The organism is Flavobacterium sp. AC267, from assembly GCF_979258715.1.
In genome coordinates this window covers 461371-519041 of record NZ_OZ409875.1, presented here as the reverse complement: position 1 = coordinate 519041, position 57671 = coordinate 461371, and the positions used below count along the sequence as shown (strand labels likewise).

Sequence of the window (57671 nt, the reverse complement as noted above, 5' to 3'; positions counted from 1 at the left end):
ATTCCAGAAAAATTAATGAAAAGACTAAACTTGAAACCGGAGCCAAGTTTAGCAATGCGACTATAAATTCTAATACCGCTTTTTTGACTTCTGATGAAAAAGATTCGGGTTTTAAATTGAATGATCAACTTTCAAGCGATTTTAAATATCAGGAAAGCATAAGTGCAACTTATGTTAATTACGGAAGTTCGATTGGCGAAAAGTTTGATTTCTCAGTTGGCGCTCGAGGCGAATGGACAAATTATGACTTATACACAACTGCAAACGGAATTCAGAAATTTAAGAAAAGCTACCGGAATATTTTTCCAAATGTACTTTTAAATATGGCTTTTTCAGATGATTTAAAAGCACACGCTTCTTATGTTTCCAGAATTACACGACCGCGATATCAGGCACTAAATCCGTATGTTATTTATCAAGATCCGTTTACGACCATAGAAGGAAATCCTAATTTACTGCCGGAAAAAATTCATGCTTTTGAAATTGGTGCGATGTATAAAAAATTTGATTTTAAAATAGGATATACCTATAAAACAGATCCTATTTCTGGTGCGGCTTTGAGAGGTGACACGCCGAATAGTTATATTTTAAGATCGTTGAATTTAGAAAAAGAACATACTTTTTTTACTTCACTCTCAAAATCCTTTACAGCCAAATGGTGGAATTCGACAAATACGGTAAGTATGAATTTGACTAAAGCTATTGATAATTTTTATGAATACGAATTAGGTCCAATCACACCGCAGCTCTATCTTTATTCGAATAATACATTTACGATTCCAAATGTTTTCAAGATTCAATTATTGGCTTGGTATTTAGGCAATAAAAGTTATGGATTACGAACAGATAATAGCCGTTCGACGGTGACATTAGGTGTTGAAAGAAACTTTTTTAAAGATGCGCTAAAATTGAATTTTACAGCAAACGACATCTTTCATGATTTTATGGTTTCAGGCGATTACGAAGTCGGTCAAACCGAGATTTACTACCATCGAACTTACACCACAAATTACTTTAAATTAATAGCCACGTATAGTTTTGGAAATTCAAAAAAGACAACTTATAAAAAAGCTGAAATTGAACAGACAGAGAATAATAGGGCGAGGTAAATTACCTGATGTAGTGTGAAAATGTAAGTAAAACAAGTATTATTATTACTGCAAAGAAAACAGAATGCGGATTGGCAAAATTAATTTTCCAACCCATTTGTTTGATTCTTTTTGGAGGAAACAGTCTTTCGTCTTTTGGATTAAAATAGAAAATTCCCAAACCCAATTACTCGGATCATTGTGTCAATTGTTTTTTGTTTCTTCGGAAGGTTCGTGGTTAGTCATAATCCAAAAATCTGGAGTAAATATAAGAAAGAAGCTCTAATTTACCGCTGTTAAAGAAACAAAAAAGGTTTCATCAATTAAGATGAAACCTTTTATAATGAATTGAATAATTAACGCTTAGAATATTAATTTAGTTCCTTAGTCACAATCTGCATGGTTTCACGGCTAACTTGTTTTAATAAAACTTCTTTATTGGCCTCAACAGTATGTGCAAGATCTTCATTAAAGTGACGAATCGTATACAATGTTACATTTTCATTAAAGTCAACTTTGAATTTTTTCGAAAGAATAGCATTCAAATCGTTGAAATTTCCAAATTTATCCTCTACACAAACAGAGAAACTAATCGCCGAATTCTGAATTAAGTTTACTTTGATTTTAAATTCATGGAATAATCCGAAGATCTCACTAATATTTTCTTCCATAATAAAAGAAAAATCAATTGAAGAAAGTGAAATTAAAAGTTGTTCTCTTTTTACAATAAAACATGGATATTGCGGTTCAAGATCTACGCCTTTAGAAACGCAGGTTCCTTTTAATAATGGATTGATAAAAGATTTTACGTATAACGGAATTTCTTTTTTCTGTAAAGGCTGTAATGTTTTTGGGTGAATAACCGTTGCGCCGTAAAACGCTAGTTCTATAGCTTCACGATACGAAATTTGATTCAGCAGACTTGCATTTTCAAAATAACGTGGATCTGCATTCATTACTCCAGGAACGTCTTTCCAGATCGTTACACTTTCAGCATTTAAACAATAAGCAAAAATTCCCGCAGTATAATCAGAACCTTCACGGCCTAAAGTTGTAGTGAAATTGTTCTCATCGGCACCCAAGAATCCTTGTGTAATATTTAATGTTTTTCTTGGAACATTTTTACTAATAAGCTGTTGTGTCGTTTCCCAATCTACTTCGGCATCTCTGTAGTTTGCATTTGTTTTGATGAAATTACGAACGTCAAGCCATTGCGTCTGAATTCCCATGAAATTCATGAAATAGCTTAGAATATTCGTCGAAATCAATTCTCCAAAACTTACTACTTGGTCATAAACGAAGTTGTAATTTGGTGATTTATTATGTGATAAAAAATATTCCAGTTCTGCAAATTGTGCATTTACCGCCGCAAAAACCTCATGATTTTCATCTTCAAATAAATCTAATAATATTTGATTGTGGTATTTTTTAATTTCTTGTACCGAAGAACTTAATTCTGCCGATTTTTCAAAATAATTTTTGATTACAACTTCAAGAGCATTTGTAGTTTTTCCCATCGCCGAAACCACCAAAATCACATCTTCATAACCCACTTTCTGTAAAACGTCATATACGTTTTTAATTCCATCTGCATCTTTTACAGATGCACCACCAAATTTAAATACTCTCATTTTTAATTTTAGATTTTTTAATTTTAGATTCAGATTCAAGTCGAAACCTAATATTTTTTAATTTTTTTGCCACGAATTATTTCAATTAAAAGGATTTAAATCTTTTCTGGTTCGCCGCTAATTTCAAAAATTGACACGAATTAATTAGTGAAAATTCGTGAAATTAGTGACAAAAACCTTTTAATCTGTGGCACACTACTTTTATAATTTTTCTAAGAACGAATTAATTCCTGCTTCATCCATTTGAACAACCCTCCATTCTTCTAGGATTTTTGCGCCAGAATTCTCGTAAAATTTTACTGCCGGAGTATTCCAGTCCAAAACATTCCATTCTACTCTTCGTACATTGTCTCTTTTTCCCTGCTTCATGATTTCGGCATAAAGGGCAGAACCCAAACCAGTGCTGCGCATCTTTTCTTTTACAATTAAATCTTCAAGATGTATTGTTTTTCCTTTCCAGGTCGAATAGCGGTAATAGTATAAAGCAATTCCAACAATTTCTTTTTGCTGATCGTTTTCAATCTCTGCCACAAAAACGTGAAATAATGGATTTTCGCCAAAACCGTCATGTATTAAATCCTCTTCTGTAATTACAACCGCTTCAGGCTCTTTTTCGAATATTGCCAGCTCCTGAATTAGTCCCAACACCGATTTCATATCTTCAGGATTTCCTTTTCTAATATTCATAATTGGTAAACGTTATTTTTTTGTCCTTTATAGTATTGCTTTTTCCTAATGCAGACATTTGTTTTCACAAAGGCATACATGAGGCAATTTCTTGTATTCGTATTTTTATCTGCATATTATCAAAGAAAACAAAGCTTTGATTGTTGCTTTATGTAAAATTTTAGCAAATATACAATAGTAGCAAACTAACAAAATAATTTTTAAATCATTCTCACAAAATAAGCGATATTTGTGACTTAAAATTAAAACTATAACGATTTAGCAATGGAAGAACGCAATAAAACACTGGGAGAGTTTATTATTGAGAACCAAAAAGCATTTCAGTATTCGTCGGGGGAGCTTTCCCGAATTATCAACTCTATTAGATTGGCGGCAAAGGTTGTCAATCACAAAGTAAATCAAGCAGGTTTAGTGGATATTATCGGCGCCGCAGGCGAGCAGAATATTCAAGGAGAAGACCAGCAAAAATTAGATGTCTATGCAAACGAAGTATTTATCCAGACGTTAATAAACCGTGAGATTGTCTGTGGTATTGCTTCTGAAGAAAACGACGAATTTATTACAGTTCAGGGGAGCGACAACTGTCATAATAATAAGTACGTGATCTTAATGGATCCGCTTGACGGATCTTCAAACATTGATGTAAATGTTTCAGTAGGAACTATTTTTTCTGTTTTCAGAAGAGTAACTCCAATTGGAACTCCGGTAACAAGCGAGGATTTTTTACAACCGGGAATCAATCAAGTTGCGACGAGGCTACGTAATTTATGGTACTTCGACTATGTTGGTTTACACAACTGGTTATGGTGTCAATGGTTTTACATTAAATCCGGCGATTGGTACATTTTACCTTTCACATCCGAATATGCAGTTTCCAAAAGACGGACATATTTATTCGGTTAACGAAGGAAATTATGTTCATTTTCCGCAGGGAGTAAAAAATTATATTAAATATTGTCAGAGAGAAGAAGGCGACAGACCTTATACCTCTAGATATATAGGAAGCTTAGTTGCCGATTTTCATCGAAATATGATTAAAGGCGGCGTATATATTTATCCAACAAGTTCGAAAGCACCAAAAGGGAAATTACGTTTGTTGTACGAATGTAATCCAATGGCGTTTCTTGCAGAACAAGCAGGAGGAAAAGCAACAGACGGTTTCGGAAGAATTATGGAAATCCAGCCAACTGAATTACATCAAAGAGTTCCTTTTTTCTGCGGAAGCTATAATATGGTAGAAAAAGCAGAGGAGTTTATGGGGGCTGTTTTATAGTATTCAGTCTCAGTCTCAGTCTCAGTTTTCAGTTATATACTGAGATTAAAAAATAAAACCCGATACGTTTATAAAACGGTCGGGTTTGTTTTAAATTATTGTAAAAAAGCGCAGATAAAAGTAATTTGCTTTTCAGGCTTTTACATATATTTGATTAAAATTTTTTATATGAAAAATAGTGTTTTAATTCTTTTTCTAGCATTAGGTTTTGTAGTTGGATGTTCATCTGATGAAGATAATAAAGATCTAGTAAGTTCTTCAATTGTTATTGATGGAATAACTTTTAAGCCTAATAAAGCAATTTATTCGTACCAAGACGCAAGTTTTGAAACTCAGAAAAAAGTCCGATTTCTAATTAGCAACGAAGGAAAGCAGGAACAGTTAATTATAGATATTTCTTTTCCTGCATCTCAGAAAAATTTGACTGGTGAATATTCATTTGGACCTGGAACAGCTGATGAATTATTGGGAATGGTTGAGTTTTATGCTCCAGAGAAAAGATATTATATTGTTGGTTATTCTCTTAAAATAACCGACGATGGTGATTCTAATTTTAACTTTGAATTTGTTTCTCCAGAAGCTTACGATGGAATAAATAATAAAAAAGTAGCTTTTAAAGGAACACTAAGCGGGAAAATAGTAATGCGACAAAATCAATAAATTCGCAATCAATTAAAAATAATAAACCCAACAGGTTTTAAAATCTGTCGGGTTTTATTTTGATTTCAATTTCAGATCAGTATAAACTGAACACTAAAAAAACTGAACACTGAATACTATTTATTCATATTCTCCATTTCGAAAAGGAAAGTATCTAAGTCTACTTTTTTATCCACTAAAGACAATGCTTTTCTCACGATATAATTTACGTTTCCTGGAGTAAATCCTAATGCTAATCCCATACGAGTTAACATAATTTCCTGCTGGTCTCCTAAATGATGGTCTACGTGAACCATTCTTGCTAAATCATATAAACGCTCTAAACGTTGTGTATATAAATAAGGTGGGTTTATTGGGTGTTTCCAAGGGTCAGCAAGAATCTCTTTGTATTCGTCTTCTGAAATTTGTAATGTAGAAGCAAGTTTGTCCAAAAACTCTTGTTCTTCTTTGCTTATTTTTCCGTCTGCAAAAGCAACACGCACAATTGCAGAGAAATGACCTCTGTTTCTTTGTTTGAATTCGTTATCAAATAATTCTGAAAATGGCATAATTAAATCGGTTTTTATTAAACAAATATAGCCTATTTTTAAATTATTGATTTTAAATTTCTCATAAAATTTAACTTTTTTTATTGCAGGATTTAGAGGGCTTAAATCTTTAATTTTGAAAATTAATCGTAAGTTTACAACCCCTAATTATTTAATTATACAACACCTATGTCACAATTTTGGATTTATTTTCAAATAGGATTAAAACACGTTTTAGATATCAACGCTTACGATCACGTTCTTTTTTTAATCGCCCTAACTGTTCCGTATTTATTTAAAGACTGGAAAAGAATTTTTGTTTTAGTTTCCATATTTACAATCGGTCATACATTGGCTTTAATTTTGTCCGTTTTCGGAGTAATTAAAATGAATGTAAATCTTGTAGAATTTCTTATCCCGATTACAATTTTGATTACGGCTCTCTATCATCTGTTTACAGCAGGAAAGAATTCAAAAAATGATGGAGCAAATTTGGTGTTTTTTATAACTTTATTCTTTGGTATTATTCATGGTTTAGGCTTCTCTAATTATTTCAAAACAATATTAGGCGGGTCTGCAACCTCAAAATTATTACCTTTGGGAGAGTTTGCCTTAGGAATTGAAAGTCGCGGCTTTGTAGTAGTTTTTGTTGTATTGGTAATTTCATACATAGTGCAGACGGTTTTTCGTTTTTCAAAACGCGATTGGGCACTTGTAATGTCGGCTTTCATTATCGGAGTTGTAATTCCGATGATCATTGAAAGTCCAATTTGGAACAGATAAAATAAATGGAAGTAAAAAAATTAAATAAATACGATAAAGCCTATTTGCGAATCGCTAAAGAATGGAGCCTTTTATCGTATTGCAAACGAAAACAAGTTGGAGCTATCATTGTAAAAGACAGAATGATTATTTCTGACGGTTACAACGGAACACCATCTGGATTTGAAAATTGCTGTGAAGACGAAGACGGATTAACGCGCTGGGATGTATTACATGCCGAAGCAAATGCGATTTTAAAAGTAGCAAGATCAACACAGTCATGTGAAGGTGCAACCTTATATATAACGCTTTCACCTTGCAAAGAATGCAGTAAATTAATACACCAATCGGGAATTAGGAGAGTGGTGTACAAAGACGGATATCGTGATGATTCTGGAATTCAATTTTTAATAAAAGCAGGTATCGAAGTTGAACATATTCCTGTTTTAGAAGAGTAATGAAATTTAATCCAAAATATTTGCCAATGGTAATCGGAGCGGCTTTTGCTCTGGGAACGGTCGCAGGAAGCTTTATCAATGCTCCTGCCGATGATCAGCTCTTGGCTAAAAATTACTCTAAAACGAAACTTAATAAACTGATTGATTTCATCAATAACGAATATGTTGACAGCATCAATACAGATTCGATTGTAAATCTAACAGTCGATAATATTCTTTCCAAATTAGATCCGCATTCTGTTTATATTCCGCCAAGCGAACAGGCAGAAGTTGCTGAAAGTATGAAAGGTGATTTTGTTGGAATTGGAATCAATTTTTATATGTATAAAGATTCGGTTGCGATTATAAAACCAATTGAAAACGGGCCTTCAGCGAAAGCGGGATTAAAATCTGGAGATCGAATTTTGTTTGCTGGAAAAACTAAACTATATGGAAGAAAATTACCTTCGGATAGTTTATTTTCGAAACTAAAAGGTTTGCAGGGTTCAGAAATCGAATTGACGGTTTTTAGAAAATCGGAACAAAAGAAATTAAAGTTTAAAGTAAAACGAGATATAATTCCAATTAAGAGTGTTGATGCTTCTTTAATGATTGGAAATAATATTGGTTACATCAAAATAAACCGTTTTGCCGAAACTACTTTTAATGAATTCAAAACAGGCTTAACAAGATTAAAACAAAAAGGAATTCAATCGCTTGTGATCGATCTTCGTGATAATGGGGGCGGGTACATGGAAGAAGCAATTGCAATTGCCGATGAATTTTTAAAAGACAAACAGTTAATTGTTTTTACCAAAAGTAAAAATGGTTCAACCGAAAAAACATATGCGACAAAAGCAGGCAGTTTTGAAACTGGAAAAGTTTATGTTTTAATTAATGAAAACAGCGCTTCTGCAAGTGAAATTTTGGCTGGAGCTATCCAAGATAGTGATCGAGGCACAATTGTAGGACGACGCTCTTTTGGAAAAGGTTTGGTACAGCGTGAAATGGATTTTAATGACGGATCTGCGGTAAGGTTAACAGTTGCACGTTATTACACACCAACGGGAAGATCTATTCAGAAACCTTATAAAAAAGGAAACGATGAATATTTCAAAGAATCAGAATCTAGAATTGCTACAGGAGAATTGTATGCAAGAGACAGTATAAAAGTAGCCGATTCTTTAAAATTCAAAACCCCAAAAGGTAAAATTGTTTACGGTGGCGGCGGAATAGTTCCTGATGTTTTTGTTCCGATAGAAGCAGAGCACGGAAATGAAAATGTGGCTTATCTATTGCAAACCGGAATTGTAGGACATTTTGTTTTTGAAGAATTAGATAAAAATAGAAATGCTTTTGCAGGTCTTAGTTTTGCTGATTTTTTAAATAAAATGAAAACCTCGGATGTCTATTTTAAAAAATTCAAAAACTATATTTTTATGACTGGCTTGGATTTAAAATTAGATAAAACCAAACCACTTGTAAATCGTTACATTACTGCCGAATTTGCAAGACAGTTATATGGAGAATTGTATTATTATGATGTGATCTTGAAAGAAGACGCCATGATTAAAACAATTTTGAACCCGAAGAAATAACTTCAAATTTTATATCATGAAAATAGAAACCGTTATTAATGCAGAAATTGAACTTTTAACTGCTATTAAAAATTCGGATGTTTCGACTTTAGAAACAATTCTGCACGATGATTTATTGTTCAATCTCCAAGATGGACAAACTATAACTAAAGAATTTGATTTGAATACCTATCGATCAGGAAAGCTCAAAATAGATTTCATAGAAGCTTCAGACCAAATTTTAAATATAATTGATGAGACAGCTGTTGTCGCTGTTACAGTTTCATTAAAAGGAAGTTATGATGACAATCCATTAAACGGCGTTTTTAAATATATAAGAGTTTGGAAGCAATTTGAAAACAACTTAAAAGTAATTGCAGGAAGTCATGCGTGCGACTGGCATAAATTTTGAAAAGAAATTTAATAATATCGTAAAACAAAACTCGGTAAACATCACGTCCTTTACGATTAAAACTCAAAATATGAAAAATTTAAAAAGAATAAGTTTTCTGGTAGTCTTAATGGCTTTTGTAATCTCTTGTAAAACTATGAAAAACGATACTAACGGTGCGGTTTCAGGAAAAGTAGAATCGATAGAATCTGGCAAAGACGGTTACACAGCAAAAATAACCACAGATACTAAAGAAGTGTACTTTGCAATAATCAGCATTGTAAACGTAGGCGGACCTCAAAACTACAAACAATTAAAGATTGGCGATGTAGTTTCTGTAAAGGGAGAAAAATGGAAAACCGAAGAAGAAAATCATATTAAAGTAACACAAATCGTTTCGGTTAAATAAAAAGATAAACCATGTAAGTTATATAAGTTCATTTAATTTATGCGCAAAGCATTAATTCACTTATATAACTTATATGGTTTAATGAATTTAGGAATATTTTTATCGAATACTGTCGTGCGAATGAGTCTGTACGCCGTTATTCCATAAAGTTAGAATATCTGTAGCGACAGCAAGCACCACTTCCCGCGCCGATTGCTAATTGGCTTCTCCAGCCAGCTAAAGTTCCAATTACATAAATGCCGTCAGCAACTTTATGATCGTCATTTTTAAGCTGAATACGCTGCTTTTCTGGAAGTGCTTTTTTATGAGGTTCAACATATTGCAGTAAACCTTCAATATCAAAAGTGTTCGCAGAACCAATTCCAACAACGATATTTTGTGTTTTATAAGAATTTTTGTTGGTAACTACAGTAAATTCAGGATAACTGCCTTCAATACGAATTACTTTTTCATTCGGAATTTGAGTTATATGCGGATAAGTTATCGCCAAATCCTGTGTGCTTTCAGTCAGCAGTTCAGAGCCTAATTTGCCTGGAGTTACACCATAAGCATTGTAGAATACTGCCTCTTGTAAAGAAGAATTTTTCTGATGAGTAAAAATCCCGATTTTTTTGTCAGTAACAAAAGTTTTGTTTTTTGCGGATCCTAAGACTAGAGCACAAGACATTCCTGATACTCCTCCGCCAATAATTAAAACGTCAAACATATTATCTGTTGTCATTCATTTTTTCCTCAATTCTTTTTGAAATTCTAAAAATCAAAAGAATCAGAACAGCGCAAAATGAAGCAGCGATTCCAATAAAAGCTACAATACTGTCTCCTTGAAAAGGATTTTTAAAGTCTAATAGCGTAATATTAAAAACAATTAGAGCTAATGCTAAAAGCACTAAGATTGAAGTGAAAATTTTCATATGATTGTTTTTGTTTTGTCTAAAATAATAAAGTAGAACTTAATTAGGTAAAAGTGCCCTTAAGTCGTGTTTAGAATATTTTACGCGGTAAATTTATAAAAATAAAATTTAGACGAACAAACCTTTAACATTAGCAACGAATAATTTAACAGCAATCGCTAAAAGTATTACACCAAACGTCTTACGAACTACTCCAAGTCCGTTTTCTCCTAACAAAGTTTCAATCTTTTTAGATGATTTCAAAACGACATATACTAAAATGATATTTAGTAAAATTGCTATTATTATATTAATAGTATGAAATTGAGATCTTAACGAAAGTAAAGTTGTCATGGTTCCAGCTCCAGCGATAAGTGGAAAAGCAAGAGGAACGATAGAAGCAGAACCCGGTTCCTCATCGCGGTAAATTCTAATTCCTAAAATCATTTCCAATGCCAGAAAGAATAAGACAAAAGAACCTGCAACAGCAAAGGAGTGTACGTCGATGCCGATTAAGTTCAATAAACCTTCTCCAACAAAAAGAAAAACGATCATAATGGCTCCGGCAACTATAGAAGCTTTTTCAGATTCGATATGCCCAACTTTTGCTCTCAAATTGACAATAATCGGAATTGAACCTACAATATCAATTACTGCAAAAAGCACCATGCTTACTGTGACGATTTCTTTAAAGTCGATTTCTAACATATCACTTTGATTTTAAGGAATTAAAAACTGCCGCAAAAGTAGATAATAAAGTTAGGTGTTTTTTCGATAAGATGTATTTTTGTTATAAAAATATGGTTTACTTGTTAAAAAAGTGATATTTGTAACAAATATAGATTTTGTCGCAAAGATTCGCAAAGATTTACGCAAAGGTTCGCGAAGAAAAATTAGATAAAACTTTGCGAACCTTTGCGTAAATCCCTGCGTGCTTTACCGTTAATATTTTAGAGTGTTTTATCTGCTTTCTTTGACTATCTTTGCACTTTATAAATTAGAGTATTTTAATATCATGTTTCAGTTAGGGAAAACTATTATTTCAGAAGATATTCTGGAAAAAGAATTTGTGTGCAACTTGTCAGCTTGTAAAGGGGCTTGTTGTGTTGATGGAGATGCGGGTGCGCCTTTGAATGAGGCTGAAACGAAAATCTTAGAAGAAATTTATCCAAAAGTAAAACCCTTTTTACGAAAGGAAGGAATTGCAACGAATCGAAGCGCAGGGAACTTGGGTAACCGGAACCGATGGTGATCTTGAAACGCCGCTTATCGATAACAAAGATTGTGCTTACGTAATTTTTGATGGAAAAACCGCTCTTTGCGGTATTGAACAAGCTTATAATCAAGGAATAGTGCAGTGGAAAAAACCAGTTTCTTGTCATTTATATCCAATTCGCGTAAAAGACTTCACGGAATTTGCGACCGTAAATTATGACAAATGGGATATCTGCGATGATGCCTGTTCTTTGGGAAAAGAATTGGAAGTTCCAGTTTACAAATTTGTCAAAGAAGCGCTGATCAGACGTTTTGGGGAAGACTGGTATTTGGAACTTGAGAAAGTTGCTGAAGAACATAAAAAATTCTTAAAAACCATTCTATTTTAAATAGTCATTTTGACTATATATTTTAACTCAAAAGAATAAAATTTTAACTCAAAAAAATCTTTTTAAAGTTCTCTAAAATTTCTTGCTTTTAATATTTAAAAGTCTATATTTTACAGGGCTTTAAGGTATAATAGTTAATTTTAAGTGCTTCATTTACAATAAATTAATTATTGTATGAAAAATGTCTCAAAAATTTAACGTTGTTAAAAACTACATCAAATTGTGAATAAGTTTGGCTTTCATTTTTGGCCGCAATTGACAATCTTTGTAGTCTACTGAAACAGTAAAAAATCAATAAAAAAATTAACAGAATCTGTCATGTCACAAATCGAACCAATATTACAAGAAAATAAAAACCGCTTCGTTATTTTTCCGATTAAACATCATGATATTTGGGAATGGTACAAGAAGATGGAAGCAAGTTTTTGGACTGCTGAAGAAATCGATCTACACCAAGATTTGACAGACTGGAATAATAAATTGAATGACGACGAAAGATATTTCATTAAACATATTTTAGCATTCTTTGCAGACTTCTGACGGAATCGTAAATGAAAACCTTGCTGAAAACTTCGTAAATGAAGTGCAATATGCTGAAGCGAAATTTTTCTACGGATTTCAAATCATGATGGAAAATATTCATAGTGAGACTTATTCTTTATTGATTGATACTTATGTTAAAGATGAAGCTGAAAAAGCAGAGTTGTTTAACGCTTTGGAAGTTTTTCCTGCAATTAAGAAAAAAGCAGACTGGGCTTTAAAATGGATCGAGTCAGATTCGTTTGCTGAAAGACTTATCGCTTTTGTCGCTGTTGAAGGAATCTTTTTCTCAGGTGCTTTCTGTTCTATTTATTGGTTGAAAAAACGTGGTTTAATGCCAGGTTTGACTTTTTCTAATGAATTGATTTCTCGTGACGAAGGCGTACATTGTGATTTTGCGGTTCACCTTCACAATCACCACTTGATTAACAAAGTACCGAAAGACAGAATTAAAGAAATTATTGTTGATGCATTGGATATCGAAAGACAGTTTGTAACAGAATCTCTTCCGGTAAGTTTAATTGGTATGAATGCTGTTTTAATGACGCAGTATTTAGAGTTTGTTGCCGATAGACTTTTGGTTGAATTAGGATGCGAGCGTGTTTACGGATCAGCGAATCCATTCGATTTCATGGACATGATTTCTCTTCAAGGAAAAACCAATTTCTTTGAAAAACGTGTTGCCGAGTATCAAAAATCTGGTGTGATGAACACAGACAGCGATGCTCAGAAAATTTCATTTGATGCAGATTTTTAGACAACAAAAATAATTTTAGCATCTACTCTTCTTAGGGGTGCTGAAAAAAAGATTAACGGAATATTTTTTAGGTTGAATCTCTTTCCCAAATCGCAGATTCAATAACAATTTTTAACGTATTTAAATTCGATTTTCGAATTTGAAACGAGTAACTATTGAGAATTCGGTAATTCTCAAAAAATAATTTAAAAACACGCAATGTTTAAGTGCTGGAACCCGTTTTCTAGTGTCTTTCATTTTTTCAATAACTAAATTTAGTAAGCTTATGTATGTAGTAAAAAGAGATGGCCACAGAGAGCCCGTAATGTTTGATAAGATTACAGAAAGAATCAAAAAATTGTGCTACGGCTTGAATGAGCTTGTAGATCCGGTAAAGGTAGCGATGAGAGTTATCGAAGGATTGTATGACGGAGTTTCTACTTCTGAATTGGATAACCTTGCGGCAGAAACTGCGACTTCTATGACTATTGCTCACCCGGATTATGCACAATTGGCGACTCGTGTCGCAATTTCAAATCTACATTCGAATACAAAAAAATCTTTCTCAGAAACGATGAAAGATATGTATCACTACGTTAATCCAAGAAACGGTCAAGACGCACCGCTAGTTGCTGATGACGTATACAAAGTGATTCAGGAAAATGTCGCTTTTTTAGATTCTCATATCATTTACACAAGAGATTTTAATTACGATTATTTTGGTTTTAAAACCTTAGAGCGTTCTTACCTTCTTAAAATCAATGGCAAAATCGTAGAAAGACCACAACATATGTTGATGCGTGTTTCTGTTGGTATTCACTTAGACGATTTAAAATCGGTAATTGAAACTTACGATTTAATGTCTAAAAAGTTCTTTACCCATGCAACGCCAACGTTGTTTAATGCTGGAACTCCAAAACCTCAAATGTCTTCTTGTTTCCTTTTGGCAATGCAGGATGATAGTATTGATGGTATTTACGATACTTTAAAACAAACGGCAAAAATTTCGCAGTCAGCGGGAGGAATCGGTCTTTCTATTCATAACGTTCGTGCAACTGGATCTTACATTCGCGGTACAAACGGAACTTCAAACGGAATTGTTCCAATGTTGCGTGTTTTCAACGACACAGCTCGTTACGTAGATCAAGGTGGAGGAAAACGTAAAGGAAGTTTTGCGATTTACATCGAAACTTGGCATGCTGATATCTTCGATTTCTTAGATTTAAAGAAAAACACAGGAAAAGAAGAAATGCGTGCGAGAGATTTATTCTTCGCAATGTGGACTTCAGATTTATTCATGAAACGCGTTCAGGAAGATACAACTTGGACTTTAATGTGTCCTAACGAATGTCCAGGATTGTATGATGTTTACGGAGATGAATTCGAAGCATTATATACAGATTACGAATTTAGAGGAAAAGGAAGAAAAACAATCCGCGCTCGTGAATTATGGGAGAAAATCCTAGAATCTCAAATCGAGACTGGAACGCCGTATATGTTGTACAAAGATGCAACGAAACCGTAAATCGAACCACAAGAATTTAGGAACAATTCGTTCTTCTAACTTGTGTACAGAGATTATGGAGTTTACATCTAAAGATGAAATTGCAGTTTGTAACTTAGCTTCTATTTCGCCGCCAATGTTTATTGAAAACGGAAAATTTGATCACGAAGCGCTTTACAATGTTACAAAACGTGTAACCCGTAATTTGAACAAAGTAATCGACAGAAACTATTATCCAGTAAAAGAAGCTGAAAACTCTAACTTACGCCACCGTCCAGTTGGATTGGGAGTGCAAGGTTTAGCCGATGCTTTTATTATGTCGCGTATGCCATTTACAAGCGATGAAGCTAAAAAATTAAACCAAGAAATTTTCGAAACATTATACTTCGCCGCCGTAACTGCTTCTATGGAAATGGCAAAAGAAGAAGGACCATATTCAACTTTCGCAGGTTCGCCAATGTCTCAAGGAGAATTCCAATACAATATGTGGGGAATGAAAGATGAAGAATTATCTGGTCGTTGGGACTGGGCTTCATTAAGAAAAGAAGTTGTAGAACATGGAGTTCGTAACTCATTATTAGTTGCACCAATGCCAACTGCTTCGACTTCACAAATCTTAGGAAACAACGAAGCTTTCGAACCATATACATCAAACATTTACACACGTCGTGTATTGTCTGGAGAATTCATCGTAGTAAACAAACACTTACTTCATGATTTAGTTGACAGAGGTTTATGGAACGAAGATTTGAAACAAGAAATCATGCGTCATAACGGATCAGTTCAAAACATTGATATTATTCCGCAGGACTTAAAAGAATTATACAAAACAGTTTGGGAAATGTCGATGAAAGATATTATCGATATGTCTCGTCAAAGAGGTTATTTCATTGACCAATCACAATCTTTGAACTTGTTCATGCAGGATGCAAACTATTCTAAACTGACATCAATGCACTTCTACGCTTGGCAGTCAGGTTTAAAAACAGGAATGTATTACTTGAGAACGAAATCTGCAGTTGATGCGATTAAATTCACATTAAACAACGATAAAAAAGAAGAAACAGCACCAGCTTTAGCCGCAGAAACAGAAGAAATCAATATTGACGAATATAAAGCAATGTTGTTGAAAGCGCAAGCCGCAGGTCCTGAGGATTGTGAAATGTGTGGGTCTTAAATAATTTTAGATTTTAGATCTGAGATTTTAGATTTAATTTGATATATAAAAAAGCAGTTATTATAATGATAACTGCTTTTTTTTTAGGAGCTATTTCCGCTTTTCGTTGCAATCTTTTTATTTTTAAAGAAAAAATAAAAAGGATTTCCACTTCAATCGGGGCTAGGATATTTGGATTCATTAATATAAACTGAAACAAATGGATTTATTAGAAAGAACAATTCACAATAAAAAAGAGTTTTACAATCTGGCTTTGGAGTATTTTTATCATATCAATGCAGAAGAATATGATATAAAGTTTAATGTTGTTTCTCCAAAATCAATTTCAATTTTACTTGACCATGATTTTATTCCAACACCTTGTGTCGAGATTAAATTAGAACTTCTTAAAGATCAAAAAAAAGAAGGCAATTATTTTCTTTATGTTAATGAAGAGAAAGAATTCATAGATGAATTTCTAATAACATAGCCCGTGGTTTCAACCACGGGAACACAATGCGTTTCCCCAATACGTCTCCCGTGGTTAAAACCAAGGGGTATGTTGGATTATGGTTGCTTAATATAAAATAAACAATATCCCCCAAAATTCCCCGTTCTAGTTATTACCAACAACATATTTTCAGAATCTTAACGCCTTAGCATCTAAGAACCTTAGACCCTTTTTCAAATTAAACCTTTAAGAAAAAGTCAAGTCTTACTGTAATAATTTCTGAATTATGAAAAAAAGCAATCTTTGGTCGTTACGATTGGGTTTTTCCAGTAAAGAAGCCGATAAAATTGAAAAACTAGGATTAGAAAAGTTCCTAAAGCAATCTTATAATTCAAAATTTGATGGAGAATTTCCAGTCTTTCTGCAAGATCAGCCTAAAACAACTTTTGACCTTAAACAAATTCGGGAACTAATCAAAACCTCAGATCCCGAAGCCAAAAAAGAAATTCAGAAAAAAGAAAATCAAGCAACAACAGAATTAAAAAAATGGTGGATTGCTAAAATGCGAAACGACGAATTTCCATTGCGCGAAAATATGGTTTGTTTTTGGCACAATCATTTTGTCTCCACTTCTCCAAAAGTAAAAACCAATTACTGGATTTACCAGCACAATATGATTTTGCGTGAACATGCTTTTGGCAATTTTAAAGAATTGACCAAGCAGATTGTAAAGTCGAATGCAATGATAAAGTATTTGGATAATGTCGACAATAAAAAAGGTAAATACAACGAAAATTTAAGTCGGGAGTTACTGGAATTATTCACTATCGGAATTGGAAATTATTCTGAAAGTGATATTAAAGAAGGAGCGAAAGCTTTAGCAGGATTAAATTACGGAGATGAAGGTGCAGTTTACAGAAAGAATATTGAAGATAACAGTGATAAAACCTATTTCGGAAAAACAGGAAACTGGAAAGCTGACGATTTGGTGGATATTATTTTTGAACAGAAAAACATTCCGTATTTAATTACCCGCAAAATCCTGAAGTGGTTTATTTATGATAATCCGCCGGAAGATTTAGTGATTTATTACGGAGATTATTTTCGAAAGCAAAAGTTTGAAATCGAACCTTTGCTGACTAAGATTTTTACAGAAGAATACAAGAAAGATAAATCAGGAACCAAAATTAAGAATCCGCTGGTTTATATTTTGCAACTCAGTAATGAATTGCAGATTGAGTCGATTGACGATGCGGCGATTGTAGCGTTTTTAAAGCAACAGGGAATGGATTTATACAATCAGGTAAATGTAAAAGGCTGGGATGGGGGTAATTCGTGGCTGACTTCTCAAATTTATCTGCAAAGAAATAATACCGCAGATTTACTTTGCAGTGGAAAAAGTCTGAACCGAAAGGTTTTAAAAACCATGAATAACGGAATTGAACAAGAAAAATCGGATTATGAAAAAGTGCAGGTAAAAGTTGCTTTTGATGCTAACGGAAATAACAAAACCATTATCTCTGATTTATCAAACAGATTATTGTTCAAAGTAAATGATGCAAGACAAAAAGACATGGAGAATTTGCTGAAATATGATTTTGATCCGAAAGAAGAACATGCCAATTTTGCGGTAGTCCGACTTTTTAATTACATCACAAAACTACCAGAATATCAATTAATTTAGAAAACTACGCTATGAACAGAAGGAATTTTCTACAGTTAACAGGAACATTTACAGGCGGATTACTTGTGATTCCTGAATTTTTACACGCTTTTGGTTCACAGAATAATCTCGTAATTGGTGAGCAGTGTGTTGTGTTTGTTCAGTTAAATGGCGGTAATGACGGACTGAATACTTTTATTCCGTTTGATGATCCATTATATTATGATCTGAGAACCAAAATTGCTTTAAATAAAGATGTGGTTGTCGGAAAAAATAAAGGCATGGCATTTCATCCTTCCCTAAAAGATTTTGCCCAAATGCGAGAAAATGGAGATTTAACCGTAATTCAAAATGTGGGATATCCTGAACCCATTCGTTCCCATTTTAGAAGTCAGGAAATTTGGCAGACCGCTGTAGATTCTGATAAATATATAAACGAAGGCTGGTTAGGAAGATATTTGGATTTACAATGTAACGGCCATCAGGCAACAGCGGGAATCAATTTGGATTCGATAGATAATTTGGCTTTAAAAGGAGTGGAGCCGAATTCGATTACCGTAAAAGATCCAAACCGATTTAAAGTAAAATCAGATAAAGAGGAGAATGTAAAATTGTCTGATAATCCGCAATTAGATTTTGTTCGAAAAATTGCCAATTCGGTTACAGAAGGTTCAGGTGAAATTCAGAAAGCTTTGGCAAAATCAAAAACGGAAATCAGTTATCCGAAAACCGAATTATCTAAAAATCTGGAATGGATTGGACGTCTGATAAAAGGAAATCTAAACTCAAAAGTCTATTACACTTCTCTTAGCGGATTTGATACGCACGACAATCAACTTTCGATTCATGAGAAAAAACTAACCGATTTAAATGATGCTTTATATAGTTTCTATCAGGATTTAAAACAAGCGCAATTACTTCAAAATGTTACCATTGTTGTATTCTCAGAATTTGGAAGACGTGTAAAAGACAACGGAAACGGCACAGATCACGGAACAGCGGCGCCAATGTTTATCATCGGGGGAAATAATAAAGGAACCATTTTAGGGAATAATCCAAATTTAGCTGACTTAGATAATGGCGATTTAAAATATGAAATTGATTTTAGAAGTGTGTACGCCTCTTTATTGAAAGAAAAAATGAATTTTGATTATTTAAAAATTGGGATTAGGAATGCGCCTGTTGCAGGGTTGTTTAGTTAAATACAAAATCAAGGTTTTGTTTGAGTTGCCTCCTGCTTTAGCTGGAGGTTTTAATAGAGATAGGAAAAATAGGCTTTAGCCAAAACGCTTGAGAAATTTTGGCTAAAGCCTAAAAGGTTTAAATCTCTCTAACCTCCAGCTAAAGCAGGAGGCAATTCAGAATATATCTCATGTATTTATTTTTACTAAATTTGTATATTCAATTTAATAATAAAAATATGGAAATCAAAAATTTATCTAAATATAGTAATGCTGAAAAAATTGTTTTGGCTGAACAACTGTGGGATAGTGTTTCTAAAGAGAATTTAGAAGTTTCTGATGAAGTGAAGAGAGAATTAGATATTCGTATTCAAAATTTAGAAGAAGGAAAAACTGAATTATATACTTGGGATGAAGTTAAGGCTCATTTAAGATCTATTAGATAATGAATAGAGTTACGTTTGTCAAAGAAGCATTATTTGATGTTGAAGATATTGTTATTTGGTATGAAGAACAAAGGATAGGACTTTCGTATGATTTTGAACTTTGTCTGGAAGCAGGACTTGATCAAATATCAAGAAACCCAGATGCCTATCAAAAGAAATACAAAAATGTAAAAATTAGATTTATTTCAAGATTTCCTTATGGAATTCACTATCGATTTGAGAAAGAAGAAATTATTGTTATAGGAGTATTCCATACCTCTCGCTCTCCTAAAAATTGGTCAAAGAGATTAAATTTATAATTAAATCTTAGCATCTTAGCAACTCAGTCCCGAGGCTTCAGGATAGCATCTTAAAAAACCCTTTGTAAATATCTCACTTTAAGCCGATATTTTTATATTATCATACAAAACCCGCTAAATTTGTTAAGAAATCCTTTTTTGTTTCATAAAATGCATTATTTTTTTTGGTGCGGTAAAAATAATTTATACATTCGCAGAGAATTTACAAAATAACACAAACAAAATGGCATCTAACCGTTTTTATTTTAGCAACTCTTTTTATTTCTTCTTTAGTAGAAGTGAGGATTGTGCTATGGTTATTTGAAAAATATAAAATACAAATAAAACTAATATACAATCCTGATGCAAATCAGGATTTTTTTTTGAATATATGACAACGAAAATTGCAATACAAGGTATAAAAGGTTCTTTTCATCATCAGGTTGTGAAGGAGTATTTCTCTGAAAATGTGGTTATTGATGAGTGTTTGTCTTTTGAGGAGTTGGTTGACAGCCTTCTTTCTGGAAAATCAGATCAGGCAGTAATGGCGATTGAAAATTCTATTGCAGGGCCAATTATTCCAAATTATGCTTTGATTGACAAGAACAATTTACACATAATTGGAGAGCATTATTTGAGCATTCACCAAAATTTAATGACTTTAAAAGGTCAGAAAATTGAAGATATAAAAGAAGTTCATTCGCACCCAATGGCACTTTTGCAGTGTATGGATTTCTTGAAACAATATCCAAATATAAAATTGGTTGAAGATAAGGATACGGCCGAAACAGCAAGAAGAATTCAGGAAAAACAATTAACAGGAATTGCGACTATAGGGAGTAAAGTAGCTTCGGAAATGTATGATTTAGAAATCATAGCGCCGGAAATTCAAACGATCAAAAACAATATGACTCGTTTTGTAATTATCAAAAAACAAAATTCATTTTTGCCGGAAAATGAGATTAACAGAGCTTCAATCAAATTTGAATTAGATCATAAAAGAGGAAGCCTTGTTGCGGTTTTAAATGTAATGAGCGACTGCAAATTGAATTTAACAAAAATTCAATCGCTTCCAAAAATTGAAACGCCTTGGAAATATTCATTTTTCGTAGATGTAACATTCGAGAAATACGAAGATTTTGCCAAAGCCAAATCGTTATTAAATATAATGGCAGAATATTTAAAGGTTTTGGGAGAATATAAAAATACTAAACCTTAGGAAAAAGAAATTCCAATTTTTTGAAATTCCAAATTCCAATCCCGAAGCTTCGGGATGTAATAATAAATTGTCAGGCTGAGCGAAGTCGAAGCCCACGAAGTTAGAAGTTTAAAAAGAGCCTAAAGCTTACAGCTTAAAACCTAAAGCAAATAAAAAATGATTACAACAGCAAAAAGATTAGATACAGTTGAAGAATACTATTTCTCATCAAAATTGAGAGAAGTTCGTCAATTGCAGTCTGAAGGAAAATCGATCATCAACATGGGAATTGGAAGTCCTGATTTGAGTCCGTCGAAAGAAGTTATTGAAGCAGTTGCTTCTGCAATTTTAGATGAAAACGGGCATGGTTATCAGAGCTATCAGGGATTACCGGAATTGAGAAAAGGGATGGCAGATTTTTATCAGAATCAGTTTGGTGTTGAATTGAACCCTAATAATGAGATTTTGCCTTTGATGGGTTCAAAAGAAGGAATTATGCACATTTCGTTAGCATTTTTAAATGAAGGCGATCACGTTTTAATTCCGAATCCAGGTTATCCAACGTATACTTCGGTAACTAATTTGGTAGGTGCAGTTCCGGTTTATTATGATTTGAAGGAAGCAAATGCCTGGGAACCGGATTTTGAAGCTTTGGAAAAATTAGATCTTTCGAAAGTAAAAATTATGTGGCTGGGCTATCCGCACATGCCTACAGGAGCGAGAGGAAGTTTAGCGTTATTTGAAAAATTGGTTGCTTTTGCTAAAAAACACAATATATTATTGGTTAATGATAATCCGTATAGTTTTGTTTTGAATGATAATCCGATGAGTTTATTGCAGGTTGAAGATGCAAAAGATGTGGCTCTGGAATTAAATTCATTAAGTAAAACGTTCAACATGGCTGGCTGGAGAGTCGGAATGGTTTTAGGAAATGCTGAAATTATCGATGCAGTCTTAAAAGTAAAAAGCAACATGGACAGCGGTATGTTCTACGGAATTCAAAAAGGTGCAGTTGTCGCGTTGAATTGTGATAAATCATGGTTTGAAGATCAAAACAAAATTTACAGACGTCGTAGAGAATTAACAGAAAAACTAGCAGAAAAATTAGGGTGTAAAGTTTATAAAGAAGGCGTTGGACTTTTTGTCTGGGCAAAATTGCCGGAAGGAATCGAATCATCAGAAAAGTTCATTGACGAAATATTATACGAGAAACATATTTTCATCACGCCCGGAACCATTTTTGGAAGTAACGGAGAAGGATATATAAGATTCTCATTGTGTGTGAAAGAGGAAAAAGTACAAGAAGCGATAGATCGATTTTAGATTTTAGACTTTAGAGTGTAGATTTTTGATTTCAAACTTTGCGAACTTTGAGGTTAAATAGGTTGGAATTTGCAATTTAAAAAATTTGGAATTTAAAGTTTGCTTCAAATAAAAAGAATTATGAAAGTATACGTAATAGGAATAGGGTTAATAGGCGGTTCGATGGTGCTGGACATCAAAGACCAACATCCTGATGCTACTATTTTTGGAATAGATAATAACGAAAAACATTTGCAGGAAGCAATTGATTTGGGCGTTATCGATCAGGCGGGAAGCTTTGAAGAATTAGCTGAGGCTGATTTTGTAATTGTTTCGGTTCCTGTGGATGTGGCGCTGACAGTTTTGCCTAAAGTTCTGGATTCGGTTGGAGATAAAACCATTGTTTTTGAAGTAGGATCGACTAAAAAGCCAATTTGCGAAGCGGTGGCAAGTCATCCAAAAAGAAGAAATTTTATTGCCACACATCCAATTGCAGGAACAGAGTTTTCTGGGCCTTCGGCGACGATAAGAGGTTTGTTTCAAGGAAAAACAAACATTATCTGTGAAGTGGAAAAAACCACTTTTAAATTGCAGGAAAAGGCGTTAAAACTTTTCAGCGAAATAGGAATGAGGATTCGATATATGGATCCAACTTCACACGACAAACACATCGCTTACGTTTCGCATTTGTCGCACATCAGTTCGTTTATGCTCGGTAAAACGGTAATGAACAAAGAAAAAGACGAACAGGACATTTTTGACATGGCGGGAAGTGGATTTGAAAGTACAGTTCGTCTCGCAAAAAGTTCACCCGCAATGTGGACGCCGATTTTTAAGCAGAATAAAGAGCACGTTCTCGAAACATTAGAAGAATACATTTCAAATCTCAGTCGGTTTAGGGATTTGTTAAAAGATGAAAATTACAATGCCATTTTTGAAGAAATGGAAAGCACAAATAAAATAAAAGAAATACTAAACGGATTAACAACAACTAAAAAGTAAATTAGAATTAAGATGGAAAATAAAAAAGAAATGAGAAAGTGGTTAGAAGATTTCAATTTAAATCACCCACTTGTGATAGCAGGACCATGTAGTGCAGAAACAGAAGATCAAGTATTGAAAATTGCTCACGAATTAAAAGATTCAAAAGTTAGTGTATTCAGAGCGGGAATCTGGAAGCCAAGAACGCGTCCAGGAGGATTTGAAGGTGTTGGAGAAATTGGTTTGAAATGGTTACAAAAAGCTAAAAAAGAAACTGGTTTATTAATGGGTACTGAGGTTGCAACTGCAAGCACACTGTAAACTAGCTTTAGAACATGATATCGACGTTTTATGGGTTGGTGCCCGTACAACTGCAAACCCATTCGCTGTTCAGGAAATTGCTGATACTTTGAAAGGAACTGATAAAATCGTTTTGGTTAAAAACCCTGTAAACCCAGATTTAGCTTTATGGTTAGGTGGTGTTGAGCGTTTACATATGGCTGGAATCGAGAAATTAGGAGTTATTCACAGAGGTTTTTCTACTTACGAAAAAACAAAATACAGAAACATTCCAGAATGGCAGATTGCTATCGAATTGCAAAATAAATTCCCTGATTTACCATTGATCATCGACCCATCTCACATTACCGGAGATCGTAAAATGATTTTCGAAGTAACGCAAGAGGCTTTAGATTTGAATTACGATGGTATGATTATCGAAACGCACTACGATCCGGATAATGCTTGGTCTGATGCGGCACAGCAAGTTACTCCAGACGTTTTGAAACAAATCATTAAAGATTTGACTATCAGAAAAACGGATGATACTACAGATCAATACACTCAAAAAATGACTAAATTAAGAGCAAACATCGATGTACTTGATGCTAACTTGTTAGAGTTATTAGGAAAACGTATGAAAGTAGCTGACGAAATTGGTCAGGTGAAAAAAGATGCAAACGTAGCAATTCTTCAAAACAACCGTTGGAACGAAATCTTAGGAAAAATGATTTTGGAAGGTGAGAAAAAAGGCCTTACTGAAGAGTTTGTTTTAAGAATGTTCAAAGCAATTCACCAAGAGAGTATTGGTCACCAAGAGAAAATTTTCAACGCATAATTTTTTCTAAACATATAAGTGATATAAGTGAATTTAAGTTTTTTGAAAACTTTTTTAAAGTTTTCTTATAACATTCTTTGAAAATAGATTGTTTTTTAAAATCCCTATTTCTTCGAAAGAAGATTTGGGGATTTTTGTTTTTATATGACATAGCCCACGGTTTCAACCGTGGGAACGCAATCAATATTGGCAATCTTTGGGAATCACAATGCATATTTATACTCTTTGTTCCCAAGGTTTCAACCGTGGGAACGCAATCAATATTCGTAATCTTTTGGGCTCACAATGCATATTCATACTCTCTACGGTCGAAACTGTGGGCGATGTTTTACAAGATTTCAATTTCAATCTTGGGCTAATTTTTCTCGTATACTTCATATGGTTTAAATTTTTTTATAACCCATTCCAACCTTTTTTAATCTTCTGATCTCTATGTAATAAAGTCTAAACTCTTTCGTTATTAAAATTAAAATATTAAAATATGTCGGAAATTTCTCAAAAATATTTGAAATTATTGTTTTGCTTTATGTTGTTTATTGGCGCAAAAACTTTTGCACAAAGCCCTGAACTAACTGTTAAAGGCGATGAAGCTGAAAAAGTGAGAATGAATAAACTTTTTGTCAATGTAAAAGTGGTTGGAAACATTGCCTATACAACTGCCGAAATGCATTTTTTTAATTCGGGTACACGCCAAATGGAAGCAGAACTTATTTTTCCGTTGCCGGAAAATGTTTGGGTTTCAAGATATGCAATTGATATCAATGGAAAAATGAGAGAGGCTGTTCCGGTAAATAAAAATAAAGGAAAGCAGGTTTTTGAGGCCATAGAACATCGTCGTGTAGATCCGGGATTGTTAGAGAAAGTAGATGGAAATAATTTTAGAACCAGAATTTATCCATTAATGCCCAATGGAGAGCGAACTGTAATTATTGGTTACGAAGAAGAACTTTCTGCTTCTGACAAAGATAATCTGGCGTATCAATTGATAAGTCGTTATCCTAAAAAACTGGATCAGTTTGAGTCGCATATTTCGGTTTTAGGAACTTCCGTATCACCAATTGTTCAGGAGAATTCGGGAGAAGAAATTGTTTTCTCAAAATGGAATCAATCTTTTCAGACTTCTGTTAAAAAAGAAAACTATCAGCCATCTGAAAAAATAATAGTTAAAATTCCAATTCAGCAAAATATTCCTGGGGTTGTAATGCAGAATGTTGGGGGTCAGCACTACTTTTACGGGAATACTTTTATTGAAGGGAATAAAATCGCCAAGAAATTACCCGCTTCAATTGGTTTAATCTGGGATAATTCGTTGAGTTGCAAAACAAGAGATTTAAAGAAAGAATTGAATTTGCTTGATGCTTATTTTCAGAAAGTAAAAAATACAAAAGTGACTTTATACTTTTTGAATTATACTTTCGAAAAGCAAAAAGAATATCTGATTTCGAATGGAAACTGGTCTGAATTAAAAGCTGTTTTAGAAACCACAAAATACGATGGAGGAACCCGATTTTCAAAAATCAGTCTTTTATCTCATGACGAATATTTGCTTTTTTCTGACGGACTTTCTTCTTTAAGTGAAAATGCTTTACCAAAAAGTAAAAAGCCAATTTACACGATTACTTCATCTGTTTCTGCCGATTTTGCTTTTCTGAATTATTCAGCGATGAAAACTGGCGGTAGTTTTATCAATTTAAATCAGGTAAATGAAGAAAATGCTTTGGATAAATTGTTTAATAATAATCTGAAGTTTTTAGGAATTAAAGAGAATTATACGGTAACAGATTTGTTTCCAATGACGGGGACTTCAGTTTCAGGAAGTTTTAGTTTTTCGGGAATTTCCCTGAAGCCGAAAAATGAAATAACCTTATTGTTTGGTTATAATAATGAAGCTGTTTTAGAAAGAAAAATTTCCCTTGATGCAACTCTTCAAAATACAGACGACATCAATATTGAAAAACTTTGGGCACAGAAAAAAATAGCAAATCTGGAATATGAATATGTTAAAAATGCTGACGAAATAGAACTCTTAGGAAAGAAATATGGAATCATTACTAAAAACACTTCGCTGATTGTTTTGGAAAATATTCGCGATTATATTTCGTATGATATTCTTCCTCCTGCAGAATTGCGTGATGAATTTGACAGAATCAAAAAAAAGGAACAAGATGTTGCTTTGGCTAAGCAAAAAAATAATTGGGAAAGTGTAGGAGGGTATTTTACATCATTGAATTATTGGTGGGAAAAAGATATTAAGTACGAAAAACCAAAAGTTGTACCAAAAAATAATATCAAAAAAGAAACTGATGGTAGTTTTACATCAGCGACCCCTGTTGAAAGGGGACCTGATCGAAGAGTTATTAACGAAGGCGCAGACCTTATAGCTGATGAGCCTGTAGGAAAAGGGCCAAGTACAACAGTAAATGAGGCTTCTGAGTTGAAAGAAGTTGTCATTAATACATATGCGAGCACCTGCTAGAAAAAGAGAATTTACAAGTTCAGTGCAATCTATTTCATCTACCACTATTTCCAGCGGCGATGACATGCCTGCCGAGGGTCTTCAAATAGTCGCTGCACCAAACAATAATACAGGTGTCATTAGAGAAAGTGTTTCGGTAAATTTGTCGACAAAACCTTTACTAATTTTGGATGGAAAACCTTTTGAAGGTGAATTATCAGATTTGGATCAGGATAAAATTGCTTCAGTAGATTTTCTTAAAGATGCCTCGGTAACTGCAATTTATGGAAGTCGAGCATCAAACGGAGTCGTAAGAGTTGTTACGAAAAATGGAGAATCAAATGCGTTTAATAGCGAACCTAAATCTTGGAATCCAGATCGTTTGTATCTAAAAGCTTTAGCAATTGCACCAAAAGAAAAACAATATGAATTGTATTTTGAAATAAGAAATGGGCAGGAAAGAAATCCAAGCTTTTATTTTGATGTAGCGCACTTTTTCTACAATCAGGGCGATGTCAAAAAAGCTTTACAGGTAATCAGTAATATTGCCGATTTAGGTTTAGAAAATCATCAATTGTATAAAACACTGACTTATACTTTGCGTCAATGGCAGGATTATGAAGATGCATTGTTTACAGCAAAACAAGTGGTAAAATGGCGCGCACACGAACCTCAGGGTTTAAGAGATTATGCATTGATTCTCGAAGATGCAGGAAAATATCAGGAAGCTTTTGATCAGTTGATAAAAGCGCTGGAAGCAAATTATTATGGAGAAATGAGGGCTCATTATGCAGGAGTAGAGTATGTAATTTTAATGGATATTAACGGTTTAATTTCTGAACATTCAGGATTAAATACAGATAGGTTAGATCAAAAATACATCAAAAAAATGCCTGTTGATATTCGAATAATCTTGAATTGGAATCAGATGAATGTTGATTTAGATCTTCATGTTATTGAACCAAATGGTGAAGAATGTTATTTTGGACATAGAACAACAGAAGCAGGAGCAACATTGTCTAGAGATTTTACGCAAGGTTATGGTCCAGAACAATATTTAATTCGAAATGCGATTAAAGGAAAATATAAAATCAAGACCAATTATTTTGGAGAAACAAAATTGACAGAAAATGGTCCTGCAACAGTTATGGTAGAAATTTATACAACCAGAGCGGGAAAAGTTTCTAAAACTTTAAAAACGATTCAGCTTGGAAAAATAAAAGAAAATGAAATTTTAGCCGAAATTATCTGGTAAATTTTCCAATTTAAGAGTAAGTCTTTAATTTTAAAAGGCGAAGTTGCGTTGTTCAATTCTAAAAACGTAATTTTGCCTTTTATTTTTTATTCTTCTAAAGAATGAGAAATCTAATCCCGAAACTTCGGGACTAAAATCAGTAATCTAAAATTAAAGAATGACAGGACTCGTATATAAATCTACAGGAAGCTGGTACACTGTAAAATCTGAAACAGGTGATTTTATAGAATGCCGTATGAAAGGGAAGTTTAGGATGAAAGGTATAAAAAGTACCAATCCTATTGCTGTAGGCGATATTGTCGATTATGAACTCGAAGAAACTTCGGATGCTGTAACCGGAACGATTTTTAATATTCACGAAAGAAAGAATTATATCGTTCGTAAATCGGTTAATTTGTCACATCAAATGCATATTATCGCATCTAACATTGATCGTGTTTTTTTGTTGATAACCATAAATAATCCACCTACAACTTTTAATTTTATAGATCGGTTTTTGGTAACTGCTGAAGCTTATAATATTGAAACTATTTTGGTTTTTAATAAGATAGATACTTTTGATGAAACAACGCTTGATGATCAATTGTATATGCAGTATGTGTATCAGCATATTGGCTACAAATGTCTTCGCGTTTCTTCCACCGAAATGAAAGGTGTTGACGAATTAAAAGAAATGATGATTGGCAAAGTAAGTATGTTCTCCGGACATTCGGGAGTTGGAAAATCGACTTTAGTAAACGCCATGGAACCTTCTTTACATCTTAAAACAAAGAACATTTCTGAAGCCAGTAAACAGGGCCAGCATACCACAACTTTTGCCGAAATGTATGATTTGTCTTTTAATGCAAAAATTATCGACACGCCAGGAATTAAAGGTTTTGGAATTGTTGATATGGAAAAAGAAGAAATCAGCGGCTATTTTCCTGAATTTTTCAAGCTGAAAGATCAATGTAAGTTTAACAACTGCCTGCATAAAGAAGAACCGCATTGTGCTATAAAAGCGGCTTTGGAAAAAGACGAGATCGCTTGGTCACGTTACAATAGTTATCTTAAAATCCTTGAAGGAGATGACGAACATTATCGTACCGATACTTATGATGAAGATCGTAAAGCGAGTGATGAAACGAGAAAATAATTGTGAATTATGAATGGTTAATTGTGAATTATGGCTGACAATGTTATAAAAACAAAGTCGTTTAATTTTGCTTTGAGAATTGTGAAATTATTTCAATTTTTAAATCAAGAGAAAAAAGAATTTATTTTAAGTAAACAACTGCTTCGCGACGGAACATCAATTGGAGCGTTAGTTCGTGAATCTGAGCAGGCAGAAAGTAAAAAAGATTTTATTCATAAACTAGCAATTGCACAAAAAGAAGCTAACGAAACAGATTATTGGTTAGAGTTACTATTTCAATCTAATTATTTAAATGAAACCCAATTCAAATCGATAAAATTGGATATTGTAGAAATCAATAAAATTTTAGCATCAATTATAATTACAACGAAACAAAAAATGACTGCAATATGAATTTACAATTTACAATTTACAATTCACAATTACCATGAGAATAATTCTTCAAAGAGTTTCTCACGCGTCAGTAACAGTTGATAATCAAAAAACTGCGGATATTCAAAAAGGATTATTGGTTTTAGTTGGTATTGAAGATGCCGATAATCAGGAAGATATTGATTGGCTTGCTGGGAAGATTATAAAAATGAGAATTTTTGGTGATGAAAATGATGTCATGAACTGCTCGGTTCAAGATATAGACGGGGACATTATCGTTGTGAGCCAATTTACACTTCATGCTTCTACAAAAAAGGGAAACCGTCCTTCTTATATAAAAGCGACAAAACCAGACTTTGCAATTCCGATGTATGAGAACTTTGTAAAATCATTGGAAAAAGAGTTCGGCAAAAAAATACAAACAGGAATTTTTGGTGCCGATATGAAAGTTAATCTCTTAAACGACGGCCCAGTTACAATAATTATGGACAGCAAAAATAGAGAGTAAAATTTTATTAAACATTTGTTAAGGATTTCTGAAAATAATATATATTTGACGAAAATACCTACTAATGAAAAACCTCTTTTGCGCGTTATTTTTTGTATTATTTACCGCCAATTCTTCTGCTCAAAAGAGCGATTATTCTATTCTTAAAATTTCAGACAGTCTTAAAGAAAATGCAAACGCTGTTCTTCGTTTAGATCAAATGGATATTACTATTGCTTCGCAAAGAAGTATGAATATCAAAGTGCAAGCAGGTTTTAACCGTCTTAAATGAAAAAGGTTTAAATGATATTGATGCATTTCAGCATTATGATAAATCAACTTCAATAAAAAGTATTGAAGCTGTTGTTTATGATGCTTTTGGTAATGAAATAAAAAAAATAAAACGAAAAGATTTTAAAGACCAGAGCGCCGTAAGCGGCAGTACTCTTTTTTCTGATAACCGTGTAGTCTTTTTAGATTATACACCTATTTCCTATCCTTTTACAATTGTTTATACTAGTGAAGTCGAAACTTCTAACACGGCTTTTATACCACAATGGTATTTTTTAAGCAGTTATAATTTAAGTGTAGAAAAATGTGTGCTAAACATAACCTATCCTAAAGAACTTGGATTTAAAAAGAAAGAGTTCCGTTTTTCTGATTTTAAGATAAAAAAACCGAAGATTCTGATACAAGGCTAAGTTATACAGCGGTTAATATTTTAGCACAGCGACAGGAAGATCTCAGCCCTTCTAATACAGATCTTTTTCCTAAAGTAATGATGGGTCTGGAACGTTTTCATTTAGAAGGAGTCGATGGTACTGCAACAACTTGGGAAGCTTTTGGTAAATGGTATGGAGAAAAGATTCTCAATGGAACTACAATTTTACCTGAAGAAACTAAGACGAAAATAAAAGCACTTGTAGGAGATGAAAAAGATCCTGTAAAAAAAGCAAAGATTATTTACGATTATGTTCAAAAGAAATCCAGATATGTCAATATTGCTGTTGGTATCGGTGGCTGGAAACCAATGATGGTCGCAGATGTAGATCGTTTGGGATATGGAGATTGTAAAGCATTATCTAATTATACAAAAGCACTTTTACAAGTTGTTGATGTTCCGTCGTACAATACTATTTTATATGGAGATCGTTATAAATCTGATATTCAATCCGATTTTGTTTCTATGCAGGGTAATCATATGATTCTTGCAGTTCCAAATGGCGATAATTACATCTGGCTCGAATGTACAAGTCAGGACGATCCATTTGGTTATCAGGGTACATTTACAGATGACAGAAATGTATTGGTGGTTAAACCAGAAGGAGGAGAAATTGTTCGAACTAAGATTTATGACGATCAGGGAAATACTCAAATAGGAAAAGGAATTTATACCATAAATCAAAATGGTGATTTCTCAGGCGTTTTAAAAATTGCTTCACAAGGCAGTCAGTATGCAACGAAAGCCAGAATCGAAACTTTACAGCCCAACGAAAAAGAAGAACATTATAAAGAATATTGGGACAATATCAATAATTTAAAATTGGGTAAAATAAATTTTACCAATGATAAAGAGAATATTTGTTTTATTGAAGATGTACAGTTAAGTGCAACCAATTATGGAGCAGTTTCTGGAAATAAAATGATTTTTGTATTAGATGCTTTTAATCAATATACGGGAAATGTAAAACGAATTCGAAATCGTAAAAATCCATTTCAAATTCAGCGCGGCTATTTAGATACAGACGAAATTGAGATCAATCTTCCAGAAGGTTTTAGTGTCGAATTTCTTCCTCAGAATTATGAATTAAAAGGAAAATTTGGAGAATACAAAACCGAGATTATAAAAAAAGAAAATAACAAATTAACCTATAAAAGATCTATGTTTTTAAACAAAGGTAAATATTCGAATAAAGAATATGATGAATACCGTTTGTTTATGGAGCAGATTTCTAGAAATGATAATGCCAAAATAATATTAACCAAGAATTGACCAATAATAAACCAAAAACCAAAAAACCAATGAAAATCATTAATCTATTTATCTTGTTTGTGATTTCCTTATTGACTCACAAAGCAATTTCGCAGGAGTTTAAATTAGGAAAAGTTTCAGTAACAGAACTTGAACAGAAAGTGCATCCAAAAGATTCCTCAGCGTCTGCCGCTATTTTGTACAAAAAAGGATTGTCGCGTCTTGAATATGATATGAATGAAGGATTTGTAACAATAACAGAAGTAGAAACCAGAATTAAAATTTATAAAAAAGAAGGATATGACTGGGCAAATCAAGAAGTTTGGTATTATTCCTCAAGCAATACCAAAGAAAAAGTGTCCATTTCTGATGCAGTTACGTATAATTTAGTAAACGGTAAAATTGAAAAAACAAAGCTCAAAAGTGATGGCGTTTTTGATGAAGTTCTAAATAAATATAGATCTCAGAAAAAGTTAACAATGCCTAATGTAAAAGAAGGCTCGGTAATTGAATTTAAATACTTTATTCGCACCCCATTTGAAATGATAAGAGATTGGGATTTTCAAACCAGCATCCCTGTAAATTATTCTGAATTTTCAACCTATATTCCAGAATATTATATTTTTAGTCCAAGACAAAAAGGGTATATTTTTCCTAAAGCTGTTACCACAAAAAATAATAAGTCTATAGTTTTTAATACTAAAGAAAGAAGTGTTCCAACAGGTTTAGGTGCCGTTAAAACAGAATATTCGAGTGAAAAGGTCGATTATGTAGAACTTAAAACTACTTATACTGCTGTAGATTTTCCTGCAATGAAAGAGGAAGCATTTGTAAATAATATTGAAAATTACACCTCGTCAATAGCGCATGAATTGGCGGTTACAAAATTTCCAAATAAACCAATTAAAGAATTTTCAACAGATTGGAATTCGGTTGTAAAAACAATTTATGAATATGAAGATTTTGGGCCTGAATTGAATAAAACAGGTTATTTTGAAGAAGATTTAAAAAAATTACTGGCAGGAGCTAATACACCAGAAGAAAAAATATGGGCAATTTTAAATCATGTAAAAACAACTGTTAAATGGAATGGTTATACAGGATATGGTTGCGATAGTGGTGTTAAAAAAGCGTATAAAGAAAAAACAGGAAATATTGCAGATATTAATCTAATGCTTACAGCCATGCTTCGTTATTCTGGCTTAACGGCAAATCCAGTATTAGTAAGTACACGATCTAATGGTATTGCTTTGTTTCCTAACAGAACTGCTTTTAATTATGTAATTGCAGCCGTAGAAACTCCAAATGGCTATATTTTATTAGATGCATCTGAGAAGTTTTCAACGCCAAATATATTACCTCTCAGAGTGCTAAATTGGTCAGGAAGATTAATAAGAAAAAATGGAACATCAGAAGAGATTAATTTGATGCCAGAAAAAACATCAAACAATAATGTGTTTCTAACTTTTAATATTGAAGCCGATGGAAAAGTTACCGGAAAAACAAGAAGACAATCTCAAGATTATAATGCCATGATTACGAGAGACAATATTTTCAATGTAAAAGAGGAAGAGTATTTAGAAAAATTAGAAAATAGAAACAATAAAATTGAAATAAGCGAATACTCCAAAACAAATGAAAAAGATATTCTACTGCCTATTATAGAAACATATTCTTTTACAGGGAATAATTTGTGCGAATTAATAGGAGGGAAAATTTATGTAAATCCGATGTTGTTTTTTACAAATGAGAAAAATCCTTTCAAACAAGAGGTTCGAGAATATCCAGTCGATTTTAGTTACCCTTTTGCAGACAAGTATAACATTACCATTAAAATTCCAGATGGTTTTGCTGTAGAAACATTGCCTGCTCCGGCATTGGTTACTATGGAAAATAATTTAGGATCTTTTAAGTATAATATTGCAACAAACGAAAATACACTTCAAATTTCTGTAATGCATCAAATTAATCAAGCAATTGTATCTGCAGAAAGTTATGATATGCTAAAGGAGTATTACAAAGGAATGATTGCAAAAGAAACAGAGAAAATTGTATTAAAACGTATTTAATATGAAAATGCGATTTGTCTTAATTTTTATTGCACTTTTTTGGAATATGATTACTATTCATGCTCAGAATTATGAGCTTGGAAAAGTTACCGTCGCAGAATTACAGGAAAAAACACACCCTGTAGATTCTTCGGCGCCGGTCGCAATTTTATTTAAAAAAGGAAAAACTGTTTTTACTTACGATCATAAAAAAGGTTTTTCTGCAACTCATACTTATGAATTTAAAATTAAAATTTATAAAAAAGAAGGCTTGAAATGGGCAGATCAGAAAGTGCATTATTATGTGGGATACCAGAATTTAAATGAAGATTTATTGGCATTTTCGAATGCAGTAACTTACAATCTGGAAAATGGTAAAGTCACAAAAACAAAACTCGAAAGCCAAGGCGCATTTAAGAAGAAAATAAATGAATACTGGAGCGAAAAATTAATAACGCTTCCTAATGTAAAAGTGGGTTCTATTATCGAATATAAATACGTTTTAAAATCTGAAAACATCACAGAGTTTCCTGATTTTGATTTCCAATTCGATATTCCATTAAATTATTTCGAGTACAAAACAGAGTTTCCGGAGTTTTATATTTATAAAACTATTTTAACAGGAAGAAATCAGATAGAAAGCGACTCTAAGATGGTAAACGGAGGGCAGAATTTTGCTAATGAATATGGGCAGAGTCAGAGTATGACTTACAGGCAGATTGATGCATTTTATTCAGGCAAAAATATTCCAGCTTTAAAAGAAGAACCTTATGTCAATAATATTGAAAATTACAGAGGTTCTATTAAACACGAATTAGAGCGGGTTCGAATGCCAGAACAGCCGGTTAAAGATTTTTCGATTACATGGGAAGGCGTTGCATCAACTATTTTTAAAGAAAATCATTTTGGAAAAGAACTCAGCAAGAATAATTTTTTACTAGAAGATGTAAAAAAAATACTGGCCAATATTGACTCACAAACCGATCGAATGAATGTTGTTTTTCAGTTTGTTCAAAATAAAATGAACTGGAATGAAATTAATAGCTACTACACAGATAAAGGTGTCGAAAAGGCTTATAAAGATCAAACGGGAAACACTGCAGAAATCAATTTTATACTATTAAGCATGCTGAAATGGGCAGGGATTGAGGCAAATCCTGTTTTGGTAAGTACGATTGAAAATGGAGTACCTGTTTATCCAACAAGAACGGGATTTAATTATGTGATTGTCGCCGCAGAAATAGATGGGAAACTGTTTTTATTAGATGCTTCCCGAAAATTTACATCGCCGAATATTTTACCATTAAATATTTTAAACTGGAAAGGCAGATTAATTAAAAGTGATGGAACTTCTAAAGAAATTGATTTAGTTCCAGTTAAATCTTCAAAAGAAAATGCCAGCATTGTAGCCAAAGTTAATGAGAATGGAAAAATAAATGGGCAAGTCAGAATTCAGAGAACAGATTATGAGGCTTATAAGTTTAGAATCGAAAACGGAAATAAAAATCAGGACAATTATCTCGAAAAGTTAGAGCAGCGAGCTTGGCGACTTAAAAATATCTGATTATCTGGTCACCAATAAAATTTCAAATTTAGCAGATCCAATTGTAGAAACCTTTAGTTTTGAAGGAGATAATTTTGTTGAGATAATTGGCGGAAAGTTATATATAAATCCAATGCTATTTTACGCATCTTCAAAAAATCCTTTTATACAGGAAAATAGACAAATGGGTATTTATTTTGGATTTCCGCAACAAGAAAAGATTTTGGCAAACTTTACAATTCCAGAAGGATATGTCGTAGAAACACTTCCAGCTCCTGCGAAATTTTCGCTGGAAGACAATTCCATAACTTTAATGTTAAATGTTTTAAGTGAAGGAAACAAAATTCAATTTAGCTTTTCAAAAGACATTAACAATAGTATTTTTGTCGCCGAAGACTACATTGCATTGAAAACCCTTTTTCAAAAAATGATTGTTAGTCAAAATGAAAAAATTGTTCTAAAAAAAGCTTAAAGATGGATTTAAAAAATGCCCAATTAGATGTTGATACCTGGATAAAAGAACATGGTGTTCGTTATTTCAATGAATTAACCAACATGGCACAGTTAACAGAAGAGGTTGGAGAAGTGGCTAGAATCATTGCGCGCAGATACGGAGAGCAATCTGAAAAAGAAAGCGATAAAAATAAAGATTTAGGCGAAGAATTAGCCGATGTTGTTTTCGTGGTTTTATGTCTGGCCAATCAAACTGGAATCGATTTGCAAGTCGCTTTTGATAAAAAAATGGACTTAAAATCGGTTAGAGATAAAGATCGTCACAAAAACAACGATAAATTGAAATAATTGTGAAATTTCGACGTGAATTTTGATTTACGGACGAGGAGTGCTAAATTGCGTGCCTGAATTATGTTACTCGTAATTCGCAACACATAACTAATATCATGAATTTAAAATTAAGCACGAATTCGCAATTCACAATTGATGATTCGCAACTAAATATCACAGGTTCTAAAAGCGAAACAAACCGCTTATTATTACTAAAAGCTTTATTTCCAAATATCAGTTTAGCCAATACTTCAAACTCTGATGACAGCGAAGTAATGCAGAAAGCTCTGGCAGGTAATGAAGAAATTGTAGACATACATCACGCAGGAACAGCAATGCGTTTTTTAACCGCTTATTTTGCTGTTAATGAAGGCAGAGAAGTTGTTTTAACAGGATCCAGCAGAATGCAGGAGCGACCAATAAAAATTTTAGTTGAAGCTTTGGCACAATTAGGGGTTGAAATTTCATATGAAAAAGAAGAAGGTTATCCGCCAATTCGAATCAAAGGAAAAAAAGTTACGGACTCAAAAGTAAAATTGGCGACAAATGTAAGCAGTCAATATATTTCGGCACTTTTATTAGTAGCTCCAAAACTAGATAATGGTTTAGAATTGACTTTAGAAGGAGAAATTACTTCGATTCCGTATATCAAAATGACTTTAGCTTTACTGAATGATTTAGATATTCAAACGAGTTTTGAAGGAAACGTGATCAAAGTTTATCCTAAAGAATCTGTTGAATCAAAAGAAATGGTGGTAGAATCAGATTGGAGTTCGGCTTCTTATTTCTTTAGTCTTGTAGCTTTGTCCGATGCTTCGCAAAAATAACTTTAAGCAGTTATAAAGAAAACAGCCTTCAGGGAGATTCTGAACTAGTTTCTCTTTATGAAAAAATGGGAGTGAAAACTACTTTTCAAAACAATAAAATGACTTTGGAAAAAGTGGCTGGATATAATTATCAAGATGTGAATTTTGAATTGAATAATACTCCAGATATTGCACAGACAATTGTTGTTACTTGTTTAGGTTTAGGAATTGGATGCCATTTAACGGGTCTGCATACTTTAAAAATTAAAGAAACAGATAGATTAGAAGCGCTTCGAATTGAGCTTACAAAATTAGGAGCCAATATTTTGGTAACCAATGACAGTCTGACTTTAGTGCCTTCACAAAATATAAATCATGATGTGCACATTGCGACATACAACGATCACCGTATGGCAATGGCATTTGCGCCTTTAGCAATAAAAGTTCCAATTATTATTGATGATGCAGAAGTAGTTTCAAAATCATACCCAGATTTCTGGAATGATTTAAAAGCTTTAAACTTCCAGATCTCAGAACTGTAGTTTTTGAACCATATAAGAAATATAAGTTCATTTAAATAAAAGCGCACTGCAAAGCTAAATAAACATAGCCTCTGGTTTTAACCAGAGGTTTTTTTATGTACATTTAATAGCAAACCTGACAGGTTTTTAAAACCTGTCAGGTTTAAATAGTATGTAAAAATTCCAGTGAGTATGAACTTATAGAACTTATATGGTTCAAAAAAGTTAAAATTAATTTAAATAATGTGTTTTTAAGTCATTGCAAAACCGCACTAAATCAACGACTTTTGAAAATAAACGTCAAAACACTTGACAACGCCTATCTCACAATCGTATATTTGCAGGCGATTTAAAATTTTAGATAAAAAAGTCTAAGATTGATATTTTAAAATCTAACTTCAAATATGAAATTATCACACTTCAATTTCAATTTACCGAAAGAACTTTTGGCTGAATTTCCAGCAGAAAACAGAGATGAGTCTCGTTTGATGGTAATTGACCGTAAAAAACAAACTATAGAGCATAAAATGTTTAAAGATGTTATCAACTATTTTGATGACGGAGACGTTTTAATCCTTAACAATACAAAAGTTTTCCCTGCGCGTTTGTACGGAAACAAAGAAAAAACTGGAGCTAGAATTGAGGTTTTCTTATTAAGAGAATTGAATTCAGAGCGAGCGCCTTTGGGATGTTTTAGTCGATCCAGCTAGAAAAATCCGTATTGGTAACAAACTTTATTTTGGTGATGACGATTCATTAGTTGCTGAGGTAATCGACAATACAACTTCTCGTGGTAGAACTTTACGTTTCTTATACGATGGTTCTTATGAAGAATTCAGAAACAAATTGACAGAACTTGGAGAAACTCCAATTCCTAAATATATTAACAGAGAAGTAACTGCAGAAGATGCTGAAAGATACCAAACTATCTATGCAAAAGAAGAAGGAGCTGTAGCGGCGCCAACTGCTGGTTTACACTTCTCAAAACACCTTTTGAAAAAATTAGAAATCAAAGGAGTAAATTTTGCTGAAGTAACACTTCACGTTGGTTTAGGAACTTTTAACCCAGTTGAGGTTGAAGATTTGTCTAAACATAAAATGGACTCAGAAGAATTGATTATCAATCAAGAGGCTTGTGATGTTGTAAACGACGCTAAAGCAAAGAAAAAACGTATTTGTGCAGTAGGAACAACTTCTATGCGTGCAATTGAAAGTTCTGTTTCTTCTCAAAATACTTTAAATCCTTACGAAGGATGGACAAATAAATTTATTTTCCCTCCTCACGATTTTAGTATTGCAAACTGTATGATTACTAATTTCCACACTCCAAAATCAACGTTATTAATGATGATTTCTGCTTTCTGTGGACATGATTTAATGAAAAAAGCATACGACGAAGCGATCAAAGAAGGATACAAATTTTATTCTTACGGAGACGCGATGTTAATTCTATAATTAGAATTTATTTCATAAAAAGACCCGACAAGTTTTAAGACCTGTCGGGTTTTTTGTTTTTATAGTTTTGTTTCAAGTTTCAAGTTCGTTCTGCAGTTTAACCGCAAAGTGCGCAAAGATTTTTATTCAGTTTGTGCCTGCCAAGAGCTAAAGAACGCAAAGCTTTGCGGACTTTATGTGTAAACACTCACGAAAAAAAGACTTCGCGCACTTTGCGGTAAATCGCACAAAGCACATCAACGCGAAACCTGAAACAAAAGAAACAATAATCGAATTTTTTGTTATTTTTACGATTCAAAATAAACACAATGACTTTTCAAAATACACGCGAATTTGCGAAACAACTTGATGCACAAGATGCATTAAATCATTATCAAGACCAATTTATTTTTCCAAAAGTTAATGATAAACGTGTCATTTATTTCACAGGAAATTCTCTAGGATTACAGCCAAAACGTACCAAAGCTTACATTGATGAAGTTATGAATGACTGGGCAGAATTAGCTGTTGAAGGTCATTTTTATGCACAAAAACCATGGTGGGACTATCAGGAAAGATTTGCAGAACCGTTGAGTAAAATTGTTGGAGCGCTTCCTTCTGAAGTTACCGTAATGAATACTTTGACGGTAAATCTTCACTTATTGATGGTTTCATTTTATCAGCCAAAAGGCAAGCGTTATAAAATTATCTGCGAAGAAAAAGCATTTCCATCAGATCAATATATGTTTCAGAGTCAGGTTCATTTTCACGGATATAAACCAGAAGATGCAATCGTAGAAATTAAAAGAAGAGAAGGCGAACACAATATTCGTTTGGAAGATGTTTTAGCAAAAATTGAAGAAGTTGGAGATGAACTGGCTTTGGTTTTAATTGGAGGTGTAAATTATTATACGGGACAAGTTTTTGATATTAAAACTATCACGGCGACAGGGCATAAAGCTGGTGCAAAAGTAGGTTGGGATTTGGCACACGCTGCTGGAAATATCAAATTAGAACTTCACTATTGGAATGTAGATTTCGTCGCTTGGTGCAGTTATAAGTATATGAATTCTGGACCAGGAAATGCCTCTGGAGCTTTTGTTCACGAAAGACATCACAATGATCCAGATTTACCACGATTCGCCGGCTGGTGGGGACATAATAAAGAGCGTCGTTTTAAAATGGAACCCAACTTTGATCCCGTTCACGGAGCGGGAGGATGGCAGATTAGTAATCTTCCAGTTTTATCTCTAGCGCCATATTTGGCCTCTGTAGAAATGTTTGCTGAGGTTGGAATGGACGCTCTAATTACAAAACGAGATCATATTACTTCTTACTTAGAATTTGTTTTGCACGAAATAGATAAAGAAGTTAAAGGGAATTTTGAAATTATTACCCCTTCAAATCCAGAAGAAAGAGCTTCGCAATTATCTGTTTTCCTTCATGGAGAAGGAAGAAGCTTATTTGATTATTTAATGAAAAATGGTGTAATTACAGATTGGCGTGAGCCAAACGTAATTCGTTTAGCGCCAGTTCCATTGTATTGTTCTTATGAAGATATGTACGATTTCGGGCAAATTTTGAAAAAAGGGATTTTAGGGAAGTAATAGTTTATTCAAAGAAATTATTAAGCAATACTGTTTCTCATTACTCGAAATGACAAAATTGACGAAATAAACTTTGCGACCCGGCGCCCTTGCGAGATTATAACATAAAGTCAAATCCAAAATAATCATGGTTGAATAAACAAAATCTTCTAATCTTATAAACTTTAAAAAAAATTCTGTAATAATTATTATAGCAGATATTCCGTATTTTGTAATGTATAATTATAAAAACTACGATCATGAAAGGCTTATATATAATTTTAGCGACGATTCTTTTAACTTCTTGTCAAAATCAAAGTAAACAAGATTTAAATAAAGCCAAACAAGCCAGCATTGATTCAATGAAAGTTGAAATTAACAAACAACGTGTTATCGATTCAATGAAAACTGAAATGGCTAAGATCAAAGAACAGCAAGAGCAGAAAATTGAATCTCAAAAAGAAGTTGTAGTTGTACATCAGCAGGCGACAAATGGAAATGCAACAACCACAACTACTACCAAAAAGAAAGGTTGGAGTGCAACTGCTAAAGGTGCTGTAATTGGTGCTGGAGTAGGAGCGACAACTGGTGCAATTGTCAGTAAGAAAAAAGGTGAAGGTGCTATTATCGGTGGTTTAGCTGGTGCTTGCATTAGGAACTGGAACTGGAGCTGTTATTGATAGTAAAAAGAAAAAAGAATAGATTTAAACTTCTATAATAATAAAACGCCGATTTAATTTTTTAAATCGGCGTTTGCTTTTTAGACTAATTGAAGTGTCGGAATCTGAATCGCATTCAATTCTGATTTGTAAAAATCGAACTGACTTTTAATTGTCTCTTCTTCTGTTTTAAAATAAGAACTCGATGAAAATAAATTTTTATAATATTCAATTCCTTCTAAAATATTAACTTTAAAACTAGTCCATTTTTTAAGTTGATTTGCAGTTACCTCACCAGAAATATTTTCAATTTCATTTCTAAAATAATCAACATACATTTTCAATTCTTTCACAAATAAATTTGGACGATCGTTAGTTCTTAAAACCGATTTTCCTTGATAAATGTGTTGTATCATTTCTTTCAAAGAAACTTCCTGATCAAAATAAGCCATATTTGGTCCGGGACAAATTACAACACCTTGAGCCTGACCTTTTATTTTAATATCATTTTCTAGGTAAGAAGCATTTGCCAAACCAACACACAAGCATGATTTTTCGGTAATCTTGATTTTGCTTTTTTCAAATGCATCAGCAGATAAAGTGTTTTTTACGTTTTCCAGTTCTGCGAGTTTAAGATCCTGATATTTTTTTGATGCTGTACAAATTCCATGCGGATCGTATTCTTTGCTTAACGCTAAAAATTTCTTTGGGCACGAACTTCCCGCTTTGTTTTCGTGAATGCGTTTTTGTTTTAAGATCTCGTTTGAAGTTCCGTGCAAAGTATTAAACGGAACTCCCAGTGGCGAAATATGACTTAAATACAAATCATCTTCTTTGGCCTCCATTAATAAATTTCTCGTTTCTTGATCTACAGAAGTTGCTTCTGGAACTAATAAAAATGGAGAACCCCAGCCAACAGAATCTACTTGATATTCATCTAATAAAAATTCGTGTTCTTCTGCAGTTCCAACACCGCCTTGGACGGTGATTTTCAATTCTAAGGGATTTTCTGGGAAAGCTTGATTCTTTAGTTGTAATGCTTTAATCATTAAGTCGTGGGCTGACTGTATAAGTTGTTCTTTTTTCTGCTTAAATTCTTCTAAAATGGTGCCTAATAAGAGTCCGTCGGTAGCAAAGGCGTGACCACCGCAGTTTAAACCAGATTCAATTCGGTATTCAGAAACCCAAAGTCCTTTTTTAGCTAGGAAATTTCCCTGAATCATAGCTGATCTAAAATCACTTACTTTTAGAATAATTTTCTTTTTCAGTTCGTTATTTTCATTTGGAAAAAAATCTTTGAAGTTCTCAAAATAACTGTACAATCTCGGATTCATTCCAGCAGAAAGTACAACGGAAGATTCTAAATTACTGTTTGCAAAACCTCTTAAAGCGACATGCGCGTCATTAAACTCAATTGGAAGTTGTTCGTTTTTGATAAAATTATCTTTGTCCAATTTCGTCATGATATTTACGTCGATTTCTCCCGGCGAAAGATGCGATTCAATATAACTTTGAATGTTTTCTTTAAAAGCAATTCCATCATCCAATAAATTTTGAAAACCTTTTCTAATATCAGATGAATTGGGTAGCATTGACATAAAATTTTCAAGGGCAGTTTTGCTTTCTGCCAATTCAGTTTTAAAATTTTCGAATTTCTCTTTTACAATTGTGTCAACTAAATTTAGGTAGGAAGTAATTCTTTCTGCGCGATAATCATGAAATTTCTGAGTGATTTCTTCGTAAGGAAAATTGAATTTGTTGCTGTAAAAATTACGCATCTTTTCAATTAGGTCATCATCAGCGATTGGAACAACAGACGAAATTCCGTATTGCGCCACTCGAATTGGGCTGTCTATGGTGTAAGCAAGGCCCATTACTGGTATGTGAAAAGTGTGTAAAGGCGTTTTTGTCATTTGTTTTCAGATTAAAATAAAAACAAATGAAGAAAAAAAACTTTTTTTAAAACCTGATAATTGTCAGGTTTGGAATTTTTATCAACCACGAATTACGCGAATTTTTGCTAATTTCTATTCGAAGATTTTAAAAATAATTCGAGAAAATTTGTGTAATTCGTGGCAAAAAAAAACTATATCAAAATCTTCTTCAATGATTCGGCAATGCTTCGCCATAAAAAATTATAAAATGATTTTTCTTGAATTCTTTCCAATTCAACTTCTGCAGTTTTGGCTTTGTCTTTGGAATCATTTTTGACCAGTAAATTAACAATTGCCGATTTTAGTTTGGCTTCTTTTTCCGGTTTTTTCTTCTTGTATAATTTTACTTTCAGATCGTCATAATCTAAAGAAGCATTTCCTTTGGAAATATTGTCATTACCATAAAAATTAAAACGGTATTTGTTAAAAACTCCTGTAAATGAAGCGTTCATGTACGGTTTGCTGAACTGTCCCATCGCACGGACATCAAAGTTAGAAATAACACCTTGAATGTGAAATCCATCATTTTTATCCAAAACATTAAAACTCCAATCCACATTAAGAGGCGAAGTTTTCATGAAAACACATTTCACTTTAATTTTAACATCCTTCGTTTTTTTCAAACCAAAACCACTTTGCAGATTGGTGGCCTGCAAATTGAATTTGTCGAAATTTAAAACTCCGGGACCTTTAGAGAAATCTATCTCTTCTTCATAAACCAACTTAGATTTTAAAACCTGCAGTGTATCAATTTGAAGCGGGAATTTAATATTTCGCAATAAATGATTGTAGAGATATTTTTTGCTCAAATCGTCTTTTGGCATTTTTCCGCGGTAGATATTGGCATCAAAATGATTGATTACGACCGAATTTGCCTTAAAGAAAAAGCGATCGTTTTTAAATCCCCAATCCATTTTTGATACTTGAGCCGAATCAAATTTAAGCGTATAAATGTCTTTTTCTTTGTCCAGTTTTTTAATGAAATCTGGTCGGTTATATTGAGGGATGTTAGCGAAATTATTGATTTTTAAAAAGTTCTTTTCAGTTGCTATTTTTCCAATATTAATATGATAAAAAGCACTTGGTCTGTAAAACAAACTGTCAATAACCAATGCATAGCTTTTATATTGCGGCGGAATTTTTTCTTTTAAAGTAGCATCTGTAAGTAGAATTCCTTCTAATTTCAAAATGATTTTTTTGATGCTGAAAATAGGTTTTTCGGTATCTAAAGAAACTACATCAACCGTTCCGTCATTTAAATAAATATTTGAAACGGCTACAATTTTACGAAAAGGTTCAAGGATTTCACTTTTAATACTTTTGCTGTTATTTATAAGTTTTTCTCCTTTTTTATATAAAATAACTCTGGGTTTGGTAATAGTAATACTTTCGGCCTGAATAATATCACGAAAAGCCAGATCCCAAATATTAAAATGTTTGATTGTGATAGATTCTATTTTAGAAAAAAGTCCGTTTTTGCTATCCTTTGGCTGGTTCTTCGGACTTACCAATAATGTCTGTGCGTAGATATTTCGGGAAAAAAAGAGACACTTCAATTTTTTCATAATTGATATTATATGCCGTTTTATTTTTCTCATGAATAATAATCGGAAGTTGTTTCTTAATCCAGTAATTAAGACCGATGTTGGCTAAAATTACAAGTACTAAAAGAGAAATTACGCCGATTGCTATTTTTTTATATAGTGACATTTATAGGATTGGTTTTAAATACATAAATTTAAGCTTTTAAAAAGAAGCATTATTACATTATTCTTTTTTTTGGTTATATCATTTTACAAACTCACTGTTATACTTTTTGCAAGATATGAGAAGATTTAAAAAATTTCTGCTGGTTTTATTGGTACTTATAGTTGTAATTGGAATTGGTTTATGCGCCTACATCTTTCATTTAAAACCAAAATACGAAGGCGAACTGCAATTGAAAAATCTTCAGGCAGAGACAACGGTTTATTTTGATGATTTTGGTGTGCCTCATATTTACGCCGATTCTGAAAAAGATGCCATGACCGCACTTGGCTACGTGCATGCACAGGAAAGATTATGGCAGATGGAATTACTTCGCAGAATTGCGCCAGGAAGATTGTCTGAAATCTTCGGATCTGTTGCACTTCAAAACGATAAATTTTTTGCTGGAATTGGAATCGAAGAAGCTTCCGCGAAAGCGATTGCCCAATTAGATAAAAATAGTGAAAATTATAAATTGACTCAGGCTTATCTGGATGGAATAAATCAATATTTAGAAGATGGACCAACTCCAATCGAATTTACTTTGGTCGGCGTAAAAAAGCAGAAGTTTACCATAAACGATGTTTACAATATATTTGGATATATGTCTTTTAGTTTTGCAATGGCTCAAAAAACAGACCCGTTATTGACGGATATTAAAAATAAATATGGTCTTGCCTATTTGAAAGATTTAGGGATTGAAGGGGAATTTAATACTACCAGAATTAAAATTTCAAAAGAAAATATTGAAGATTATACTGAAGTTTCAAAATCGATTACTGCAATGCTGGATCAATCGCCAATTCCACCATTTATCGGTAGTAACAGCTGGGTTGTTGGACCGCATAAATCTAAAAGCGGGAAAGTAATCTTTGCAAACGATCCGCATATTGGATTTTCGCATGACCTGCTACGTGGTACGAAGCTCACATAGTTACACCAAAGCACGAATTATACGGCTGTTATTTGGCAGGAACTCCGTTTCCTCTTTTGGCTCATAATCGCGATTATGCTTATGGATTAACAATGTTTGAAAATGATGACATCGACTTTTATCAGGAAAAAAATAAAGATGGTGATGCCAGTCAATATCAAACGCCTACGGGTTTCAGTAAATATGAAATTCGAAAAAAAGTAATTAAAATAAAAGATTCTTCGGATGTGGTTTTAACCATTAAATCAAGCCGACATGGCCCAATTATGAATGATTTCATGGAACGATTGGAAAAGAAAAATCCAATTGCGATGTTATGGACTTATACGAATCAGCCTATTCAGATTTTAGATGCTGTTTACGGACTATCTCATGCAAAAAATAAGGACGAATTTAGAAATGCTGTAAAACTTGTTGTCGCGCCTGGATTGAATGTGATGTACGGAGACGCCAAAGGAAATGTAGCTTGGTGGGCAACTGGAAAATTGTATAAACACAATGAAGGCGTAAATACACATTTAATTTTGGACGGTTCAAACGGCAAAGATGATATTACGGAATATTTAGATTTTGATAAAAATCCGTCTTCCGAAAATCCGAAATGGGGATATGTTTATTCTGCGAATAATCAGCCGGAAGCTATAGACAATGGCTATTTATATCCTGGATATTATCTGCCTGAAGATCGAGCAAAAAGAATTTCAGGAATTTTAGATGCAAAATCAGATTGGGATAAAGAAGCTGTCAGTAAAATGATTTACGACAATACTTCTGACGTTGCGGTTGATGTCGTTAAGAATTTAATTTCGAATATAGATCTTAATTCTCTTTCATCCCAAGAAAAAGAAGCGGTGAAAGTTTTACAATCATGGAAAGGCACAACCAATTTAGATGATCTTGCGCCAACCATTTACAACAAATGGATTTATTTATATCTAAAAAATACTTTTGAAGATGAAATGGGAAAAGAAAACTTCAATCTCTTTTTAGGGATTTCTATCGGAAAACAAGTTATTGCTAACCAAATTAAAAATGAAAATTCGGTTTGGTGGGATAATATTAAAACCAAAAATGTAAAAGAAACCAGAAAACAAATTGTCTCAAAATCTTTTCATGATGCTATTACAGCTTTGCAAAAGCAATTAGGAAATACAATTTCAGATTGGAAATGGGGAGAAGTTCACACCGTTGAGCACGAACATCCGTTAGGAAAAGTGGCGACACTTCGCGGTTTATTCAATGTCGGGCCTTTTAATTCTCCGGGCTCAAATGAAGTAATCAATAATTTATTTTTCGGATTTAACGATGACGGGAAATATTATACCAAAGGCGGCCCGTCAACAAGACGAATTGTAGATTTTTCTGATGTTGAAAACAGCTGGAGCATTTTACCAACAGGACAATCTGGGAATCCTTTCAGCAAACATTACGACGATCAGGCAGAAATGTATAACGCTGGAAAATTTAGAAAAATGAAATTGAATAAAGATGAGATTGTAAAAACTTCGACGAAATTGGTATTTAAACCGAAAGGGTAGTTTGTTTCAAGTTTCAGGTTTCAGGTTTTGTAATCTTTGTCAAAGTTTAAAACCAAGGGTCTGAGGAACTTGTATTACACAAAACTACCACAATATTGTCATTTCGACGAAGGAGAAATCTCCGTAAGTAACTCTGCAAAGAAAGTCCAATCTTTAGGGCTTCTTGCGGAGATTCACCTCTCTGTTCACTATTGCTCGAGTCTTCTTCGTAAATGACAAAAATGCGAAGACTAACTTAAAAATTGAATCTTTGTCAAAGTTTTAAACTTTGACAAAGATGTCGAGACTAAAAACCTTTGCAACTTTGAACCTTTGCAACTTTAAACCTTACCTAGAAACATATTTCCCTTTCACAATATCCGTCGCAAAAATGTTCAGATTATTAATAAGCACTTTATTATTAGTCATGACATTTTTAGATTGATAAGCCGTATCTTTTTCATAGGCTTTGAGCAAAGTTTCCAGTTCGACTTCATCAAAAACAACAAAGCTGTTGTAAATCGCATCCCTGAAATTTTTGTAATTAATGCTTTGGCTGATTTCCATTGTTTTTTGTTCGTTCCATCCTTCTTTTGCAGAAGTTTCGTTTATTTTGGATAGACAAAAATCAATCACATAATTTTTATAATGAGTCACTTCGACTATTTTATCAATTATAATTTTATGTTCGTCGCGATGGCATTGCCGGTGCCGGCGGATTGTTTTGCGATAAAGATTTTGAGGAAATAAACAGACATAATAATACAGTCAGAAAACTGTAGGATTTCAAATTTTTCATAGGTTAATTTATTTTTTTGGGTAGGGCTAAAATAATATTTTAAAAAATAAATCGTGCAATTTGATTGTTAGAAATTGTAACAAAAAACTCCAATAAAATAGATGTTGTATCTATTTTATCGGAGTTAATTTTCTAAAGAAATTTTCTAAATGTTATTTCGTTTTACTTTTTGAAAGTTCTTCTAAAACTTTTTTTCCAGCTTCATTTGAAGGATCCAATTCAACTGATTTTTTATAATTTGCAATGGCCGATTTTTTGTCGCCGTCTGCTAAATAAGCTTCTCCTAAACTGTCATAAGCATTTCCAGATTTTGGGAAAGTTTCTGTATTGATTTTGAAAACCTCGATGGCTTCTTTCTTTTTTCCGTCTTGTAATAACTGATATCCAACTCTATTTATATCTCCTTCTTTGATAGCATAAGACGGATCATTTTTTAGTTTTTTGTAAGTTTCAGTTCCTGTAGCGGCACCTTTTTCATTATAAACATCTAGTAAATCAAGAGCCAGAGATTTTTTCGGCTGATTAAAAGGCTGATTGTATAATATGGCACGAATACCATCATTCATTTCGCCTAAAATAGTTCCGCCAGTATTGTTTAGTAAAACAATCAGATTTTTATCAGCAGGATATCTTGAAATAATTGTATTAAAACCATTAATTCCACCGCCGTGTCCAATACTTTTTAATTTGCCTTTATCTCCATTTTCAACTTCTTCAATAAACCATCCGTAACCGTAGGAAGCTTTTCCTGCACTTATGTAAGGTTTATATAAAGATTCCATACTTTTCTCATTAAGCAGTTTATTAGTGTAAAGTGCCTGATCCCATAAATACAAATCCTCGACAGTTGAGTACAAAGATCCAGCGACATACGGAAGGCTCATATCGATATAAGTCGCATTTACGATTTGTTTACCGTGTTTTTCATAACCTGCTTGCTCTGTTTTTTAAAATTACATCGCTGTGATCGTAACCGGAATTGACCATTTTTAAAGGCGTCAGAACGATTTCTTGTAAATATTGCTCGTATGTTTTGCCTGAAACTTTTTCAATAATGTAGCCCAATAAGAAATAACCAGAGTTGCTGTAATTGAATTTTTCGCCTGGCGTAAACTCAAGTGGTAAACTTGAAAACGTTTTTACAAATTCTTCTGGAGTATAAGGATTTCGGGCTTTATCTTTAAAGAAATTTGGCGCAGAAGTATAATTAGGAATTCCAGAAGTATGCGTAAGCAAATGATGAATTGTGATTTTAGCACCATTTTCTTTTGGATAATCTGGTAGATAAGTCGTAATAGGAACATCTAATTTTAGTTTTCCTTCTTCAGCCAGTTTTACAATTAAAAGTGCTGTAAACTGTTTTGTAATAGAACCCAGTCTAAATTTGGTATCGGGTTGATTTGCGATATTCCATTCCATATTGGCAGAACCAAAACCTTTTTTTAAAATAACTTTTCCGTTAACAGCAACCAAAGCAGAGCCGTTAAATTGTCCGTATTCGTTGTACTTATTTAAAAGTTGTTCAATTTGCTGTGCTTTGTCCTGCGCAAAAGTGCTAACGGCCGAGAGTTGGAAAAGCACAAAGAGCGCAATTAGTTTGATTGATTTTTTCATGATGATTGATAATTATGGTTTTAGATTAATGAAATGATACGTTTTTTTGATTGATGATTGAAACTTGGTAACAAAAAGATATTCAGTATTTTAAATCGAAATTACGGTTTTTTATATGAAATAAATTAATGCTCTCTATAGTTTAGACGATCAACTTTCAAATAGGTTTCAAGATTAATCGCTTTTTTTTTCATTTTTTTCAAACTAAAACTTTTTTTTGAAGGTTTGTCGACCGTTCATTTAATTTTCAATCCTTATTTTTTTTGTTCAGTTTGATGATCATAACTAAAAGATCTTCTCAATTTCCAAATGCCGTTTGTTACTATCCAAACGTGGGTAAACCTCGCCGTGCTCCCAAAATTTTCTTTCGCGTTTTCAAGAGATTCATTTTTTCCAACTGATTTTTCATAAAATTGATGAATACCCATTTGCATCGCGCCGTACAAAACACCTCGATTATATAAAGGATAAATTTCTGTAGTATTTGGAACTAAATATCTTCTAGATTTATAAGTTCCTGTTGAACCACACAAGCCTTTTTTGAAATTTGCTATAAACACAGCCTTATCAGACATGCCGCCTTTGTCATGATAAAATTCAAGATCGTCACTAAACAGGTTTTCAAATTGTGACATGTCGCAAGTATTAAAGCCAACATTAAAAAGCAGGCTGTCTTTAGACATAATGGTTTTGTACAGTTCTGAATTTTCCCCTTCTTGAGAAAATCCAAATTGGAACTGGAAAAGCAGTATTCCAATTAAAATTGTTTTTAACTGGAAAAAAGATGGTTTGATTTTCATTTAATGAGATTTATTTCTTTCCTTTAAAAATATCAACAGTTGAAGTTTTTTTGAAAGGTTCGTTGAAGAAACTTAATAACACTAAATTGAAAAGTTCTGTTTTTTCATAAGAACCAAAATGAGTAGCTCCAGGCATTACAAATAAGTTTGAATTTTCAATGTTATTAAAAATTTCAATAGAATGCTCTAACCTAATAGCATCTCTGTCACCAGACATAACTAAAACGGGGCATTTGATTTTTTGTAAATCTTTATCTTTAATATCTGGCTGATACGCTAGTAGTGTATAAAGGTTTTTGGTATGAGGATCTTTAGTCGCTTTTAAAGTATCCATTACCAATTTGTCAATTTCATCGTAAATGGCTTTTTTGCCAGGAAATAAATTGGCACCAAAAGTAGCAAGTTTAGAGATTTTTTCTGGATGATGAATGGCAAGTAACAACCCCAGAATCCCCCCGTCACTTTGTCCCCAAACGTAAGCATCTTTGATTTTTAACGAATCAAGTAAAACGCTTACATCGTCTGCCATTTGATTGTAATTTAATTGTTTGTTCGAAGTATCTACTGATTTTCCATGTGCCCTGCTGTCAATAGCAATAACCTGAAACTGGTTTTTAAAATATTCAATTCTGCGTCCGTGTCCTTTTATTGAACCGCCGTTACCGTGCAGAAGGACTAAAGGTTTTCCACTTCCATAAATTTCATAATACATCTTGATGCCGTTGACCTCTTTGTAATTTCCAGCTTCTTTGTTGTTTCCGTATGGAGTAGAAATTTCTGTCTGAGCCGGCAACATTATAAATGTTTAGCAAAATAAAGAATAAAATGGCGATCGGTTTTTTCATGGTTTTGGTTGGATTAGTGGAAAATTGATAATTTACTATTTGTATATTATTTGTTAGACGATAGAAATATTATTTTGTTTCAAATTTATTTTCTTTTAGACAAAAACTCTCCAAAATAATCTCGTTTTGTGTTTTCCCATTCCTCCAAAATAATACTGTAATAAACATCGTCTTTGCTGTTGCCTTCAGAATCGACATAGTTATTTCGGAACAAACCTTCTTTTAAGGCGCCTAAATTTTCAATGGCTCTTTGTGATCTTAAATTTTCGAGATCTGCACTGAATTGTATTCTTTTAAATTGAATGTTTTCGAAACCAAATTTTAGTAATTCATATTTACAGGCCTTGTTTAAGCCAGTTCCCTGAAAATCTTTTCCGTACCAAGTCCAGCCAATTTCACATTTTTGACTCGCATGATTTAAATAGCCGTAACGTGAGCTTCCAGCAACCTTATTTGTGGCTTTGTCGATTATCAGAAACGGATAGCAAATTCCATCTGCTTTTTGTTTCAATGTATTTTGGATGTAATTTTCAAAATCTTGATCGTTTCGAACATACATTCCCATATATTTCCAAATTTCATCGTCAAAAATGATTTCCTTGAGTTCGATGTTTCTGTCGTTTTCAAACGGAATTAATAATACCGTTTCGTTTTCCAGAACGATAGTTGTTTGTAGTAATTGGCTATTCATGAGTTTTATTTTTAAGTTTTGGTTGCAAAGGCACAAAGTTTTTTTAGCAATCTTGTCATCCTGACGAAGGAAGGATCACACTAACGACTCTACAAAGATTGGTGATTCTCTGTGCTGAATTTCTTTTGTGATCCTTCCTTCGTCAGGATGACAAAAAAAGAAAATTTTTGGTGCTTTGTGTCTTTGCTGGATAATGTCCTAAACGAAAATAAGGTTTTCTAAATGGCAAATAAATCGTGAAAAACCAGAATTTGTTATGAAAATAAGTGTTGTATGAGGAATAGTAACAGCATCTCTCGATTTAGAAAACAAGGTTTTTTAACCGTAGTTTTTGTTAATCGGGAATATAGTGAATAGCCCGACCCACTCCCGAGACTTCGGGATCGGCGGAACATGCCATATAAATCATAAATATTTCCTTTATTTTTAAGCTCTTGTAGAATTATTACTTATTTTTACGATCTTATATTTAGATTTTCCCCGATGCAAACTTCATTAAAAATTGCAGTTGTTGGTTCTGGACTTGTAGGATCGGCGCTGGCAATTTATCTTAAAAAAGCTGGTCACACCGTTCATGTTTATGATCGCAGTCCCGATATTCGAAAAATTAATTTTTCTGGTCGTTCTATTAACTTAGCAATGTCTAATCGCGGCTGGAAAGCTCTGGATGCAGTAGGTGTCGGTGATTCGGTACGCGAAATTGCCATTCCGATGGATAAACGTGCCATCCATTTGGTTGACAAACTTAATTTTCAAAATTACGGTCAGGAAGGCGAATCGATTTTTTCTATTTCAAGAGGAAAACTGAACAGAAAAATGATTGATTTGGCTGAAGAAGCTGGAGCTGAATTTCATTTTGAGCAAAAAGTGTGGGATGTAACTTTGAATGATGCAACTTTACATATTGGCGAAAGCGAAAGAGGCGAGTGGGAAGAACGAAAATTTGATATGGTATTTGGTGCCGATGGTGCTTTTTCGAGAATCCGCCACAGAATGCGGCGCCAGAGCATGTTTAATTATTCGCAGGAATTTTTAAATATGGGATATAAGGAATTAAATATTCCAGCAAATGCAAATGGGACACATAAATTAGATAAAAATTCTTTTCATATTTGGCCGAGAGGCGAGTATATGTTAATTGCGCTTCCTAATCTCGACGGCAGTTTTACGTGTACTTTATTTATGCCTTTTGAAGGCGGGAATTCTTTTGCTTCACTTATAGACCGTAAAATGGTAGAGGATTTCTTTGAGAAAAATTTCCCAGATTCTATTGATGTAATTCCAGAACTGGCAAACGATTTTTTTAAAAATCCGACAAGTACTTTGGTTACCATGAAATGTTTTCCGTGGACATACGGAGATAAAATTGCTTTGATTGGAGATGCCTGTCATGCCATTGTTCCGTTTTATGGACAAGGAATGAACGCCGGTTTTGAAGATATTACGGTTCTAAATGAAATGATCGAAAAATTTGGAGACGACTGGAAAAAAATCTTCTCTGAATATCAAATTTCAAGAAAACCAAATACAGATGCAATTGCTGAACTTTCGTACCGAAATTTCATGGAAATGAGTACCAAAACGGCAGATGAAAAATTCTTACTGCAAAAGAAAATAGAAAAATTATTCTCAGATAAACATCCAGATAAATGGATTCCGCTTTACAGTCGTGTTACTTTCAGCGACCGTCCGTATGCCGAAGCTTTGGCAATTGGAGATTTTCAAAATGGAATTATGGAAGAGGTTTTAAAATTAGATAACATAGAAAATATCTGGAACTCACCAGAAGTTGAAACTAAAATTCTGGAGTTATTATCTAAATAATTTTCAAAAACAATGTCAATATCAATTACAATTTTGAACATTGTAATTGATATTGATTTTTGACATTGCAATTTTTTATTTCTTAAAAATTTTAGTTAGAACACCAAAAACGCCTCTAATAAAAGTAGCACTAGTTACCACTTTCAAAACAGATTTACCCACAACGCTTGCTGTACTTGGTTCTGCTTTTGTAGACCTTGTTGGAGCTTGTTCTTCTCTTTGAGATGCGACTTCATTCGCATCGGCTATCTTTTTGTTTAGAATTTCAAAGGCGCTTTCTCGGTCGATTTCTTCGCTGTATTTCTTAACTAATTTTGATTTGCTGTTTATTTCTTCAATTTCAGAAGCAGATAAAATATCCATTCGGCTTTCAGGCGCACGCATCATTGTGGCAACAAGTGGTGTTGGAACACCTTTTTCATTTAAAGCTGTTACCAATGCTTCTCCAATTCCAAGACTTGTTAGTAATTCATCTGTTTTGTAATATTCAGAAGTTGGGTAATTATCAGCTGTTTTTTTAATTGCCTGACGATCATTTGCTGTGAAAGCTCTAAGCGCGTGCTGAATTTTCAACCCTAATTGTGCCAAAACACCGCTTGGAACATCCATTGGATTTTGAGTCACAAAATAAACACCGACACCTTTAGAACGAATTAATTTTACAATAGTTTCAATTTGTTCTAACAGTGCTTTACTGGCTTCATTGAAAATTAAATGTGCTTCATCAATAAAAATAACCAATTCAGGTTGTTCTGCATCCCCTTTCTCTGGCATTTTTTGATAAATTTCCGCCAAAAGACTTAACATAAAAGTCGAGAATAATTTCGGTTTATCTTGAATATCCGTCAAGCGGATGATGTTTACGTAACCTTTACCGTTTTCATCAATTCGCATTAAATCATCGGTTTCAAAAGATAGTTCGCCAAAAAATAAATCACCGCCTTGCTCGCTCTAATTCGATAATTTTTCGGAGAATCGTTCCTGTAGTGGCAGTTGAAATTTTGCCATAATTTGCGGCGATTTCTTCCTTACCTTCTTCGGTAATATAATTGATTACTTTTTTAATGTCTTTTAAATCCAATAAAGGCATTTGATTATCATCACAATATTTAAAGATAACCGCGACAACTCCCGCCTGAGTGTCATTAAGATCTAAAATTCTAGAAAATAAAACAGGTCCAAATTCAGAAACCGTAGCACGCAGTCGAACTCCATGCTGTTTCGATAATGACATTAGTTCAACAGGAAATGCGTGACTACATTATAAGGTATGTTTATTTTGGTGTGTCTTTCTGTAATAAAACCTTCTTCTTTTCCTTCTTTTGCAATACCGCTGAAATCCCCTTTAATATCCATCATCAAAACTGGAATACCAGCATTCGAAAGCTCGCTCTGAAAAAACCTGAATAGTTTTAGTTTTTCCCGTTCCTGTGGCTCCGGCAATTAGTCCGTGACGATTTAATGTTTTTAATGGAATTTTCACATGTGCTTCCGCAAGTGCTTCACCGTCAAGCATTGCGCCTCCCAGAATGATGCTGTCTCCCTTAGAAGAATAGCCCGAATTTATAAGTCGCAATAAAATTATCTTTTTTATTCATGTTTTTATTTGTAATTTAGATGGTTATATGAGTATTGCTTTGTTTTTGGGCATTTTTATTGTGGTTTTTTTTAGTAAGAAAATGCTTTTTTTGATTGAAATATTAATAAAAAAAAATTCGCGACTTTTTAAGAAGATATCAATGGATTCTTTGAATATTTACTAAAACGTTGTAATTTTTCTAAATATCGTCCCTATTTTTGTTTTATCTAAAAAATGGCGCCGGCAATTTAATGAGATATTTTTTAAATTGAAGTTAAATTTCGATCAATAAAATTAAAAAAAGTTTTTTTATTTAAACTAAACGTATAAATTTGCTCCTCTACAAGTTAAATATAACTAAAAAATAAAAATTATTTAAAACTATTAAAATTAAAAAAAATGGCAAACGTTAAAGTTAAAAAAGAAAGCACTTCAAATGGGGGAGGAATGGTTACTGGAATCATTATTGTTGCGTGTATCTTAGTAGGGGTGTTTATTTGGAAAGTAATCATGGGGGATTCTGCTAACTTCGAAGGAGGTAATCCAGAAACTGGACATCCAATCAATACATTAGGTCAAGTTTATAAAGGAGGTTTCATTGTACCAGTATTATTAGGTATGTTTTTAATGGTTGTTGTTTTTTCTATTGAAAGATTTATTGTTATTGGTAAAGTCTGCTGGAAAAGCTAACTTAGATACATTTATGAAAAATGTACAAGGAAATATTAAAGAAGGAAACATCGAAGTCGCTATCGCCGCTTGTGACAAACAACAAGGTTCAGTTGCAAACGCAATTAAATCTGCTTTGGTAAAATACCAAGATGTTAAGAAAGAAGGATTCAATAGTGAAGAAGCTTCTGAAGTAATCCACAAAGAAATTGAAGAGGCAACTTCATTAGAAATGCCAATGTTAGAGAAAAACATGACTATTATCTCTACTTTAGTATCTTTAGGTACATTAGGAGGATTATTAGGAACTGTATCAGGTATGATTAAAGCGTTTGGTGCGTTAGCTTCTGCTGGAACTCCTGACCAAGTCTGCTCTTGCAACAGGTATTTCTGAGGCACTTATCAACACTGCAACAGGTATCTCTACTTCTATCTTAGCAATTGTTTCTTACAACTTCTTTACTGCTAAAATTGACGATTTAACTTACTCTATCGATGAGGCTGGTACTACTATCGTGAATACTTACAGAAAATTCAGAGGAAGTTTAAGACAATAATTAATTTTTGATATCACTATCAAAAAAATAAAATAAGAGATAATGGCTAAAATAAAAATGAAAAAAAGTCGACATCGACAGATATGACTGCGATGTGTGATGTTGCATTCCTTTTGCTAACGTTCTTTATTTTGACCGCTACTGCTAAAGTGCCAGAGGCACTTCCTGTAGACATGCCTTCTTCTGTTGCTCAAACTAAATTGCCAGATACTGATTTGGCTATTATTACAGTAGGAAAAGGGAAAGTGTTTTTTGACATCAAAGGAAGAGAAGTTCGTAAAAGAACTCTTGAAGGAATAGGTGCAAAATATGGTATTGAATTTTCGGAAGAAGATAAAACCAAATTTGCTCTTATGGACGATTTTGGTGTGCCAGTTGCAGGTTTAAAGCAGATCATAGATATGAAAGCGGCGGACAGAACCAAAGCAGACCAACCTGGGATTCCTTTAGATTCATTAGATAATCAATTGAAAGAATGGCTTCTAATTTCTAGAAGAGCTACAATTGATTTGGATAATAAAGAATTGCAGATTGCGATAAAAGGTGATTCAAAAGAAGAATATCCAAAAATCAAAAAGATTATGGATATTTTACAAGATCAGAAAATCAATTCCTTT

The 57671-nt window shown here is 33.2% G+C and carries 46 protein-coding genes and 11 pseudogenes (2 of these 57 only partly in view); 40 read left to right on the top strand and 17 right to left on the bottom strand.

Features of this window, described 5'->3' with window-relative positions:
* Window positions 1-1109, top strand: partial view of a TonB-dependent receptor domain-containing protein gene (locus ACZZ95_RS02840; protein ID WP_463467934.1) — the 3' end only. It extends 1132 nt beyond the left edge of the window; only the last 1109 of its 2241 coding nucleotides appear in the window; its start codon lies off the left edge, out of view; its stop codon occupies window positions 1107-1109.
* A gap of 1 nt (window position 1110) precedes the next feature.
* On the opposite strand, the gene ACZZ95_RS02835 is transcribed toward ACZZ95_RS02840, so the two are convergent.
* The 3 genes from ACZZ95_RS02835 to ACZZ95_RS02825 form a co-directional block, all read right to left on the bottom strand.
* Window positions 1111-1269 (bottom strand): DUF5808 domain-containing protein, encoded by a 159-nt coding sequence (locus ACZZ95_RS02835; protein ID WP_463471614.1) that lies wholly within the window; start codon window positions 1267-1269, stop codon window positions 1111-1113.
* 190 nt (window positions 1270-1459) lie between these two features.
* Window positions 1460-2719 carry an aspartate kinase gene (locus ACZZ95_RS02830; protein WP_463467933.1) on the bottom strand — a complete coding sequence of 420 codons (1260 nt, stop codon included), beginning with the start codon at window positions 2717-2719 and terminating at the stop codon, window positions 1460-1462.
* Window positions 2720-2920: 201 nt separating this feature from the next.
* A complete protein-coding gene (locus tag ACZZ95_RS02825; RefSeq protein ID WP_463467932.1) occupies window positions 2921-3406 on the bottom strand; it encodes a GNAT family N-acetyltransferase in 486 nt (161 codons plus the stop codon).
* Between the two features lie 264 nt (window positions 3407-3670).
* Here ACZZ95_RS02825 and fbp point away from each other — a divergent pair.
* Together fbp and ACZZ95_RS02815 are read left to right on the top strand one after the other, a co-directional pair.
* Window positions 3671-4679, top strand: a pseudogene (fbp, locus tag ACZZ95_RS02820) (class 1 fructose-bisphosphatase).
* A gap of 168 nt (window positions 4680-4847) precedes the next feature.
* Window positions 4848-5339, top strand: a complete 492-nt coding sequence (locus tag ACZZ95_RS02815; RefSeq protein WP_463467931.1) for a hypothetical protein — start codon at window positions 4848-4850, stop codon at window positions 5337-5339.
* A gap of 116 nt (window positions 5340-5455) precedes the next feature.
* On the opposite strand, the gene ACZZ95_RS02810 is transcribed toward ACZZ95_RS02815, so the two are convergent.
* Window positions 5456-5887 carry a TerB family tellurite resistance protein gene (locus ACZZ95_RS02810; protein ID WP_095954916.1) on the bottom strand — a complete coding sequence of 144 codons (432 nt, stop codon included), beginning with the start codon at window positions 5885-5887 and terminating at the stop codon, window positions 5456-5458.
* A 168-nt stretch (window positions 5888-6055) separates the two neighbouring features.
* Between ACZZ95_RS02810 and ACZZ95_RS02805 the strand changes: the two genes are divergently transcribed.
* From ACZZ95_RS02805 to ACZZ95_RS02785, 5 genes are all read left to right on the top strand, one after another.
* Complete coding sequence (locus ACZZ95_RS02805) at window positions 6056-6649, top strand: HupE/UreJ family protein (RefSeq protein WP_463467930.1); 594 nt, start codon at window positions 6056-6058, stop codon at window positions 6647-6649.
* A 5-nt stretch (window positions 6650-6654) separates the two neighbouring features.
* A complete protein-coding gene (locus ACZZ95_RS02800; protein ID WP_095954914.1) occupies window positions 6655-7086 on the top strand; it encodes a deoxycytidylate deaminase in 432 nt (143 codons plus the stop codon).
* Entirely contained in the window at window positions 7086-8663 is a 1578-nt protein-coding gene (locus tag ACZZ95_RS02795) for a S41 family peptidase (protein WP_463467929.1), read from the top strand. The genes ACZZ95_RS02800 and ACZZ95_RS02795 overlap by 1 nt, the downstream gene beginning before the upstream one ends.
* Window positions 8664-8679: 16 nt before the next feature.
* Window positions 8680-9054 (top strand): nuclear transport factor 2 family protein, encoded by a 375-nt coding sequence (locus ACZZ95_RS02790; protein ID WP_463467928.1) that lies wholly within the window; start codon window positions 8680-8682, stop codon window positions 9052-9054.
* A 70-nt stretch (window positions 9055-9124) separates the two neighbouring features.
* A complete protein-coding gene (locus ACZZ95_RS02785; protein WP_095954911.1) occupies window positions 9125-9442 on the top strand; it encodes a hypothetical protein in 318 nt (105 codons plus the stop codon).
* A 99-nt stretch (window positions 9443-9541) separates the two neighbouring features.
* On the opposite strand, the pseudogene ACZZ95_RS02780 reads toward ACZZ95_RS02785, so the two are convergent.
* The 3 genes and pseudogenes from ACZZ95_RS02780 to ACZZ95_RS02770 all read right to left on the bottom strand — a co-directional run bounded on the left by ACZZ95_RS02780 (window position 9542) and on the right by ACZZ95_RS02770 (window position 11040).
* Window positions 9542-10148: pseudogene (locus tag ACZZ95_RS02780) on the bottom strand (FAD-dependent oxidoreductase).
* A gap of 1 nt (window position 10149) precedes the next feature.
* On the bottom strand, window positions 10150-10353 hold the full coding sequence (locus ACZZ95_RS02775) for a hypothetical protein (RefSeq protein ID WP_095954910.1): 204 nt from the start codon (window positions 10351-10353) through the stop codon (window positions 10150-10152).
* 108 nt (window positions 10354-10461) lie between these two features.
* Window positions 10462-11040 (bottom strand): MarC family protein, encoded by a 579-nt coding sequence (locus tag ACZZ95_RS02770; protein ID WP_463467927.1) that lies wholly within the window; start codon window positions 11038-11040, stop codon window positions 10462-10464.
* Between the two features lie 307 nt (window positions 11041-11347).
* Here ACZZ95_RS02770 and ACZZ95_RS02765 point away from each other — a divergent pair.
* The 28 genes and pseudogenes from ACZZ95_RS02765 (at window position 11348) to ACZZ95_RS02630 (ending at window position 41566) form a co-directional block, all read left to right on the top strand.
* Window positions 11348-11936: pseudogene (locus ACZZ95_RS02765) on the top strand (DUF3109 family protein).
* Window positions 11937-12254: 318 nt separating this feature from the next.
* A pseudogene (locus ACZZ95_RS02760) lies at window positions 12255-13233 on the top strand (ribonucleotide-diphosphate reductase subunit beta).
* Window positions 13234-13498: 265 nt separating this feature from the next.
* Window positions 13499-15893: pseudogene (locus ACZZ95_RS02755) on the top strand (ribonucleoside-diphosphate reductase subunit alpha).
* A 199-nt stretch (window positions 15894-16092) separates the two neighbouring features.
* On the top strand, window positions 16093-16362 hold the full coding sequence (locus ACZZ95_RS02750; protein WP_463467926.1) for a hypothetical protein: 270 nt from the start codon (window positions 16093-16095) through the stop codon (window positions 16360-16362).
* 247 nt (window positions 16363-16609) lie between these two features.
* A complete protein-coding gene (locus ACZZ95_RS02745) occupies window positions 16610-18007 on the top strand; it encodes a DUF1800 domain-containing protein (RefSeq protein WP_463467925.1) in 1398 nt (465 codons plus the stop codon).
* 11 nt (window positions 18008-18018) lie between these two features.
* Window positions 18019-19188 carry a DUF1501 domain-containing protein gene (locus ACZZ95_RS02740; RefSeq protein ID WP_463467924.1) on the top strand — a complete coding sequence of 390 codons (1170 nt, stop codon included), beginning with the start codon at window positions 18019-18021 and terminating at the stop codon, window positions 19186-19188.
* A gap of 218 nt (window positions 19189-19406) precedes the next feature.
* On the top strand, window positions 19407-19613 hold the full coding sequence (locus ACZZ95_RS02735) for an addiction module protein (RefSeq protein ID WP_463467923.1): 207 nt from the start codon (window positions 19407-19409) through the stop codon (window positions 19611-19613).
* Entirely contained in the window at window positions 19613-19912 is a 300-nt protein-coding gene (locus ACZZ95_RS02730; protein WP_463467922.1) for a type II toxin-antitoxin system RelE/ParE family toxin, read from the top strand. Before ACZZ95_RS02735 ends, ACZZ95_RS02730 begins: the two co-directional genes overlap by 1 nt.
* Before the next feature lie 370 nt (window positions 19913-20282).
* Window positions 20283-21110 (top strand): prephenate dehydratase, encoded by an 828-nt coding sequence (locus ACZZ95_RS02725; RefSeq protein ID WP_463467921.1) that lies wholly within the window; start codon window positions 20283-20285, stop codon window positions 21108-21110.
* A 156-nt stretch (window positions 21111-21266) separates the two neighbouring features.
* A complete protein-coding gene (locus ACZZ95_RS02720) occupies window positions 21267-22412 on the top strand; it encodes a pyridoxal phosphate-dependent aminotransferase (RefSeq protein WP_463467920.1) in 1146 nt (381 codons plus the stop codon).
* Window positions 22413-22532: 120 nt separating this feature from the next.
* On the top strand, window positions 22533-23393 hold the full coding sequence (locus ACZZ95_RS02715; protein WP_463467919.1) for a prephenate dehydrogenase: 861 nt from the start codon (window positions 22533-22535) through the stop codon (window positions 23391-23393).
* A 12-nt stretch (window positions 23394-23405) separates the two neighbouring features.
* A pseudogene (locus ACZZ95_RS02710) lies at window positions 23406-24489 on the top strand (chorismate mutase).
* Window positions 24490-24970: 481 nt separating this feature from the next.
* Window positions 24971-26965, top strand: coding sequence for a VIT domain-containing protein (locus ACZZ95_RS02705; protein WP_463467918.1), 1995 nt, complete (start codon window positions 24971-24973; stop codon window positions 26963-26965).
* Complete coding sequence (locus ACZZ95_RS02700; protein WP_463467917.1) at window positions 26949-28199, top strand: DUF2135 domain-containing protein; 1251 nt, start codon at window positions 26949-26951, stop codon at window positions 28197-28199. The genes ACZZ95_RS02705 and ACZZ95_RS02700 overlap by 17 nt, the downstream gene beginning before the upstream one ends.
* 157 nt (window positions 28200-28356) lie before the next feature.
* Window positions 28357-29334, top strand: coding sequence for a ribosome small subunit-dependent GTPase A (rsgA, locus tag ACZZ95_RS02695; protein ID WP_463467916.1), 978 nt, complete (start codon window positions 28357-28359; stop codon window positions 29332-29334).
* Between the two features lie 30 nt (window positions 29335-29364).
* Window positions 29365-29727, top strand: coding sequence for a four helix bundle protein (locus ACZZ95_RS02690; protein ID WP_463467915.1), 363 nt, complete (start codon window positions 29365-29367; stop codon window positions 29725-29727).
* A 34-nt stretch (window positions 29728-29761) separates the two neighbouring features.
* A complete protein-coding gene (dtd, locus tag ACZZ95_RS02685) occupies window positions 29762-30214 on the top strand; it encodes a D-aminoacyl-tRNA deacylase (protein WP_463467914.1) in 453 nt (150 codons plus the stop codon).
* A gap of 64 nt (window positions 30215-30278) precedes the next feature.
* Window positions 30279-30485, top strand: coding sequence for a hypothetical protein (locus ACZZ95_RS02680; protein WP_463467913.1), 207 nt, complete (start codon window positions 30279-30281; stop codon window positions 30483-30485).
* Window positions 30448-30894, top strand: coding sequence for a DUF3857 domain-containing protein (locus ACZZ95_RS02675; protein WP_463471613.1), 447 nt, complete (start codon window positions 30448-30450; stop codon window positions 30892-30894). The genes ACZZ95_RS02680 and ACZZ95_RS02675 overlap by 38 nt, the downstream gene beginning before the upstream one ends.
* Window positions 30895-30971: 77 nt before the next feature.
* Window positions 30972-32186 carry a DUF3858 domain-containing protein gene (locus ACZZ95_RS02670; RefSeq protein WP_463467912.1) on the top strand — a complete coding sequence of 405 codons (1215 nt, stop codon included), beginning with the start codon at window positions 30972-30974 and terminating at the stop codon, window positions 32184-32186.
* A 29-nt stretch (window positions 32187-32215) separates the two neighbouring features.
* Window positions 32216-34234, top strand: a complete 2019-nt coding sequence (locus ACZZ95_RS02665; protein WP_463467911.1) for a transglutaminase domain-containing protein — start codon at window positions 32216-32218, stop codon at window positions 34232-34234.
* A 1-nt stretch (window position 34235) separates the two neighbouring features.
* Window positions 34236-35777 (top strand): DUF3857 domain-containing protein, encoded by a 1542-nt coding sequence (locus ACZZ95_RS02660; RefSeq protein ID WP_463467910.1) that lies wholly within the window; start codon window positions 34236-34238, stop codon window positions 35775-35777.
* A 112-nt stretch (window positions 35778-35889) separates the two neighbouring features.
* A complete protein-coding gene (locus tag ACZZ95_RS02655; protein ID WP_463467909.1) occupies window positions 35890-36228 on the top strand; it encodes a hypothetical protein in 339 nt (112 codons plus the stop codon).
* 2 nt (window positions 36229-36230) lie between these two features.
* Window positions 36231-36557, top strand: a complete 327-nt coding sequence (locus ACZZ95_RS02650) for a nucleotide pyrophosphohydrolase (protein WP_463467908.1) — start codon at window positions 36231-36233, stop codon at window positions 36555-36557.
* Window positions 36558-36655: 98 nt separating this feature from the next.
* A pseudogene (gene aroA, locus ACZZ95_RS02645) lies at window positions 36656-37887 on the top strand (3-phosphoshikimate 1-carboxyvinyltransferase).
* Between the two features lie 383 nt (window positions 37888-38270).
* Window positions 38271-39321: pseudogene (gene queA / locus ACZZ95_RS02640) on the top strand (tRNA preQ1(34) S-adenosylmethionine ribosyltransferase-isomerase QueA).
* Between the two features lie 308 nt (window positions 39322-39629).
* On the top strand, window positions 39630-40907 hold the full coding sequence (kynU, locus tag ACZZ95_RS02635) for a kynureninase (protein WP_463467907.1): 1278 nt from the start codon (window positions 39630-39632) through the stop codon (window positions 40905-40907).
* 239 nt (window positions 40908-41146) lie between these two features.
* A complete protein-coding gene (locus tag ACZZ95_RS02630; RefSeq protein WP_463467906.1) occupies window positions 41147-41566 on the top strand; it encodes a glycine zipper family protein in 420 nt (139 codons plus the stop codon).
* A gap of 80 nt (window positions 41567-41646) precedes the next feature.
* On the opposite strand, the gene ACZZ95_RS02625 is transcribed toward ACZZ95_RS02630, so the two are convergent.
* The 3 genes from ACZZ95_RS02625 to ACZZ95_RS02615 all read right to left on the bottom strand — a co-directional run bounded on the left by ACZZ95_RS02625 (window position 41647) and on the right by ACZZ95_RS02615 (window position 45189).
* Entirely contained in the window at window positions 41647-43458 is a 1812-nt protein-coding gene (locus ACZZ95_RS02625) for a hypothetical protein (protein WP_463467905.1), read from the bottom strand.
* 173 nt (window positions 43459-43631) lie between these two features.
* Complete coding sequence (locus ACZZ95_RS02620; RefSeq protein WP_463467904.1) at window positions 43632-44990, bottom strand: hypothetical protein; 1359 nt, start codon at window positions 44988-44990, stop codon at window positions 43632-43634.
* A complete protein-coding gene (locus ACZZ95_RS02615) occupies window positions 44959-45189 on the bottom strand; it encodes a hypothetical protein (RefSeq protein ID WP_463467903.1) in 231 nt (76 codons plus the stop codon). Before ACZZ95_RS02615 ends, ACZZ95_RS02620 begins: the two co-directional genes overlap by 32 nt.
* A gap of 115 nt (window positions 45190-45304) precedes the next feature.
* On the opposite strand from ACZZ95_RS02615, the pseudogene ACZZ95_RS02610 reads away from it, so the two are divergent.
* Window positions 45305-47697, top strand: a pseudogene (locus ACZZ95_RS02610) (penicillin acylase family protein).
* A 327-nt stretch (window positions 47698-48024) separates the two neighbouring features.
* Here the strand turns inward: ACZZ95_RS02610 and ACZZ95_RS02605 are convergent.
* The 6 genes from ACZZ95_RS02605 to ACZZ95_RS02580 form a co-directional block, all read right to left on the bottom strand.
* A complete protein-coding gene (locus tag ACZZ95_RS02605) occupies window positions 48025-48333 on the bottom strand; it encodes a hypothetical protein (protein WP_463467902.1) in 309 nt (102 codons plus the stop codon).
* A gap of 294 nt (window positions 48334-48627) precedes the next feature.
* Entirely contained in the window at window positions 48628-49359 is a 732-nt protein-coding gene (locus ACZZ95_RS02600) for a tetratricopeptide repeat protein (RefSeq protein ID WP_463467901.1), read from the bottom strand.
* A 40-nt stretch (window positions 49360-49399) separates the two neighbouring features.
* Complete coding sequence (locus tag ACZZ95_RS02595; RefSeq protein WP_463467900.1) at window positions 49400-50089, bottom strand: serine hydrolase domain-containing protein; 690 nt, start codon at window positions 50087-50089, stop codon at window positions 49400-49402.
* 254 nt (window positions 50090-50343) lie between these two features.
* Window positions 50344-50889, bottom strand: a complete 546-nt coding sequence (locus ACZZ95_RS02590; protein ID WP_463467899.1) for a nuclear transport factor 2 family protein — start codon at window positions 50887-50889, stop codon at window positions 50344-50346.
* 10 nt (window positions 50890-50899) lie between these two features.
* Entirely contained in the window at window positions 50900-51685 is a 786-nt protein-coding gene (locus ACZZ95_RS02585; RefSeq protein WP_463467898.1) for an alpha/beta fold hydrolase, read from the bottom strand.
* Window positions 51686-51819: 134 nt separating this feature from the next.
* Window positions 51820-52425, bottom strand: coding sequence for a GNAT family N-acetyltransferase (locus ACZZ95_RS02580; RefSeq protein ID WP_463467897.1), 606 nt, complete (start codon window positions 52423-52425; stop codon window positions 51820-51822).
* Between the two features lie 483 nt (window positions 52426-52908).
* On the opposite strand from ACZZ95_RS02580, the gene ACZZ95_RS02575 reads away from it, so the two are divergent.
* Entirely contained in the window at window positions 52909-54249 is a 1341-nt protein-coding gene (locus ACZZ95_RS02575; RefSeq protein WP_463467896.1) for an FAD-dependent oxidoreductase, read from the top strand.
* Window positions 54250-54324: 75 nt separating this feature from the next.
* Here the strand turns inward: ACZZ95_RS02575 and ACZZ95_RS02570 are convergent.
* A pseudogene (locus ACZZ95_RS02570) lies at window positions 54325-55847 on the bottom strand (helicase HerA-like domain-containing protein).
* Window positions 55848-56227: 380 nt separating this feature from the next.
* Here ACZZ95_RS02570 and ACZZ95_RS02565 point away from each other — a divergent pair.
* Both ACZZ95_RS02565 and ACZZ95_RS02560 read left to right on the top strand, forming a co-directional pair.
* Window positions 56228-57054: pseudogene (locus tag ACZZ95_RS02565) on the top strand (MotA/TolQ/ExbB proton channel family protein).
* An 83-nt stretch (window positions 57055-57137) separates the two neighbouring features.
* Window positions 57138-57671 carry the 5' portion of an ExbD/TolR family protein gene (locus ACZZ95_RS02560; RefSeq protein WP_463467895.1) on the top strand. It continues 36 nt past the right edge of the window, so only the first 534 of its 570 coding nucleotides appear in the window; it begins with the start codon at window positions 57138-57140; the stop codon falls past the right edge of the window.

Coding starts and splice junctions, on each gene's coding strand:
- ACZZ95_RS02815 (WP_463467931.1), top strand. CDS start 4,848: ATGAAAAATAGTGTTTTAATTCTTTTTCTAGCATTAGGTTTTGTAGTT.
- ACZZ95_RS02670 (WP_463467912.1), top strand. CDS start 30,972: ATGATGGGTCTGGAACGTTTTCATTTAGAAGGAGTCGATGGTACTGCA.
- ACZZ95_RS02735 (WP_463467923.1), top strand. CDS start 19,407: ATGGAAATCAAAAATTTATCTAAATATAGTAATGCTGAAAAAATTGTT.
- ACZZ95_RS02720 (WP_463467920.1), top strand. CDS start 21,267: ATGATTACAACAGCAAAAAGATTAGATACAGTTGAAGAATACTATTTC.
- ACZZ95_RS02745 (WP_463467925.1), top strand. CDS start 16,610: ATGAAAAAAAGCAATCTTTGGTCGTTACGATTGGGTTTTTCCAGTAAA.
- ACZZ95_RS02775 (WP_095954910.1), bottom strand. CDS start 10,353: ATGAAAATTTTCACTTCAATCTTAGTGCTTTTAGCATTAGCTCTAATT.
- ACZZ95_RS02665 (WP_463467911.1), top strand. CDS start 32,216: ATGAAAATCATTAATCTATTTATCTTGTTTGTGATTTCCTTATTGACT.
- ACZZ95_RS02825 (WP_463467932.1), bottom strand. CDS start 3,406: ATGAATATTAGAAAAGGAAATCCTGAAGATATGAAATCGGTGTTGGGA.
- ACZZ95_RS02805 (WP_463467930.1), top strand. CDS start 6,056: ATGTCACAATTTTGGATTTATTTTCAAATAGGATTAAAACACGTTTTA.
- ACZZ95_RS02625 (WP_463467905.1), bottom strand. CDS start 43,458: ATGACAAAAACGCCTTTACACACTTTTCACATACCAGTAATGGGCCTT.
- ACZZ95_RS02660 (WP_463467910.1), top strand. CDS start 34,236: ATGAAAATGCGATTTGTCTTAATTTTTATTGCACTTTTTTGGAATATG.
- dtd (WP_463467914.1), top strand. CDS start 29,762: ATGAGAATAATTCTTCAAAGAGTTTCTCACGCGTCAGTAACAGTTGAT.
- ACZZ95_RS02590 (WP_463467899.1), bottom strand. CDS start 50,889: ATGAAAATCAAACCATCTTTTTTCCAGTTAAAAACAATTTTAATTGGA.
- ACZZ95_RS02705 (WP_463467918.1), top strand. CDS start 24,971: ATGTCGGAAATTTCTCAAAAATATTTGAAATTATTGTTTTGCTTTATG.
- ACZZ95_RS02800 (WP_095954914.1), top strand. CDS start 6,655: ATGGAAGTAAAAAAATTAAATAAATACGATAAAGCCTATTTGCGAATC.
- ACZZ95_RS02580 (WP_463467897.1), bottom strand. CDS start 52,425: ATGAATAGCCAATTACTACAAACAACTATCGTTCTGGAAAACGAAACG.
- ACZZ95_RS02740 (WP_463467924.1), top strand. CDS start 18,019: ATGAACAGAAGGAATTTTCTACAGTTAACAGGAACATTTACAGGCGGA.
- ACZZ95_RS02600 (WP_463467901.1), bottom strand. CDS start 49,359: ATGAGCCTTCCGTATGTCGCTGGATCTTTGTACTCAACTGTCGAGGAT.
- rsgA (WP_463467916.1), top strand. CDS start 28,357: ATGACAGGACTCGTATATAAATCTACAGGAAGCTGGTACACTGTAAAA.
- ACZZ95_RS02680 (WP_463467913.1), top strand. CDS start 30,279: ATGAAAAACCTCTTTTGCGCGTTATTTTTTGTATTATTTACCGCCAAT.
- ACZZ95_RS02690 (WP_463467915.1), top strand. CDS start 29,365: ATGGCTGACAATGTTATAAAAACAAAGTCGTTTAATTTTGCTTTGAGA.
- ACZZ95_RS02830 (WP_463467933.1), bottom strand. CDS start 2,719: ATGAGAGTATTTAAATTTGGTGGTGCATCTGTAAAAGATGCAGATGGA.
- ACZZ95_RS02715 (WP_463467919.1), top strand. CDS start 22,533: ATGAAAGTATACGTAATAGGAATAGGGTTAATAGGCGGTTCGATGGTG.
- ACZZ95_RS02615 (WP_463467903.1), bottom strand. CDS start 45,189: ATGTCACTATATAAAAAAATAGCAATCGGCGTAATTTCTCTTTTAGTA.
- kynU (WP_463467907.1), top strand. CDS start 39,630: ATGACTTTTCAAAATACACGCGAATTTGCGAAACAACTTGATGCACAA.
- ACZZ95_RS02700 (WP_463467917.1), top strand. CDS start 26,949: ATGCGAGCACCTGCTAGAAAAAGAGAATTTACAAGTTCAGTGCAATCT.
- ACZZ95_RS02630 (WP_463467906.1), top strand. CDS start 41,147: ATGAAAGGCTTATATATAATTTTAGCGACGATTCTTTTAACTTCTTGT.
- ACZZ95_RS02730 (WP_463467922.1), top strand. CDS start 19,613: ATGAATAGAGTTACGTTTGTCAAAGAAGCATTATTTGATGTTGAAGAT.
- ACZZ95_RS02770 (WP_463467927.1), bottom strand. CDS start 11,040: ATGTTAGAAATCGACTTTAAAGAAATCGTCACAGTAAGCATGGTGCTT.
- ACZZ95_RS02785 (WP_095954911.1), top strand. CDS start 9,125: ATGAAAAATTTAAAAAGAATAAGTTTTCTGGTAGTCTTAATGGCTTTT.
- ACZZ95_RS02795 (WP_463467929.1), top strand. CDS start 7,086: ATGAAATTTAATCCAAAATATTTGCCAATGGTAATCGGAGCGGCTTTT.
- ACZZ95_RS02725 (WP_463467921.1), top strand. CDS start 20,283: ATGACAACGAAAATTGCAATACAAGGTATAAAAGGTTCTTTTCATCAT.
- ACZZ95_RS02750 (WP_463467926.1), top strand. CDS start 16,093: ATGGATTTATTAGAAAGAACAATTCACAATAAAAAAGAGTTTTACAAT.
- ACZZ95_RS02810 (WP_095954916.1), bottom strand. CDS start 5,887: ATGCCATTTTCAGAATTATTTGATAACGAATTCAAACAAAGAAACAGA.
- ACZZ95_RS02585 (WP_463467898.1), bottom strand. CDS start 51,685: ATGTTGCCGGCTCAGACAGAAATTTCTACTCCATACGGAAACAACAAA.
- ACZZ95_RS02595 (WP_463467900.1), bottom strand. CDS start 50,089: ATGAAAAAATCAATCAAACTAATTGCGCTCTTTGTGCTTTTCCAACTC.
- ACZZ95_RS02655 (WP_463467909.1), top strand. CDS start 35,890: ATGCTATTTTACGCATCTTCAAAAAATCCTTTTATACAGGAAAATAGA.
- ACZZ95_RS02575 (WP_463467896.1), top strand. CDS start 52,909: ATGCAAACTTCATTAAAAATTGCAGTTGTTGGTTCTGGACTTGTAGGA.
- ACZZ95_RS02790 (WP_463467928.1), top strand. CDS start 8,680: ATGAAAATAGAAACCGTTATTAATGCAGAAATTGAACTTTTAACTGCT.
- ACZZ95_RS02650 (WP_463467908.1), top strand. CDS start 36,231: ATGGATTTAAAAAATGCCCAATTAGATGTTGATACCTGGATAAAAGAA.